Below are 42,145 nucleotides of genomic sequence, written 5' to 3'. Positions count from 1 at the left end.
GATGTGCCACACCAAACAGGAACCCCTTAGAAAGAGAGCACCGACCCCCGCACGGTTAGCGTGGAGGCACCGGCCCCTCCCCCCCCCCCCGGGGGGCCGGTGCCGCCCGCCCCGGCCCCCCCCCCCCCCGGGCGGCCCCCGGCGTCATCGGCGCCACGCACGTCTACCGAGCGCCACGCCCGACTCCCCGGCCCCTCCCGGAGCCGAGGTCGACCCGCATGCGGTCGTCTGCTGCTCAGTTGACGACTTACCCACGGGAACACCTTTCCCCGCAGGCTTTCCTGCTTCACCATGGGCTCTTGCTTCCAGCTGGTAACACCGGCGGATCACCGGTTGGGCAGGCTGGTCGGTGCGCCGTAGTGAACAAGGAGTCAGGGTGCCAGAGCTCCACCGCGTCGGTCCGGATCCCGCGGGCGAGAAGGCGTACTACGCCGCCCTGTCGGACGCGGAGCTCGCCGAACGCATCCGCGCCGGTGCCCCGCCCGCCTATCCGGCCACGCAGGAGCTCAAGCGCCGCCACATGCCGGCGGTCCTGACATACGCCCGGCTCTGCGGGCGCAACCATGGCTCCGGTTACCAGCTGGCGGTCCAGGCCTTCGGCCTTGCCGCCCAGGAGGCGTGCCGGGGCATCGAACCCCGGGGGAACTGGCGTCACCACCTGCTGATGCTCGTTCAGCGAGTGGGGCTCAGCTGGGCGGCCGGCGGCCGCCGCGACCGACTCGAACCCGACTTCGTCGCATGGACCGACACCATCGCCGACACGACCGGCACCGACGCCATCGCTGACTTCGCCGACATCGCCGACACCGCCGACACCGCCGACACCGCATCAGGAATGCCGGAGACCCGGCGCCTTCGGTCCGAGGCCTCGTCCGCCATGCTCACCGGCTTCTACCGGCTGCCGGAGGTGACGCGGGGCATCCTCTGGTACGCGGTGGTGGACGGGGAACCGGACGCGACGGTCGCCACCTGCCTCGGCATCCGCCCGAGCATGGTCGCCGAGCTGCGGGACAACGCCCAGAACGCGATGCGGCAGGCCTACATCCACGCGTATCTGGAGAGTGGCGGGGACCGGAAGTGCCTGGGATTCCGCCGCATCATCGAGGCGGCGGCGCGGCCGGAGGACCGGCGACGCAGCGAGGACCTGACGCTCCATCTGTCGGAGTGCCCCCGATGCACCCGGCTGGTCACCGAACTCGCACGGATGGCGGACGACCCCCGGGCCGTGCTTGCCGAGGGCCTGCTCCGGTGGGGCGGATCGGCCTATGCGGCCAGCGGTCCCGCGCCCGGCCCGTCCGACCCCGTTCCGGCCCGGCCCGACCGGGCGGAGTCCTTCGGCAGGTGGGGGTTCACCGCCTCCGGCAGGACGCCACAGACCGACGGAACGCCGCCGAAGGGCGCGCGGCGGCTGCCGACCGTCGTCCTCGTCACGGTGGCCGTCGCAGGCGCCGTGGTCTCCGGCACCCTGCTGCAGTCCTCCTCCGAGGATCCCGTCGCGGCACGGCGCGCGGAGGAGCCCCCGGTCCAGGCGGCCTGGCCCACCCCGGCCTCGCCCCCGCCCGTCCTGTCGGCGAGCCCCACTCGGGAACCGTCGAAGAAGCCCTCGCGCCCGGTGAGCCCCAGCACGTCCGCACGTGCCCCTGAGCCCCCGGCGCCTGCTCCCTCGAGCCCTCCCCGGCCTGTGCCCATCGCCCCGGGAGGCGGCTACGTCCAGGTCGTCAACGCGGGTTCCGGACTGTGCCTGGACATCGAGAACGGCGTCATGGAGAACCGCACGGACGTCGTCACGGCCCGCTGCAACGGTGCCCGGACCCAGAAGTGGAGTCTTGACTCCAACGGTCTCCTGCGCAGCAACGCGGACCCGGACTACTGCCTCGACTCGCGCGGCGACACCGACCGCGGCGCCGGCATCTGGTCCTGCGCCTCGGTCGAGGGCAAGAACGGTCTGAACCTGCTCTTCGCCACCGATGGTTCAGGAGCGATCCACCCAATGATCGCGCCGGACTTCGCCCTTGAACCCGTTGACGGCTCCGAGGGCAGCTCCCTCGGCTTCGACCCGGCCGACGGAGGAAGCAACCAGCGCTGGACCGCCGGCGCCGTCTCGAAGGCGTAGGTTGTGCCTCTTCGTCAGGTTGTGCCTCTTCGTCGGCGTCGGCTCCGGACGGGGCTGCCCGGCGGCCCGGCCTCCGCAGAACGCGCAGGCCGGGCCCGGGTCCGGACCTCGGTCGCCCGTACGATCTCATGACGGACCGTCAAAAACTCCGATGTGCCGTCACGTTGCCGCTCCGAGCGCACATGGGCAGAGCGTTCAGGAGATCGTCGATGATCGATCGTCAGGCCAGTGCGGGTGGCGTGAGGGCATCCCGTGAGTCGAGCAGGTCGCTGAAGAACGCCTCCGGTCGGGCCGCCAGCGCATCGGCGCGTTCCGCCTCGCTGATCGGTACGACGTTGACCACCCGTACGGGTTCGGCTCGCGTCTCGATGAAGTCCGGCTGCCCGGTCGTCCAGGGCCCCGCCAGGAACACACTGCGACAGCCCGGGAACGTCGGAATGTCGTCCGGAAAGGAAACCACTTCGCCCCAGCCGAGCGCCCGGCCGCACATCCATGGATAGGCCGCCAGGTTCGCGAGCTTCATCGCGATCAGACCTTCATCGTCCGGCTGGACGATCCCGCGCCGGAACAAGCGGAGTTCCGCACGGCCGCCGGGTCGCCCCTCACTGATCGGCATGGCTTGGGCCGACATCCCGATCGTCGCGAAGAGCGTGGCGGCCGTGGGATCCGGCGCACGGTAGACCATCACGTCGATGCGGTCGACGGGGGACGGACCGTGGTCGAAGGTGATACCTGCGTCCTCCTCCCCCTGTTCCCTGCGCAAGGCGTGGAAGACGTCACTGAGGATTGCAGGAGCCGGCATGCCCGCGACTCTATCCGTCCCGTCCTGCAGCCTTGCCGCCCGGTCCCTGGGGCGGGGACGAGGACGAGGGGGGACGAGGGGACGAGGGGGCGAGGAGGGGTGAGCCGCGCAGGCTCGCGTCCGGCGAGCGGCGGAGGGCCCGTAAAGCCGGGTCAGGCGGCTTCGGTTCGCGCGGCGGCGACCGCCACCGTGGCGTAGCGCATCGTGAAGCTGCCTCCTGCCGCGTCGATGGCGGCGCCGGCGCCTGCCAGCACCTCCTCCAGCTCGGCCGGCGCGAGCCGGGTGAAGGCGCCCTGGGTGGGTAGCTGATCCAGCCACTCGTCCCGCGTATAGGGCCGTTCCCAGTCGAATCGCCACTGTTCGGGGTCAGCGAATGCGCCCACCTCCCGAATCCCATCGGCCGCCTTGGTGCACAGCGCCGTGTACCCGTCCACGGCCGGCACCGTCCACTGGCGAGCCGCGAGCGAGTCCGGCATCACCCGGCGGTAGACCTCGGCGAAGGCTTCCGCCACTTCGGGCAAGGGTTGGCCCGCGTTCCAGAACAGAGACAGCAGACCACGGGGGCGCAGTGTCTGCGCCGCCTTGGCGGCGCCGGCGACCGGGTCCACCCAGTGCCAGGTCTGTCCGGAGACGACGGCGTCGAACTTCCGGCCGGCCGGGTCCCAGGCTTCGAACGACGCCACCTCGACGTCGAGTCCGCCCTGGCGCGCAAGATCGGCCATCCGGGCGTCGAGGTCGACGCCGAGCACCCGGGAGCCGGCCGCTGCGAACTGCCGGGCCACGATGCCGGTGCCGCAGCCGACGTCAAGGATGTCCGGGCCGGGGCCGGCAGCGACGATCCGGTCCACCAGGGCTTGGGGGTAACGGGGCCGAGCCCGGTCGTAGCGTTCGGCGTCCGCACCGAACGACTCCGCCACCTGTCGGTGTTGATGGGACGCTCGTTCGGGGCGAGGAGTGGGCTCCGGCGGTAAAGTGGGCATGCGCCCACTGTGAATGGGCACATGCCCACTCGTCAATCACAACGGGCCGGTCGACATAACAAGGAGATAGTCGGTGCCCACGGGAGTAGCCATCCGCGACGTACGGGACCAACTGTTCGACGCCGCCGAGCGCGTCCTGCTACGGGACGGGCCGAGCGCGCTGACCAGCCGGGCGGTCACCACGGAGGCGGGTTGCGCCAAGGGCGTCCTGCACCGGCACTTCACCGACTTCGACGCCTTCCTCGCCGGGCTCGTGCTGGACCGCATCGCCCGGATCGATCACCAGGCCGCAGCCCTGCGCAACTCCGCCGGGACCGGCACCGTCGCCGGCAACGTCACCGACGCGCTGATGGCCCTGTTCGGGTCGGTCGCTGTGGCGATCGTCGGCCTCGTCACCTCGCGGGATGACCTGCGCGCCCGGCTGCGCCAGGCCAGGCCGACCGGCGTCCCCGTCCTGACGGAAGCTGCAGCCGTGATCGCCTCCTACCTCACCGCCGAGCGGGAACTGGGCCGCGTCGCGGCGGATGCCGACGTCGACACGCTCGCTCCCACGCTGATCGGGGCCGTGCACATGCTGTTCGCCGACCGGAAAGGCACCCCGCCGGAAGCTGGAGCCGTCCACAAGGTCGTGAACACGGTCATCGCCGGCGTCGTGCAGGAACCGCTGCCATGAACGACGACAGCAAGCCCGTACCCGGAGAATCGGGCACCCGCTGACCGGCGGTGGCCGTGGGAGCATTCGAGCTCTCGTGCACACAGCGGAGCGCTGCGCAGATAACGGTGGGTGAGCGTTCGAAGTGCGCATGCGCAGGGGTGCTGTTTCGCTGATGTGGCCCGCACGTCCACCGAGAGAACCAAGGAGTGACCATGAGCGTCGCAGGCGAGTCCGGTCGTGCCCAGCAGCTGCGCCAGAAGGTGCAGGAGATGGAGCAGGCCGCGGACCGTGCCACTGACCCGCAGGAGCGTCAGCGGCTGAAGGACAAGGCCCGCCAGCTCAAGCAGCAGATCCAGCAGGAGGGCAAGGGCGGCGGGAACATCGACCCCCTGAAGTAACAGCCCTGCGGTCCATGCACCGGCCGGTGGCCCTCCCGCGAGCTTCACGGCGCGCGAGAGGCCACCGGCCGGCGCAACGTGGGGGTGGGGGCAGCCGCAGGCCAGGGCACGCGAGCCCGGCAAGGTCCGAACGACAGGACCTAGGCACCCGCGACAGTCCGGTAGGTGCACACGTTCACGCCCGTGCCACTGGTGACGGTCGAGACCAGCTCGAGCGTGCGCAGTACACCGTCGTCGGGGAAGATCGTCTTGCCGCCGCCGAGGGTCACCGGCATGATCATGAGCCGGAGCTCGTCGACCAGGCCCTCGCCCAGGAGGGTGCGCACGAGCGTGGGGCTCCCCATGACCAACAGGTCGCCGCCGTCGGTCTCATGCAGCTCCCGGATACGGTCGACGGCCTTGTCGCCGGGGATGCGCGTGGTGTTGTCCCACGTCAGCGCGGAGTCGCCGAGCGTCTCGGACACGACGTACTTCGGGATCGCGTTCATCCGGTCGGCGAACGGGTCGCCGGCTGGTGTACGGCAATGGAGACTGTCGCGCCGCCCCTAAATCATCGCGCCGATCTCCTTTCCTTGATCCGATCTCCTTTCCTTGATCCGGGCTCCTTTCCTTGATCCGGGACATGATTGCGATACGCCATCAGGACCGTGGGCGGGCCCAGCCCGGTGTCCAGACGTCGGCCGGTGGCGTCGGTCGTGCCTGGATGAGGTGCCTGCGCAGCGCTGCGAGGACCGGGTGCGGGTTGGCCGTCCGGTACAGGAACGAGTGCGGGTAGACCGGCGTCGGCCCTTCGATCGGGATCCGCCGCAGGCCATGGGCCGCCGGCCACACGTACCTGTCCCGGGTTCCGACGAGCGTAGCCAGTGCGGCGGAGTCGGCGATCGAGTCCATCAGCGCTTCGGGCCCGAAGTCGGGGCCGACCGCGTCGATGCGCAGGCCGAAGGTCTCCGTGAGCTCGTCGTAGTAGGCGGCCCATTCGGTGCCCTGTTTGATGCCCGGGATCCAGATCCGGTGCCCGGCCAGGTCCGCCGGGGTCAACGACCTGGCGGAGGCGAGCGGGTGGCGCGGTCCGACGAGTAGCTGCAGCGGGTCGTCCAGGATGCGCTCGGCGCTGATCCCCTCGGGCAGGTCGCCCGCGGGTACCGCACGGAAGGTCGCATCGACCTCGCCGGCGTGCACGGCCTCGATCGCCCTGGTCGCGTTCGCGTTCGCGAGCGTGACCACATCCAGGTCCGTGCCCGGGTGGGACTGGTAGAAGCCTCGCAGGGCCAGGCCCGGGGCGATGCGTCGCTGGAGCACGTCCACTCGCAGCACCCGCTCACCGGGACGTACCGAAGCGGCCGCCCGTTCCACAGCCCGCAGGACCTCGCGGGCGCGCGGGAGGAACGCCTGACCGTCCAGGGTGGGGCGGGCACCGCGGGCGGTGCGGACGAACAACGTCACCCCGAGCGTGCGTTCCAGACTCGCCACGCGCTTGGAGACCGCCTGCTGGGTGATGTTCAGCTCCACGGCGGCTTCCTGGAACTGCCCGGTCTCCGCGACGGCGACGAAGGTGCGTATGGCTTCGCTGTCCACGCCCCGAACCCTACGCGCACACAACCAGCGGTTGTGGCTCACCGATGCCGTGGTTGTTGGATTACCGGCAGGTCCGCCTGGTCGAATCCCACCGTCAACGATGAGTTGTGACGGAGGGTCTTCATGGCACGGCAAGAACTTGGACGCTCGTTCGGATGGTTGTGGTCGGCATTCACCGCCTCCACGGTCGGCACCTGGTTGGGGTTCGGTGCGTTCCCACTGATCGCGATCCAGGTGCTCCACGTCGGCCCGGCCGCAGTTTCGACGCTGGCGGCTGCCGGCTTGGCGGCCGGTGCGCTCCTCGCGCTCCCGCTCGGCCCGTGGGTCGAGACTCAGCGAAAGAAGCCGGTCATGGTCGTCACCGACCTGGTGCGGTTCGGTGCCCTGCTGACGGTCCCGGCCGCCTACTTCGCCGGCCGGCTGACCTACACCCAGCTGCTGGTCGTCTCCGTGATCAGTGCGACGGCGAACATCGCGTTCACCTCCGCCGGCGGCGCCTACCTCAAGCAGCTCCTGCGCCCGGACCAACTGCTGGTGGCCAACGGCCGCTTCGAGTCGACCACCTGGACCGCCACGGCAATCGGCCCGACCCTGGGTGGGGCGGCGATCAGCCTGCTGGGACCCGCGGTCACCGTGATCGCCAACGCCGTCGGGTTCCTGCTGTCCGCGCTCGGGATCGGCGCGATCCGGCACGAGGAGTCCCGTTCCGAGCGGGTCGAGGCCGCGAGGTTCCGGGCTTCGGACCTGGTCAAGGGCTGGAAATTCATCCACCACGACCGGCAGCTGCGCCCGCTGTTCTGGAACACCGTGGCCGTCAACGCGCTGATCATGGCCACCGAACCGCTGCTGGCCGTCCTGCTGCTGGATGACCTGGGCTGGGTGGCGTGGCAGTACGGGCTCGCGTTCGGGCTGCCCTGCATCGGCGGATTCGTCGGCGCTCGGGTCGCCCCGCGTCTGGAAGCCCGCTACGGGCGCCGCCGCACCCTGATCACCTCCGGGGTACTGCGTGGTCTGTGGCCCGTCGGGCTGTTCTTCGTCATGCCCGGGAACGCCGGCGTGGTCCTGGTCATCGCCGTCGAACTGGTCCTGATCACCTGCATCGGTGTGTTCAACCCGCTGTTCGCGACCGAGCGTCTCCAGCGGGTACCGGCCGAGCGGGTCGCGCGGGTCCTGCTGGCCTGGAAAGTGACCGGCACCGGCGCGATCGCCGTGCTGACCGCCCTGTGGGGCGTCCTGGCCGCTGTCACCGGCGCGCGCATCGCGATCGGCATCGCCGGCCTGCTGCTCCTGGCCACGCCGTTCCTTCTGCCACGTAACGACGGGCACCGGCCTCGGGCCACCGAGCCGGGGGAGCCTGCCCTGACCACCGGGGCCTGACCCGCACGGTGGTTCACACTCGCTCAACTGCACCATCCGTACAAGGCGGTTCCAGGGCGGGCGACTGCGAGGGGCGGCGTCCGGGAGGAGCGGGCCTAGGCCGTGTCTGACAAATCCCGCCTGGCGCGCGACGCCCGGCACGCACTCCCCCGTAGCCCTTCGGGCACGGGAGGTGCCCCCACGCTGCGTTGTCGGAGTCATCCAAGTACGTCCAGTACGAGGATGATCTCCCCCAGCTACCGCTGGGAGGTGCCCCCACCGCCTTGCGATGGCACGCACCGGACGCCGCGCGCCCCGCCCTGCGGGCGGACGGCGCCATTTGTCAGACACGACCTAGTTGTGCCGTCTCATGACATTGGTTCCTCGCTGTCAGGCTTGGCGGGCGTAGGACGTGAGGCGATCGGCGAGCGCGATGACGAGGTCGCGTAGTTCATCGGGGCGCTCGATGACGAACGGCCGGTCGAGTGAGGCGAGTATCCGAGGCAACCAGTCGAGCTGCTGCGCCCGTAGCTCGACGCGCAGCCAGTGCTCGGCCGCCGGGTCCTGGCCGGCCGCGGGCTCGTGCTCCTCCAGGCTCGCGACGCTGGCGGGGAGGTGCGCGCGGATCTGCTCAACTGTCCCGTGGATCCGCAAGGTCACCTCATGCCGGTACTCGGCCGTGGCGAATCCTGACAACACGCGCTGTGCTGGACCGGGACCCACGGGCGCTTCGAATGAGCCGGGCAGGGCCCTCGCGGCTGCGATGCGATCGAGCCGGAAGGTTCGGTCCTCGCCGACCTGGGCGTCCTTGCCCGTCACGTACCACCGGCCCGCATGGGCGACGATCCCGTACGCGTGCAGTGTGCGTTCGCTGCGCCGTCCGTCGCGGTCGGTGTAGCGGATCGAGACCGGTCGGCGGTGGCGCACCGCATCGGCGATGGTGAGCAGGAGCCCGGCGTCCGGGTGGTCCAACTCGCCGGGCTGATCCGTGAAGGCGAGAGCTTCCAGGAGTGTGTCGAGCCGGCGGGCGATGTGCTTGGGCAGCACCCGCCGGATCTTCGCTGACGCCGTCTCGTTTGCCGTGCGCTCCGTCGTCGTCAGCCCTGCCCGGCGGCCGGCGACCAGGCCGAGCAGCACGGCCACCGCCTCGTCGTCGCTGAGCATGAGCGGAGGCAAGCGGTACCCGGGAGCCAGCCGGTACCCGCCGTAGCGGCCGCGCACCGACTCCACGGGCACGTCCAGGTCGATCAGCTGGTCCACATACCGCCGCACGGTGCGCCCTTCGACGCCGAGACGGTCGGCGAGCTCGGCCACAGTCCGGGTGCCGCCCGACTGCAGCAGCTCCAGGAGTGTCAGCACGCGGCCGGTGGGTCGTGGCATGTTCGCAGCCTAACGCGAATACAGGACCGATTCTGTCCACTATTTCTCCTAGCCTGCGACGTGCACGCCTCCAGCACAGCCAAGGAGATTCCCATGGACTTCGTCTCGATCCGCATCATCACCAGCGACGTCGCACGCCTCGTCGAGTTCTACGAGCGAGCTACAGGGATGCAGGCGATACGGGCCACCGAGGACTTCGCCGAACTCAAGACCGCGGGCGCAACCCTCGCGATCGCCGGCACCCGCACCGTCCCGCTGTTCGCCCCGGGCTCTGCCCGCCCGGCGGACAACCACAGCGTGATCACCGAGTTCCTCGTCGACGACGTGGACCGCGTTCACCAGAACCTGACCGGCTTCGTCACCGACTTCGTCAACGAGCCCACCACGATGCCCTGGGGCAACCGGTCGCTGCTGTTCCGCGACCCCGACGGCAACCTCGTCAACTTCTTCACCCCCGTCACCCCGGCGGCTATCGAAAAGTTCGCACGCTGACGCCACGCACAGCCGCTCACGCGGGAGCCCTGAGATCCCAGGGCTCCCCGTGAACGCGGCCACCGAGTCCAGGAGCGCCACCAGCAGGGGACATCGGAACGCACCGCTGACCTCCGAAGGACGTCTGCGCTTGTGCCTGCGGGTCGATACCGGACGTCCGATCGCACACGTCGCTGCGGAAGCAGGAATCTCCCGCCGCTGCCTGGCCAAGTGGTACGCCCGCTGGCTCGCCCACGGCGAGGACAGCCTGATGGATCGTTCCTCCCGGCCCATCGCCAGCCCCAACCGCACGAGCGAGGACATCGCCGATCTGGTAGAGGCACTGCGGCGCCAGACCAAGTACGGGCCCGCCCGGCTCGCCGCCGAACTGGAGAGGCTGCACGGCATCACCCTGGCACCGGCCACCGTGCACCGAGTCCTCGTCCGGCGAGGGCTCAGCCGCCTGCGCGACCTCGGTCCGCCCACCGGCGAGCAACTGCGCGAAGTCGTCCGCTACGACCACGACCGCGTCGGTGACCTGGTCCACGTCGACGTCAAGAAGCTCGGTCGCATCCCCGCCGGTGGTGGCTGGCGGATGCACGACCGCGGCACCGAAGCCGCACGGGCCCCCAAACGCACCGGTCCCGGCAGCGGGAAGGTCGGCTACACGTACCTGCACTCGGCGATCGACGACCACTCCCGGCTCGCCTACACCGAGGCTCTGGACGACGAGAAGTCCGTGACCGCAGCCGCGTTCTGGCATCGTTCCGTCGCGTTCTTCGCCGCCCACGACATCACGCCGATCCGCCGCGTCCTCACCGACAACGGCTCCTACTACCGCTCCCGCGCCTGGGCCGCTGCCCTGGTCGTGACGGGAACGAAGCACAAGCGCACCAGGCCGTACACACCGCGGACGAACGGGAAGGTGGAGAGGTTCAACGGGACGCTGGCCCGCGAGTGGGCCTACGTGCGCGGCACTCGGCCACTCGTTGATCGCGTACTCGATCCGCTCCAGCTTGGCGTCGAATGCCGAGTCCGGGGATTCCTTCCAGGTCTTCGTCCGCTGGAAGGTGATCCCGCGGCGGGCCAGTAAGCACCGCAGGGCCTCGCGGCCGATCCGAACAGGCCTTGAGATATTGCGCCGCAGGTGATCGACAGGTTTGCGGACCGACCAGCCGGTGAAGGGCTTGCCCAGCGCGGTGGGGCGGGTGGTGGCCGTCTGGGTGACGAAGTCCTCGTCGTCACTGCTCAGCAGGCGGGGACGGCCTCCCGCCCACTGAGGGTTCAGGCATTCGAGCCCGATCTCGTTGAAGCGGTGGATCACGTCACGGACGGTGTCCTCGTCCGCCTGGACCAGACGCGCGATCACCGGGACCGTGCTGCCGCCGGCCGAGGCCAGCAGCATCACCGTGCGCCGGAACCGCACCGAGCTCGTGCTGCCCCGCCGCACAATCTGCTGGAGCTTCTGTCCCGCCTGCTCAGTCAGCCTGCGAACCCTGACCGGTGGTGCCACCCAACTCCCCTGCTGGTTGGAAGCGTCGTCACTTCTAACCAGCACAACGAGCAACCCGGTGAACCTAATGCGGTCACAGCACTAGAAGCGCCGCGCGCCCGCGACGATCGCTTCGCGGATGCGGTTGTAGGTGCCGCAGCGGCAGATGTTGCGGATCTCGTCGAGGTCGGACTCGCCGATCTCCCGGCCCGCCTGGCGCGCCTGCCGGACCTTGGCGACCGCCGTCATGATCTGGCCGGGCTGGCAGTAGCCGCACTGGGCCACGTCGTACTCGAGCCAGGCCTCCTGCATCGGGTGCAGCTCCTTGCCGACGGTGCCGGGCAGGCCCTCGATGGTGGTGATCTCATCCGTGGGGGCGATGTCCTTGACCGGGACCGTGCAGGGGTTGAACGCCTTGCCGTTGATGTGGCTCGTACAGGCCTGGCAGACGCCCAGCCCGCAGCCGTACTTCGGTCCTGTGACCCCCAGGACGTCGCGGAGCACCCACAGCAGTCGTACGTCGTCCTCGACCTCGGCGGTGACGGGCTTGCCGTTGAGGATGAAGGTGTGTCGGGACACGGTTGCTCCTAGTAGGCGCGGCTCAGGCCGTCGGTGGGCGACGCGGGGATCGGCGGGGTGGTGGGCAGGGGCTCGAAGCCGAGCGGTTCTCCGTGGTTCAGCGGGAAGCGTGTCGGCATCGTGCCGGTGGCCCGTCCGTAGGCGCACGCGACGGCCGCCATCGCTCCGGCGACCGCCAGCTCCCCCGCGCCGCCGGGCTTTCCGGTGGTCGGCGGCATCACGATGATCTTCAGTTCGGGCGGGGTGTTCCACTGCCGTGTGTAGAAGTAGTTGTCCCAGCTCCCTTCCAGGAAGTGCCCGTCCTGGAGGTGGAGGCCCGAGCTGAGGGTGATGGCGATCCCGTCCATGACGCCGCCCATCATCTGCGCTTCCAGACCCCTGGGGTTGACCGCCAGTCCCACGTCGACGGCGCAGACGATCTTGGTGACGCGTGGACCGGCGTACGCGTCGGGGATCTGCCGTCCGGTCGTCCCGGGCCGGCAGTCGATCTCGGCGAGTACGGCGACGAACCCGTGGTACTCGGGGTGGACCGCGATGCCCTGCGCCGTGCCGGCGGGCATCGTGCGGCCCCAGTTCCCGGCCTGCGCGACCTTGTCGAGTACGGCTCGGGCGCGCTCGTCCTTGAGGGACTCGCGCCGGAACGCACATGCGTCCTTACCCATCCGCTTCGCCAGCTCGTCGACGACCAGCTCCTGCGCGCAGCGCACGTTGGGCGAGTAGATGTTGCGCATGCTGCCGGTGTTGAAGCCCTTGTCGACCTCGCTCAGCAGCTGGGTGGTGACGCCGAAGTGGTACGGGCTCTGCTGGGTGAGCTGGAAGACCGTCTCGGAGAAAGTGAGATCCCCGACCGGAAGCTGAGCGGCCTGCGAGGTGATGATCTCGCCCAGTCCGTGCCCGAAGTCGGTGACGACCGAGGTGTGCCGCTGCTCGTAGGTGAGTACGTTCCCCAGGGCGTAAGTCGCCCGGATCCGCGAGGTGGACATCGGGTGGGTCCGCCCTTGGCGGAAGTCGTCGGTCCGGTGCCACATCAGCCTGACCGCCTTCCCTATGACCTGCGAGATCTCGGCGGCCTCACGCGCCGCGTCATGGAAGAGTTTCCGGCCGAACGAGCCGCCTCCCTCGGTGACATGGACCGTTACGGCGGCCGGCGGGAGGCCGAGCTGGAGCGCGATCTGCTCCTGGGCGACGATCGGTGACTTCAGGCTGGCCCAGATCTCCGCCCGGCCGGGCTTGACGTCGGCCACCGCGCAGTTGGGTTCGAGGGCGCTGTTGCTGGCGAAGTGGAAGGTGAACCGCGCGTCGACGGCCTTGGTCACCAGGTCCAGCGGCGGGACCACCAGCGGGAGTTCGGCCTTCCGCAGCTCCTGGAGAACAGTGGCGTCCGAGGCCTCGTCGACAGTGCCGGGCCCCCAGGTGACCTTCAGCGCACGGACCGCGTCGATGCACTGGCCGAAGGTGCGCCCGCGGACGGCGACCCCGGTCGAGACCTGTGCGACGTCGGTGATGCCGGGCATGGCCCGTACGGCGTCGAGGTTCTCCACCGAGCGGACCGTCCCGTTGATGGTCGGCGGGCGGCAGACCATCGTCGGCAGTGCGCCGGGCACCTGCACGTCCATCGCGAACTGCTTGCGGCCCGTCACCGCGTCCAGCGCGTCGACGCGCCGCTGCGGGGTCCCGATGAGCGTGAACTCCGCAGCTTCCTTCAAGGTGACGGGGATCTGCTCCGTGGCCGGGCTGGCGGCTTTCGCGGCCAGCTCCCCGTACGTCAGGCTCCGTCCGGTCGCCGACGTGATGACGCCGGCCCGGGTGGTGAGCGACGTGACCGGTTCACCGAGTTCCAGGGCCGCGGCCTCCAGCAGCCGGCCCCTGGCGACGGCCGCTGCCACCCGGACCGGTGTGAAGGTGGAGATGGTGGTGTTCGACCCGCCGGTGAGCTGGTTGAACAGCAGCTCCGGCCGCGCGTCCGCCAGTGTGACCCGTACCTTGTCCAGCGGCAGGTCCAGCTCCTCGGCGATCAGCATCGCCGTGGACGTGGTGATGCCCTGCCCGACCTCGGCCCTGGGCAGCGCAAAGGATGCCGTTCCGTCGGAGTCGATCCGGATGCTGATCAGATTCGCGGTCGGCAGTGCCGCATGGGTCAGCATGTCGTTCAGGTCGTACACCTCCGAGGCCCCCGGCACGGAGGGAACCACCGCGGCCGCGCGTGACGGTGCCACCACCGCCTCGCCCAGCTGCGCGGCCACGGTCAGCGTCGGCGCTGCCAACACGTACCCGAGAAACCTCCGCCGCCCCATTCCGCGCGGCGCGGAGTCTTCGTCCCGCTGCCGTCCGGCACCCTGAGTTCCCACCAGCTGTCCCCTCGACGAACGACAAAGACGCACCGCAGGCCACGCGTTGCGTGACACGCGCCATGCGCCGCGCGCCATGCGCCGCGTGTCATGCGCCACGTGTCATGCGCCGCGTGTCATGCGCCGCGTGTCACGTGTCACAAGCTCGCGCAGAGCATGCCGTACCTGACAGTGCCTGGACCGGAACCTCACACACCTCACACATGACAGGGCGCCCGCCACCGCGGGTCACTGTCCCACCGCAACAGATGCGGACCACAGCCCGCGGCCGTGCGGGGTGGAGCCCACCGCCATTACTCCACGGATCGGCGGAACGTAACGTCCCCGTAATTCCGGGGCGGCGCACGGGTACCGGCTGCCGGCCACCGACGCGCGAGCCCCCCACATCCACCCAGCAGCAATCACCGAGGTGGCACGATGAATCCCCGCTTCTCACGCGCTCAGCGCCCGCCACGAAGCTCCGCCGCAGCGCTCGTGCTGTCCCTGATCGCCCTCGTCCTGGGGCTGTTCCCCGCTCCGGCGCGAGCCGCGAGCCTGACCGAGGTCACCGGGTTCGGGTCCAATCCAGGCAATCTGCAGATGTTCCGCTACGTCCCCGGCGGGCTGCCGGCCGGCCGCCCCCTCGTGGTGGCCCTGCATGGCTGCACCCAGTCCGCGGCCGCCTTCGACAACGAGACCGGCTGGACCAAGTGGGCCGACACCTGGGGCTTCGCTCTGCTCCTGCCGCAGCAGAAGTCCGCCAACAACGCCAACTCCTGCTTCAACTGGTTCCAGTCGGCCGACTTCTCGCGCGGCCAGGGCGAGGCGCTGTCCATCAGGCAGATGACCGACAGAATGGCCTCCGACCACGGCATCGACGTCTCACGGGTGTACGTCACCGGCCTGTCCGCCGGCGGGGCCATGACCTCGGTCATGGCCGCCTCCTACCCGGACGTCTTCGCGGGGGCGGCGGTCGTCGCGGGTATCCCATTCGACTGTGCCCGTAACGTCACCGCCGCGTTCAGCTGCATGAGTCCCGGCTCCGACCTCGGCGCACGGCAGTGGGGCGACAAGGTCCGCGCCGCCTACCCGTCGTACGGGGGCCCGTATCCCACGATGTCGGTCTGGCACGGTTCCAGCGACAGCACGGTGGCACCGATGAACATGACCGAGATCGTCGAGCAGTGGACCGATGTGCACGGCACCGACGCGGTCGCGGACCTCGGCGACACCGTCCAGGGCCATCCGCACAAGGTGTACCGGAGCGGCGCCGGCGAGGCCGTGGTCGAGTCGTACTCCATCACGGGCATGGGCCACGGCCAGCCGGTCGACCCGGGCAGCGGGGCCACGCAGTGCGGCACCGCCGGCGCGTACGTACTGGACGCGAACATCTGCGCCTCGTACTGGATCGGGCAGTCCTGGGGCCTCGGTGCGTCCGACGGCGGTGGCACCCTGCCCGCGCCGTCCGGGCTCACCGTCACCGCCACCACCGACTCCTCGGTGACCCTGTCCTGGAACGCGGTGGACGGCGCGGTCTCGTACCGCGTCCACCGGGGCGGGACCCCGGCCGGCACGCCGTCCTCGGCCTCCTTCACCGACACGGGGCTCTCCCCCGGCACGGCCTACGGCTACACCGTCGCCGCCGTGGACGGCTCGGGAGACGTCGGCGCGTACTCCGCCCCCGTGCAGGCGACCACCGCCGGATCCGCCCACCAGTGCTTCACCGACAACAACTACAACCAGGTGGCCGCCGGCCGGGCCCACCAGACCATGGGCACCGTCTACGCCAACGGCTCCAACCAGAACATGGGCCTGTACAACGTCTTCACGACGCACACCCTTGAGGAGACCGCCCCCGGACACTTCGTGATCGCCGATTCCGGCTGCCCCTCGTGACCCGGTGGCGGCTTCACCGTCACCCGGGGAAGCCGCCACCGCAGCACGCAGCACGCAGCACGCAGCACGCAGCGCCGGCCGAGGGTGCGTCAGAGGCTGACGCTCAGCGCGCTGCGGAGCATGCCCATGACGGTGGCGGCCGCCAGGCCATGGCCCACCACATCGCCGACAGCCACCGCCGAGCTGCCGTCGGGCAGGTCGACGACATCGCCGCCCGGCCGGTCACCGGCCGTCCGACGGAACCGGGTCACCGGCCGTCCGGTGGGCACCGGGTCGCCCGTCATCGGGTGGGAAGTTCACTGAGCCCCTGTCACATCGCTGCCGTTCCAGTGCTGCGCGGAGGTGGGCCCACCTGCAGCGGTGCCCGCAGCGTGCGGCAGGATGACAGCTCGCGCCGAGTGGACTCCGTACGTACCGACGCGACCGCACAACCGCACTCCCAGAATGCACAGGTAACAAGGTGACGACACATCACGTCCGGCTCACAGCGGCAGCCACCGCCGCCCGCGCTCTTCACCGTGCGGCGGGAGGGGATCGGTGAACCGGGACCTCACACTGCATGACGCGTTCGTCGCCGGAATCGCGATGGCCGCAGGCATCGCGGCCGCCCTGCTGCTGCGCGTGATCCTGAAATGGCTCGGCGAGCGGGCCGGTCGAACCCGTTGGAACGGCGACGACATCATCGTCGACGCCCTGCGGGCACTGGTCCCCTGGGCCGCGATCACCGGCGGTGCGGCGGTCGCGGCGTCGGTGCTGCCGCTCAACGCCAGGGTCGGACGCAACGTCACCATGACGCTCACCGCCGTGCTCATCATGGCCGCGACCCTCACGGCCGCGAGGATCGTCGCCGGTCTGGTGCAGGCCCTCGCGCAGTCCAAGTCCGGTGTCGCCGGGTCGGCCACCATCTTCGTGAACATCACGCGCGTCGTGGTGCTGGCCATGGGCTTCCTCGTGGTCCTGGAGACCCTGGGCGTCTCCATCGCACCGCTGCTCACCGCGCTGGGCGTGGGTGGCCTGGCGGTGGCGCTCGCCTTGCAGGACACCCTGGCCAACCTGTTCGCGGGTGTGCACATCCTCGCTTCCAGAACGGTGCAGCCCGGTCACTACATCAGGCTGAGCAGCGGCGAGGAGGGCTATGTCGTCGACATCAACTGGCGCAACACGGTGGTGCGCACGCTCTCCGAGAACCTGGTGATCATCCCCAACACCAAGCTGTCCGGCACCAACATGACCAACTACCACCGGCCGGAGCAGCAGATGACGCTCAACGTCCAGGTGGGCGTCGGCTACGACAGTGACCTGGACCATGTCGAGCGCGTCACCGCCGAGGTCGTGGAGAGCGTGATGGCCGACATCGCCGGTGCCGTGCCCGACCATGAACCGATCATTCGTTTCCACACGTTCGGCGACTCCAGGATCGGTTTGACGGTGATCCTGGGGGTCGGCGAGTTCAGTGACCAGTACCGGATCAAGCACGAGTTCATCAAGCGACTGCACCGGCGCTACCGTGCCGAGGGCATCAGCATTCCCGCTCCGACGCGGACGATCGCCATGCAACAGGGAGAGTTGCCGATTCCCCACCAGCGCTCCGCACCGGCGCCCACGCACCTCCCGTAGCGCCTGCGCCCTCGCCCTCGGCCGTAGCACCTGCTGAAGGTCCGTGCTGAGCCGGTCCTGGACCGACTCAGCTCCGGCCGAGCATCTCCGCGGTGAGGATGTTGCCGCCGAGCCCCCAGCCGCCGTCGGGAACCTCGTCGACGAGGACCAGGGTGGTGGCGCGGGCCCGCTCGCCGTACACGCTCGCATAGGCGTCGGTGACGGCGTCGATGAGCTTCTTCTTGGATTCGGGGGTGAGGGTGGTCGGCGGGCACCTTCAGATTGGCGAACGGCATGGTGATTCCCTTTCTCTTTCCCTGACTTATCGTCGATTCGCGTTCATCGTATCGACGTTACGAGACGACGGTAACACGGCTGGCGTATCGCCGCTATCGCTTCGCCGTATCATCGATCCCATGGCAGAGACCGACACGCTTCACGCGGCGATGATCGCGGCCGCGGAACAGCAGCTGGCGACGTCCTCCGACCACGACATCGCCACCCGGGCGGTGTGCGAGGCGGTCGGCGTGACCCAGCCCGTGCTCTACCGCCTGTTCGGCGACAAGCGCGGCCTCCTCGACGCCGTCGCCGACCACGGCTACGAGCGCTACGCCGCGCTCAAGGCCACGCAGGAGCAGACCGGCGACCCGGTGGCGGACCTCCGTGCGGGCTGGGACGGCCACATGACCTTCGCGAAGGAGAGCCCGGCGCTCTACCAGCTGATGTTCGCCCCTCGGCCGTGGTCCCACTCGAAGGCCAGGGAGCGCGTGTTCGACCTGCTCGTCGCCGCACTCGTACGCTGCGCGGCCACGGGCGCGCTGACCATCGAGCCGAGGACCGCCGCTCAGCTGATCCTGTCCGCCAACGTCGGCGTCGCGCTCAACCACATCGCCACACCGGCGCTCTTCGACGACCCCACGCTGTCCCATCGCATGCGCGATGCCGTGTTCTCACACGTGCTCTCCGAGACGACCGCACACGGAGAAACGGACCCTCTGCACACCGCCGCACTGCGCCTGCGCGCACAGCTCGCCCTCGTCGGCACCCAGGCCCTCGAACCGGCCGAGACCGCCCTGCTCGACCGTTGGCTCGAGCGCATCACTCAGACCGACCGTGCGTGACGCGGCCACCACCGGACACCGGCGTCCGCGGCCCCGGCGACGCGGTGGGCCGGGCGGCTTCCTGCCGCCGATGCAACGGGGTCTGTTGCGTCAGGGACACACGCGGTCAGACGGTGACGGACAGCCGAGCCGACCCGTCGCATGAGCCTTCACCGCGGAGCCATCAGCCGCGTCAGGGCCGCGTCCACCAGCGCGCAGGCATAGTCGGCGTCGAGCAGGCCCGCGCCGCGGCGGAACAGAAACCTACCGCCTCCACCCCGTCCCCGGCCGGCCCTCGTAACCTCCTCCGTCCGCCTACGACGTCACCGTCTGCCACGAGTCATTCGGCCGGCGAAAGGGCGGAGCCGTTGCCCGCAAGGGCAACCACTCAGCCAGAATCATCCTGAGACCCGACCGGATTCCGGAAGTTATGCGGCTCACATGCCAAGCAGCAGATGTTCTTCCCGTCAGCCATTGACCATGATCAAGCTCCCCGGATAAAAAGATCAAGGCGAGTCACGCAAGCGACCCCACGTCCGCCCCGCCGGAGAACAACCCGGTTCCCCGGGCCTGCACAGCCCACAAGGCCGGCCCGACACACCTCTGACCCGAGAGATTTCGCCTTGTCACGCATAGCTCCTGTTCACCCTGCGCGCATCGTCGTGGTCGAACCCGCCTCTTCCGGAGGCGCCACCCTGATCGGGGTCGCGGCCGAAATGGGACTGCGGGTCGTCGTGGCTTCCGCCGACTCCGGCGACCGCCGGCTCTCCGACACCGTGCGCGCCGCGGCCGAGGAGGTGCTGACCGTGGAAACCAACGATCAGGCGGCGCTGGAAGCCGCGGTCCTCCGGATGCATCGCCAGGAGCCCTTCGAGGCGGTCCTCGCCGGGTCCGACATCTATGTCTCGGCGACCGCTCGTGTCGCCGCCGTGCTCGGCCTGCCCGGCCTGCCCGTGCAAACAGTCGACCGCGTCCGGGACAAGAGCGTCATGCGGGCCGCGGTGGCCGAATCGGGCCTGCGCACACCGCGCTTCGCCCAGGCCACCTCCGAGGAGGAGCTGCGCGCCGCGGCCGCACACGTCGGTTTCCCCTGTGTGATGAAGCCGGTTGCCTGCTCCGGCAGCATCCATGTGAGCCGGGCCGACGACATGGACCAACTCGCCGCAGCCTTCCACCGCCTGGTCACCGACCCCGTTCCGGACATGGGCCAGCTGCACGAACAGCGTGTGCTGGTCGAGGAGTACGTCACGGGCCCCGAGTTCAGCGCCGACGGTTACGTCCTGGACAGTGGCGAGGTGACCCTGGTCGCTCTCACCCGAACCCTCCTCGGCCCCGAGCCCGACTTCGTGGAGATGGGCCACCTGACCCCGGCCCAGGTCGATGCCGGCACCCTGGAGGCCGTCGAGGCGTACGTCGGGGACGTCGTCCGCGCCGTACGCCTGACCAGCGGCCCGTTCCACTGCGAGCTGCGACTGACCACCGAGGGTCCGGTCCTCATCGAGATCGGCGCGCGCCTGCCCGGCGACCGGATCGTGGAGCTGCTGCGGCTCGTCACCGGTGTCAGCCTCCCCAAGGTGGCGATCGCCACCGCCCTCGGACTGGACCTCGACGGGGCCGGGGCATTCGCCGATCCGCAGGCGAAGAGCGCCGGCATCCGTTTCTTCTCCGCCGAAGGCCGCTCCTCATACCAGGAGCTGACGGGCTGGCAGGACATGGCGTCGTCGCCCGAGGTGACGGAGACCTCCTTGTACTTCGCGCCCGGCGAGCTCATCCCCGGCGTCCAGGACTGCCGCTCGCGCCTCGGCCATGCCCTGTTCACCGCGGACTCGCCCCAGGGCGCGCTCGACCGCTGGCAGGAGCTCGGCGACGCCGTCGTCGCCGTCTGACCCTCGGACTCGTACCATGAGCGATCACATACTCGACTACGCCGCCGTCGGCGTCGGGCCCGCGAACATGAGCCTGGCCGCCCTCGCGCACCGGATCGACGGGCTGCAAGGCGTTTGTCTGGAACGCCGGGAGAGCTTTTCCTGGCACCCCGGCCTGCTGCTTCCCGAGGCCACCCTTCAGGTCTCGCTGCTCAAGGACCTGGTGACCCTCGTCGACCCCACCAGCCCCTTCTCCTTCCTGTCATTTCTGTCCACCAACGGTCGCCTCTACCGGTTCCTCGCGGCGGACTTCCCGGCCGTCCTGCGCACGGAGTTCAACCAGTACCTCCAGTGGGTCGCCGGGCAGCTGCCGAATCTGACCTTCGGCGCCGACGTGCGGAGCGTGGACTTCCACGACGGGGCGTTCCATGTGCGCACGGACGAACGCGAGGTGACTGCACGTCACCTCGTGCTCGGCACCGGCCTCACCCCCAGCGTCCCCGAGCCGTTCCGCCCCTTCCTCGGGCCGACGGTCTTCCATTCCGGAGAGTTCCTGCTGCGCGCGCCCGACGTTGCCGGTCGCCGCGTCGTCGTGGTGGGCGGCGGTCAGAGCGGGGCGGAGATCGTCCGCCACCTCGCCACCACCGGCTCCGCGCACAGCATCACCTGGGCCAGCAGGCGCTCGTCCTTCCTGCCCATGGACGACTCGCCGTTCGCCAACGACCTCTACAGCCCCGAATACGTCCGCCACTTCCACGGGTTGCCCGCGGACCGCAAGGCCCAGCTGCTCGAGCGTCAGAAGTACACCAGCGACGGCATCGACCTCCAAGTCCTCCAGGACATCTACCGGTTGAGCTACCGCGACGAGTTCATCGAGCACAACCCCGGCAGACTGAGCTTCCTGCCGGACTGCACGGTGACCGCACTCGAAGGCGGCCCCGACGGGTGGAAGCTGTTCACCGACGTCTCGGGCCTCGACGCCCCCGCCGCACTCGCCGCGGACATCGTCATCCTGTGTACGGGCTACGCCTATGAGCTGCCCGGGTTCATGGCGTCCCTCGCCCCCCGGCTGGAGCGCACCGACGGGCTCCTCGTGGTCCGTCACGACTTCTCCCTGGCGTGGAACGGGCCGTCGGAGAACCGGATCTACCTCCAGAACGGCGCGCGGCACGCCTGGGGAGTCGCCGATCCCAACCTGAGCCTGCTCGCGTGGCGCAGTGCGGTGATCCTCAACAGCATTCTCGGTGAGACGAGGTACTCGGTATGACGGGGAATCAGCAGCAGACCGTGGCGTACCGGGCCCTGCTGCCCTTTCTGCCCACCGAGGTCGAGCCGGACGGAGTCACGGTCGCCGAGGCAGACTTCGAACGCTCGTGCTTCTCGTCGGTGCCGTTCAAGATGGCCCGCTTCACGGTGCCGCCCGGCGGAACCAGCTCCCCCGACCAGCACGCGGTGAGGGAGATCTGGGTGGTCCACGCCGGGTCCGGCACCCTGGTCGTCGACGGGGAGCGGTCGTCCGTCGGCCCCGGCTCGGTGGTCGGCTTTCCCTCGCAGGCGGTCCACGAGGTGTTCGCCGACCAGGGCGAGGAACTGGTCATCTTCTCCTTCTGGTGGTCTGCACCCGATGCCTGACCCGATCACCGCGACCGGCGCGTTTCCCCACTACGACCTGGCCGTCGTCGGCACCGGCGTGGTGGGCGCCCTGACCGCCTACTACGCCGTGCGGCGGAAGCCCGGCCTGCGCGTCCTCGTCCTCTCCCACGACGCACGCGGGACAGGGGCCACCCGGCTGTCGGCCGGTTTCGACACGCCCACCGGGCACAGTGCCGCACAGCGCGCCCTGGCCGCGCGCAGTACCGCGCTGTTCGCCGAGCTCGCCGCCGAACTGCCCGACGTACAGCGCGAACCGGTCGACGCCTACTGGCTGGTGGGCCGCGACAACACAGCGGCTCTCGACGAGAGCATGGCCGACGGCGGGCGGACCTCCGCAGTGGACCGGGACCGGCGGCAGATGCTCACCGAGACGTTCCCGGGGCTCGCCCACGGCGACGACGAGGTGCTGCTGGCTTCCGCCCCCATGACCGCGGGCCGTCCGCAGCCGCTGACGGACCAGCTCCTCGACCGGGTGCTGAGCCGCCCCGGCAGCGCCCTCCTGGAGGGCTTCCGGGTCACGGCCGTGCGCCGCGCGGGCAGGCACATCGAGCTGGTCGCCGCCGACGGCAGCCGGGTCACAACGGACAAGGCGGTCGTCGCTCCCGGGCCGTGGGCGCTCGACAGCCCCGTGGCGGAGGCGGCCCGCGACCGGGGCGCCCGGGTGAAGAAGGTGGTGGCGTTCCACATCATGTCGCCGCCCCCGCCACACGCGCCGGCGCTGGTCTTCGAGGACGCGGACGCCTTCATACTGCCCCACCGCCCGGGCGGCCACTGGATCTTCAGTGTCACCTCGCCCGACTGGGACCGCGGCCCGGACGAGCCGCTGGTCATCGATGCCCGTGACCGGTCGCTCGCTCGTGCGCTGCTCGAACGGTACGTACCGGGATTCCTGCCGTACCTGTTGGGCGGGCGGGTCTTCAGCGACTGCTTCACTCCCGGCCACGTGCCCGTCGTGGACACGGTCGGTGACGACGACGTGGTGATGGCGATCGGCGGATCGGGTTCCGGCTACCGACTCGCTCCGGCCATGGCCGAGGACACACTGGATCTGCTCTACGGGAGTACGCGGTAATGAGCCTGCTGCTGACGGGGGACGCGCACGTCCCGAAGCACTACCTCCTCGTGCCGCCCGAGGCCACGCCGAACGGGCCGCTGCACCTGGGGCACATCGGCGGCCCCTTCCTGTGGTCCGACATGATCGCGCGGCATCTGCGCGTCCGCGGCGACTTGCCGCTCGTGATCACCGGTAGCGATGTGTACGAGTCGTACGTCACGCTCAAGGCGCACGCCGAGAGGTCGACACCCGGTGAGGTCGCGGCCCGCTACGGCCGGCGCATCCAGGACGACCTGGCCGCCCTGCGCATCGGCGTCGACGCCTTCATCAGCCCCGACCAGGAGCCGTGGCGCGACCTGTTCGAGGACGAGGTGGTCAGGTCGATCGAGCGCCTCAAGGCCCGGGGCGCGGTGCTGCACCGGACCGAGCGCGTGCCCTACTGCGACGCGTCGGGCCGCTGGGTGGTGGGCGGCTGGCTGCTCGGCCGCTGCCCCGAGTGCGGTGCGGGGATCGCCAGTTACTTCTGCGAGGAGTGCAGCGCGCACTTCCTGCCCGAGTCGGTCGTCGACCCGCGTCCTCTCCTCGACGAAGGCCCGCTGACCTGGCGGGAGATATCCAGCCTCTTCCTTCGGGTACCGGAACGCGACGTACTCGACGCCACCCTCGCCGGCCTGGGGACGGCCGACCGCTACCGGCAGACCGTGGCGCGGTTCCTGGAGCGGGACGGTCTGACGGTCCGGCTCAGCGCCCCGCAGGAGTGGGGGGTGCCGCTGCCCGCACCCGACGCGGACGTACCGCACGCCCTGTTCCCGTACGCCGGGATCTTCATGTTCGCCCGGCTCGCCGGCGCCGTCCACGGCCGGCTGTCCGGCACCGGCGTGAACGCCTTCGACCCGGACTCCGGCGTCACCACGATCACCACCCTGGGCATCGACAACGTCATCCCCACCCTTGTCTCCATCGTCGGCACCAGCCTGCTGCACGGCGACATGAAGCCCTACGACCGGTGCCTCATCAACCACTTCTACCAACTGGCCGGCCGCAAGTTCTCCACCAGCGCCCGCCATGCCATCTGGGCCGCGGACATTGCGGCATCGCCCGCGATCAGCGCCGACGCGGTGCGGTACTTCCTCGCCCATGCCGATCTGGAGTCCGGACCGGCGAGTTTCGAGACGGCTGACTTCCTCACGACGGCCAACGCGACGCTCGCCGACGACCTCGGCAAGCGGATCGAAGGCGCGTGGACCCGCCTCCCCGACGGACCTCCCCACGCTCCGGCACCGGCCGTGGCCGAACTCCTGGAGTCCCTGCTCGCCGATCAGTCGGCGGCCCTGGACGCCACCCGCGTCGACACTCGGCGTGCGGTCGCAGCCCTGGACCACTGGTGGTCCGGTAAATCGGCGACCCACTCGGCCGACGACGGCGCCTACTGGTGGCTCAAGGGCCTGTCCCTGCTCGCGTTCCCGGTGATGCCGGACCTAGCCGAGCAGATCTGGCAGGGCCTCGGTGGCGACGGCGAGCCCCGAGCGGCCGCCTTCCTCGCCCCGACACCGGCCCACCGGTACCTGGCCGCCCCCGCCTTCAGCCGGGTCGAGGCCGCCGACCTCGACGCCTGCCTGCCGAACTCGATGCGACCGGGGGCGGGCGCATGACCGTCGGCACCACACCGCTGTACGTCGTACTCAACCGCTCCGGCGACGAGTTCGGCGAGTACCACCGATTCCTCGACGGCGCGCCGTGCCGGATGGTGTACCTCACCACGCCCGGTGGCCTTCCCGCGCTCGACAAGGACGGCGCCACCGAGATCCGGGTGCTCGACAGCCTCGCCCACGACGACGTCCTGCCCGCCGTACGCGAGATCGCGGACCGGCACGGCGCACCCGACGCCGTCTTCGGGCAGTCCGAGTACGACATCCTCACGGCCGCACGGCTCTCGGCGGCCCTCGGTGTTCCCGGCGGCTACGGCCTGGACCTGGTCAGGCGGTTCAAGGACAAGCCCGCCATGAAGCAAGCAGTGGGCGACGCCGGACTGCGTGTGCCGAGGTTCTGCCGACTGGACGACGGCTCGCGGGCCGAGGAGGTGGCCGAGGCAGTCGGCGGACTGCCCCTGGTCCTCAAACCACGGGCCTCGGCCGGCTCCGAGGGCGTCACCGTGGTCAGGAGCACGGAGGAACTGGAGCTGGCGCTCGGCGGCGTCGACCCCGCCGCGTACGAATGCGAGGAGTACGTCGAGGGCGACATCTTCCACGTCGACGGCGTTTACCGCTCCGGCGCCTTCCACTTCGTCACCGCCTCCCAGTACGTCAACACCTGCCTGGACTACGCGCACGGTCGCCCTCTCGGGTCGGTGCTGCTCGACGAAGGGCCCGAGCGGGCCGATCTCACCGGGTTCGCCGGAAGGTGCCTCCGAGCGCTCGGGCTGCGCGACGGCGCCTTCCACCTGGAAGTGATCCGGCGCCCGGGCGGCGAGCTGGTGTTCCTGGAGGTCGGACTGCGTCCGGGCGGCGCCCAGGTACCGTTCCTCCATGTCGACCTCTACGGCATCGACCTGTTCGCCGAGGCGTTCCGGGCCGCGATCGGCCTGCCCCCGCTGTGGCGGGAGACCGGTGCGACCGCACCCGGCGGAGGGTGGCTCATCTACCCGACGCCGGGGCATCTGCCCAGCCGGGTCACGCACCGCAGCTCGGTCCGGGACGTCGTCCCCGAGGTCTACCACGAGGACCTGCCGTCCGTCGGGCAGGTGATGACCGGCCCCGGCAGTTACGACGACGGCTCTGGAATCTTCAGGTTCCGGGGGAAGACCGCCGCCGGCGTCCGGCGGGCCGTGCACACGGTGATGGACCGCTACGGCCTGCGAACCGAGCCCCTGGACGACCAACGCCAGGCCGCCGCCGTACCGCCCGAGCAGCGGCATGGCTGACCCGCGAGGACCGGGTCCCGCGCTGCGCGCCTGGTTCCGGGAGACCCTCCCCGCCGCGGGAAACGCGCGCCGGCTCGGCGTGCTCACGCTCATCCAGTCCCTGGGGCTCGGGGTTTTCCTCACTTCCAGCGCGGTGTTCTTCACCCGTACCATCGGCATTTCCGCCCAACGGGTGGGTCTCGCCCTGTCCGTCGCCGGTCTGTGTGGCCTGGTCTGCACCGTACCGATCGGCAGGCTCGCCGACCGGCTCGGCGCGGGCCGGGTGCTGACGGCCAACTTCCTGCTCGCCTCGGCCGGCTTCACCGCGTACTGCATGGTGGACCACTTCGCCGGATTCCTGGCCGTCGCCTGTGTCATCGCCGTATTGGAGACCTCCGCGGGTGCGCTCCAGGCGTCGCTCACCGACGCGCTGGTGGGCGAGAAGGAGCGCGTCAGGGTCAGCGCGCAGATGCGCAGCCTGTTCAACCTGGGCTTTCTGGGCGGCGCCGCGCTGGCCGGGGCCGCCATCGCGGCCGACACCTCGACCGCGCTGTACGCCACCGTCCTCACCAACGCAGGGCTCCAACTGGTGTCCGTCGCTGTGCTGTCGGGGATGCGGATCGGAAGCGGAGACTCGGCCCGACAGGACGTCACAGTGGAGAGGACGGACAGCAGGCAGAGCGCGGGTGTGCTGCGCAGCTCCGCTCTGCGGGACGCGCGCTATGTGGGAATCGCCCTGGTGTGCGGGGCGCTGGAGCTCTACCACCCGCTGCTGACCGTCGGGCTGCCGCTGTGGATCGTGACCAGTACCGACGCACCCGCCCTCACTGTGTCGGGCCTGCTGATCCTCGACACCGTCATGGTGCTGCTGTTCCAGGTCAGGGTCAGCAGGGGCGCACAAACCCCCGCCGGAGCAGCACGTATGCTGCGCTGGGCGGGCTGGGCGCTGGGAGCGTCCTGCCTGGTCTTCGCGCTGAGCGCGGGACACGGCAGGCTTCTCGACAGCGCGGCTCTGCTGGGCGGCGCGCTGGTCCTCGTACTGGGTGAGCTGTACCAGGCGTCGGCGTCGTGGGGGCTGTCCTTCGGACTCGCCCCACCCGACCGGCAGGGCGAGTACCAGGCCGTCTTCTCCCTGGGGCGCGGGCTCCAGCAGTTCGCCGGGCCGTGGCTGATGACCTCACTGATCGTCGGCGCCGCGGTGACGGGCTGGGTGTTCCTGGCGGCGCTGTTCGTTCTGCTCGGGCTGGCCGGTCCGCCCTTGGTACGCGGGGTGGAGAAGGCCCGCGCCCGAACGGAACCAGTCCCGTCCTGAACCGGGTCCGGGGCAGCTCCCGGACCGCATCCTCCATACCGCACGACCCGCATCCTCCATACCGCACGACCGAAACGAGCGAGCACGATGACCGTAGAGCGACGACACGACCCGGATTCCCGCGGTTTCGCCAGTGACAACTACGCGGGCGTGCACCCCGAGGTCCTGGAGGCGATCGCCCGGGCCAACGACGGCCACCAGGTCAGCTACGGCGGGGACGTCCACACCGAGCGCCTGCAGGAAGTGATGCGCGGGCACTTCGGCCCCACCGCCCATGCCTTCCCGGTCTTCAACGGCACCGGGGCGAACGTGGTGGCTCTCCAGGCCATGCTCAACCGCTGGGAGGCCGTCGTATGCGCCGAGTCGGCCCATATCAACGTCGACGAGTGCGGAGCGCCGGAGAAGGTCGCCGGCATCAAGCTGCTGACGGTGCCCGCCTGGGACGGCAAGCTGACCCCGGAGCTCATCGATCGTCAGGCATGGGGCTTCGACGACGAGCACCGGGCCAAGCCCAAGGTCGTCTCGATCGCCCAGTCCACCGAGCTCGGCACCTGCTACACGCCCGACGAGGTCCGCGCGATCTGCGACCATGCCCACAGCCTCGGCATGCTGGTCTACCTGGACGGCGCGCGCCTGGCGAACGCGGCCGCCACCCTGGGCGTACCGCTGCGCGAGATGACCACGGACGCGGGTGTGGACGTCCTCTCCTACGGCGGCACCAAGAACGGCCTGCTGTTCGGCGAGGCGGTGATCGTGCTCAACAAGGACGCCGTGCGCGGTATGGACCACATACGCAAGGCGAGCATGCAGCTGGGCTCCAAGATGCGGTTCATGTCGGTGCAGTTCGAGGCCCTGCTCGGCGGTGACCTCTGGCTGCGTTCGGCCGCCCGCTCGAACGCCATGACGCAGCGCCTGTACGAAGCGGTCCGTGACCTGCCGGGGTTGAAGATCGACCGGCCGGTCCAGGCCAACCAGATCTTCGCGGTCCTCCCGCCCGAGGCGACCGAGCGCCTCCAGAAGCGCTTCCGGTTCTACGTGTGGGACGCACAGACCGGTGAGGTCCGCTGGATGACCTCCTTCGACACCACCGAGGCCGATGTGGACACGTTCGCGGCGGCCATCGCCGAGGAGCTCGAAGCCGGCTGAGCACGGCCGACACGCACAGCGGCGCCCCGGGCCGCTCACCGCGGCTCGAAGCGCCGCTGTGGATCGGCCGGCAGCTGACCGTCCCGGACCCGTGGGCCGTCCCGGGTTCGGCCGGATCAGATGCCGAGGGCGCGGCGCAGGCCCACTCGGTCGGTTCCCAGTTTGGTGAAGACCGCGGAGAGCAGTTTCGCCACGGCATGCTCGCCGGTGCCGAGCTCGGCGGCGATCTCCGCGTTGTCGAGTCCGCGTGCGGCGTGGCGGGCTGCCGCGCTCTCCGCTGTGGAGAGGGTGTCCTGTTCCGTGACCTGGCGGCGACGCGGGCGCAGTCCGGCGGCGGCGAGCTCGGTCCGGGCGCGGGTCGAGAGGGCTTGGGCGCCGCAGGCGGTCGCGGCTTCCATGCCGGAGTAGAGCTGGTGGGCGGCGCGCTCCAGATTGCCGAGGGCATGCAGGGCCGTGCCGTGGTCGACGAGCGCGTGGGCGAGTTCGTACGTGGCCGGGGACTGCTCGAGGTGCTCGACGGCTTCCTGGAGGAGGACGACCGCCTCGGCCGGGTCGGTGGTCGCCGCCTGGACGCGCAGTGCGTGACCGATCACGCTGGCGGTACCGAACGCGCGGGCGCGCCCAACGGCCTCATGCGCCGTGGCACGGGCCTTCTCGGGTTGATGCCTGGCCTGTGCCAGGGCGAGGTCGAGTTGCCAGGGGCTCCACGCCGGGTTGCGTGTACCTCGGCTGTCGAGGCGTTGGCCGGCTTCGGCGAGCTGCCGCTCCGCCTCGTCACTCATTCCGCGGGCCAGGAGGAGCTTTCCCCAGACGGCTTGGGGGTCGGGGTAGATGACCGCGTGGGGGAAGCCCTTGCCGAAGTCGTAGGACTCGGCAACGCGCTGGGCCTCGGCGGTGTGTCCGCGGGCGAGCTGGGTCTCGATGAGGGTGCCGACCGCCTGCCACTGCGCCGGGATTCCGCGCCCCACCCGGTCGGCGATCTCCAGTCCCTGGCGTACGAAGTCCTCTGCTTCGGTGAGTCGTCCGCGCCGGTAGCGGACATAGCCGAGCAGGGTGTAGGCGAAGGACAGGTGCGCGCCGCGCCAGCCTCGTGCCTCGAACTCGGTGATGGCATCGTTGAAAAGTTCTTCGGCCCTGCCCGGCTGATCGCTGTACATGAGGGTGAGCGCAACGACGGCCGGCACCTCGAACCCGAAGTCCTGGTCGGTCCAGCTCAGGCCGCCGTCCAGGGCCCGTTCCGCGTACTGCAGCGCCCTGGCGGAGGGTTCGCCGCGCATCACGCAGTCCCAGCCCCGCAGCCCCAGGATGTGGCGTTCGGCCAGGCTGCGGCCGGTGAGGCGCTTGGCGAACTGGGCCAGCAGCCGGGAGCGAGCGGGTGAGTCCTGCTCGTCGACGCGGACCGCGTTCCATTTGAACTGCTCGGCCTGCATGCGCAGTTTGGTGCGGGCACTGGTGGTGCGGCGGGCCTCGTCCGCGAGGAGCTCGGTCGCCTGCACCAACTGGCCGGTGTGGGCCAGGGCTTGGGCGAGCCGGTAGATGACGGCTTCCCGCAGACCCGGTTCGATCTCGGGCTCTTCCAGTGCGGCCCGCAGGTGGTTGACGGTGGTGGTGGGTTCGTGGAGGAGGCCGGCCGAGCCGAGTTCGAACAGCACCTGGGCCCGGTCCTCGGGGGTCGGCGGTTCACGCAGAGCGCGGGCCAGACAGCGGCGGGCGGCGTCGGGGGCTCCGGCGGAGAAGTTCGCGCGGGCGGCCTGACGCAGCTGCTGCACGACCCAGGGGTCGCCTTCCGGGTGCATCTCCAGCATGTGGCGGGCGGCGGCCGTGGCGCCGAGTCCGGCGTCGATCACGGCCATGGCTGCCATGCCGTGCATGCCGACGCGTACGCCAGGTGGGATGGACCGGTACACCGCGGTGGCGATCAGCGGGTGGAAGAACTCCACGACCTCGTCGCGCTTCACCGTGGTCAGGACCGTCAGGATGCGCGCGTTGTGCAGTTGGTCGATGGCTTCGTGGATCTGCGCGTCGCCGAGCGAGGCGACGCTCGCTGCAATCCTCGTGGAGATGCCGGTGCCCAGCACCGCGGCGGCCCATGCCAGCCGGACGGTGGAGGGACCGAGCTGTTCGAGCCGTTCCACGAGCCCGCTGCCCTTGACGGCCGAGGCGAGATCACGGAGTTGGGGAATGCTGCCCTCCTGTGGCTTCAGGCCACGGTCGCGGCCCTTCGCGGTGAGTTCGACGACCTCGAAGGGGTTTCCGGCGGTGATCGCCCAGCATTCCCGGCAGAACAGGTCGTCGGCACCGTCGCCGAGGGCGTCGCGCACTATGCGCGCCACCGCGCTCGATGTGAGGGGCTCCAGCTGGTGCGGGCGTGCCCCGTGGCGCGAGGCCAGGGTCTGCAGCACTGCGGCGTCGGGAGGGAGTTCATCCGGCCTGCAGGCCACGACGATCAGCATCCCCAGGTCCTCGGCGCGGGCGGCGAAGGCGGTGAGCCACGCGAGGGATTCCGCATCGGCCCAGTGCGCGTCGTCGAGGACGAGCACAACGGGCGTGGAGCGCACCGACAGTCGGGTGACGACCCAGTCGAGGCCGTCGCGCACGCCCTGGGGGTCGGGTGCGGCGCCGTCCTGCGGGGCGGTCAGGCCGATCGCCGGTGCGACGATGCCGTACCAGTGCCCCAGGATCTCGCGGTGCTCGTCCTCGCCCATGGCGGCGAAGGTGGGCTGGATGAGCTGGCGCACCACATGGAACGGCACCTGCTTCTCCTGCTCGCCGCCGCGCGCGGACAGCACCGTGCAGCCGCGTTCGGCGGCATGCCGGCGGGCTTCCGCGAGCAGGGTGGTCTTGCCCAGTCCGGCTGGTGCTGCGAAGACGAGCACGCCGCCCCGCCGCGCACCCGAGCCATCGACCGAGGCTCCGCACAGTTCGTCCAACGCTTGCTGGATCGCGTCAACTTCGGATTCCCGTTCAAGGATGGGCTGGTAGACCCACCCTTGCTGCTCCACGGCCTGTGTCACCTGTCGCCCCCTACAGCGTGTGCGCCGAGTGTACGGGCAGATGGGTGGGATGATGCTCCTTGCGACCATTTTCAGGGAGAACGACCACTCGTTCGTGGGTGGGCCTGTACCCTCTGCTGACGCGGCCGCGGACACGGTGTCGAGAGACCGGCCGAAGATCGGCTCGCAGATGCCGAAGGATCAATCTCCGTCAGTGTCGCGCGATGGGAATCATGGCCAGCGCATCCGGTTGGGGCATGCCTCCAGGCACTTCGCGCACAGTGGTACCCGGAGCGTGGACCAACCGCCACCGGGACGCCACGGTCGCCGCGGCGATCACGATCTCCGCCGCCGCGAAGGAGTCCCCGATACATTTGTGCTGACCGGCCCCGAAGGGAATGAACCGGTGAGGGCGTGGCCGATCCGTCAGGTCGGTGTTCCAGCGATCCGGATCGAATTTCCTGGGCTCGTGGAACAGCGCGGGGTCCCGGTGGAGCGCGTAGGGGCTGTAGCCCAGTTCGGCGCCGGCCGGTATCGAGATGCCGCCGAGCTTCACCGGAACCAGAGCGCGCCTGGTGAACAGAAGCGGCGAATGCAGGCGAAGCGCCTCCTGGAAAACACTGTTCGTATACGTGAGGCCGGCGAGGTCGGAGGCACGCACGGGCCGTGTGCCGACCACTTCGTCGACTTCGGCGTGCAGGCGCTTCTCCACCTCCGGATGGCGGTCGAGTTCATGGAAGATCCAGGACAGCACCGTGGACGAGGTTTCCGTCGCGGCGAAGAAGATGGAGATCACTTCGTCCCGCACTTGCTCGTCGCTCATCGTCTCGCCCGTCTCCGCGTCCACGGTGGACAGCAGCAGAGACAGAAAGTCGTCACGGCCCGACTCCTCGGTGTCGTAGCGCACGAGCACCTCGTCGATGATCCTACGCAGCCGCGCGGCGGCCGCGTCGAAGCGCCGGTTCATCGTGATCGGCAGCCGGTCCAGCACCTTTGGCGTGATCGCTCGCTTGAGGATGCCCTCCAGGACGATCGGGAACGAGCGGTGCACTTCCTCGACGGCCGGCCCCCCGAGGCCACCAGAGAAGATCATTTCGGCGACCGAGGACAGTGCGAACCGGCGCATCTCCGTCGTCACCGAGATCTCTCGGCCGGCGGTCCATGACGTGGACATCTCGTCGGCCTGCCGGCACATCATTTCCGTGTAGGCGGTGATGTGATCCCGGTGGAACGCCGGTTGCAGCAGACGACGCTGCTTGCGGTGGAACTCGCCGTCAGTCATCGGAAGACCGTTGCCCAACAGCGGGCGCAGTTTCTCGAAGACCCTGCCGCGCCCGAAGTTCTTCGCGTCGCCGACCAGGACGGTCTGGATCAGGTCCGGGCTGGTGAGCACGTGGACGGGCCAGGTGGCCACGTCGACCCTTACGATGTCGCCGTATGTCCGCAGCGAATCCAGGAACGCGATCGGCCTGCGCCACAACTGCAGTGCGTGGCCGAGGACGGGCAGGCTCCCCGGAGCGACCGCCGCCTCGCGTGACCGGTTCACCTGCGTCATGGGCTACCTCTCCGTCGTAACGCTCATATCGCTGGGACCAGGTCCGGGCGGGTGTACCCGGACTCGAGCCCCGCGACCCACCGTTCATCGCTGTAGCGGGTGCACTCGTACCGCTGCCAGAGGTCCGCGCCGATCATCCAGTCCTGATAGCTCTGCACACACCGCGCGACTCCGGCGCCGGTGGACGGGTCCGTCACCCCGAGCGTGCCCAGCACGTGGGGCAGCATCTGTGCGGCGGTAAGGAAGTCCTCCACGCGGGAGTTGGTGCGCTCCTGGACGGCGAGCACGGCCTGCGGCAGTGACCACTCGTTCCACCAGGCAAGGAGGGAGACGAGGTTGTTGTTGTCCCCACAGGAGAACTCCTTGCGCAGGGAGAAGACGTCGTTGCCCCATGAGATGACGTCCAGGGCACTGCACATGAGGTCCTGGAACGCGGAGCTGCTGTACACCTCCGGGGGCACTTCGACGCCCAGGCCGGCCTCCACCATGTCCATCATCGGAAGCAGTTGGGAGCTGTGCCGGCGCATACGGACGTAGTCGTCGATGGTCGGCTGCTCCGCGGCCTTCCGGTTGACCGCCTCTTGGTCGAGGGAGCGCAGCATGAGGGGGATGTGCCCCCGATAGCGCTCCTGTATGCCCGGCGGCATCCCGGCCAGGATGCGGTCGCACAGGTCGACGAACCCGACCACCAGCGGATTCCGGCGCACCTGCGGCGCGCTGCCGATCTTCCCCGTGGCGAGGTACCCGGTGATCGCATCGGTGAGGGGACGCCACGCCTCCAACTGGTCCGCCCTGATGAGGTGGTCGTGCTGGTCATCGAGTACGAATGACCAGGCCATCCACTCGGCAAGCAGCACGACGTGCTGGTAGGGCGCCTCGTGACACACCCGCCCGGCCAGGTGGCCGAAACCGATGCCGGCGAACTGCTCCGCCTCGTCGGTGATCAGCCCATGGCGAAGCGCCCACGAGGTCGCCTCGGCGTTGGCCTGACTTGACTGCGGGTGTTTGGAGGGTTCGAAGGGGAGATGGAAGTCTGGAATGGTGAAGGAGTCGAGAAGGGCCATAAATCCCTCCATGGGGAATCCGGATTCGTCACTCCCCGCCGAAATTGATTCTCGCGTTTACGAACAGGCGATCACACCTCAACTACGGTATGGCCACACATGTTTCTACGATCACTCCGGCCGCAAAATTGGTCAATTCACCCATCCGTGCGAGAACACCTGGCCACCTCATGCGGCCAATTAACGCGCGGAACCGAGCAGACTGTCAACATAATCCGGCCATAGAACCCGGGATGCATTCGGCAATCGCCGGACGGTTATTCGAAGAGTCATATGCGAATGCCATAGTTCTGATCTCAGGGCGTCCGGCAAGTCGTCCACCCGCACGCGCGGCTCACCACACCCGCCCGTGAACCCCCAGGTCAAAGGGGCAGTCGCCATGTGCTTCAGCGCCGGGCCCAGATGGACATGCCGTCGCGGGGCGACGAGAAAAGCAGGGGCGGACGGGAGCATGCCGCCAGGCGCGCGGGAACCCGTGAGGGCGCCCGTGTCTGTACTCGCGCCGACGTCACACCCTGCGTGCCGCCCGGGCGTAATTGTCTCGGCGGTGGTTCCGGTGCCCGTACTCGCCGCCTACGGGCAGATCGCTTCAAGGACAACCGGGCTGCGCATCGGCCGGCGCCCGCTACCGCGCCCTGGTAGCGGGCGCCGGCCCACCGGCACACCGTCGAGCGCCCTGGGGTTCCGTCCACCCGCCGCCCGACCTCCGCATGACGTTGTTCTCCACTCGGCGCCGATGGCGTTGGCGCACACGTCACAGGCGCTGTGCATCGGTGTCGGGCAGGGCCTGGTTCTGGCCCTGGCCCTGCCCTTGGTCGTGCGCGCCGCAGGAAGAGCAAAGTGGCGGCAACTGACCTCGATTCCGGCAGTTGTTCCTTCGTAGGGTGGCAGCCGACGCTCGTCACGTTCCCCACCCCCCCACCGTGCGCGCCTGCAGAGGACCGGATGCAGACCATCAGAGTTGTCCCATACCTGACAGCAGCAGCTGCGGTTCTCGCGCTGCTGACCACGGCACCGACCGCAGTCGCCTCCACCGCGGAGCCCGTCGCCTCCGCGGCCCCCGCCCAGGCCACTCCCCCGGCGGCCGACACCTGGCAGCCGCCGTTGTCCACCCGCGGACGGTACATCGTCGATGCCCAGGGGCGCCGGTTCCGCCTGAAGTCGGCCAACTGGGACGGCGCGCAGGGCTCGTGGACGGGCAGCGGCAGCACCGCCGATCCCGCCAATCACCACGCCGGCCAGAACTCGTACGCCATACCCCTCGGCCTGGACCGCGCCCCGCTGCCGAGTTGCTCGCCGACTTCCACGAACTGGGCATCAACAGCATCCGGCTGCCGTTCTCCAACGAGATGATCCGCGCGACAGCTCCGGTGCCGGACGCCGCCGTCGCGGCCAACCCGCAGCTGCGCGACAAAACGCCCCTGCAGATCTACGACGCCGTCGTGTCCGCCCTCACCCAGGACGGGTTCGCGGTCATCCTCAACAACCACACCAACACTTCGCGTTGGTGCTGCAGCATCGACGGCAACGAACGCTGGAACAGCAGTCAGACCACCCAACGGTGGGCCGACGACTGGGTCTTCATGGCCCGACGCTACGCCACAAACGCCCGTGTCGTCGGCGCGGATCTCTACAACGAAGTACGCCGCGATGTACTGGACGACCCCAACTGGGGCATGGGCGACGCCCACGACTGGTACGCCGCGGCCCAACTGGCCGCGGACCGCATCCTCACCGAGGCCAACCCCGACCTCCTCATCGTCATCGAAGGCATCAACTGGACCGGCGTGCCCGTCGACGGGCTGCCGCACGAACGCCCCACCCTCGCGCCGGTGCGCACGCTCTCGCACACCCTCGTGAACGCCCACAAGCTCGTCTATTCCGCCCACTTCTACGGCTACACCGGTCCCCGGCACAGTGGCGCCACCGGAATCGGCGAGACCCACGATCCCCGTTACCAGGACCTGACCCGTGACCAGCTGAACCAGGTCCTCGCCGACCAGGCCTTCTTCGTCACCACGGAAGGACAGCACTACACCGCGCCCGTGTGGATCAGCGAATTCGGCATCGGAGCCAATGAGACGGGCACCGCCGCCCGCACCTGGTTCGGTAACATCACCGACTACTTCGCCGACCGTGACGCCGACTTCGCCTACTGGCCCCTGGTCGGCTGGGAGGGCCATGACGACTGGGCCCTGCTGCGGTACGACGCCGCGGGGCGGCGGTACGGGATCCTCGACCAGGGCGACTGGCGGGGCACCGCCTGGGATCACCTCATGACGTCTCCGACCCGCACCGGGTCCATCGCGCCGGTGCCCGTCTGGCGCATGCTCACCACCGACCACGGCGACGCGGTGCAGTCTCTGCGGGTGCGGGCCGGCGGCGACTGTGATCCGGGGGCCTACAAGGCCGTCTGCCCCGACGGCCTGCGGTTGACCGGCCTCAGCCACACCGGCGGCCGTGGTCTGTGCACCGACACGACCGGCGGCGACCTGCGCGCCGCCGGCGACGCCCAGACGGTCGTCACCGACGAACGCCACGTCCCCACAGGTGGCGACTGGGCCGACGGCTACACCAAACTCCAGTGCCCCGCCGGGCAGTTCCTCATCGGTTACAGCCGCCGTGGTGACCGCGTGTCGGCGGCTCTGTGCGCGCCCGCCCGCGCCCCATTGGGCCGCGCCGGACGGACCGTCTGGTTCGACCGGTCCGACACCCGGCCCGCCGATGGCACCGGCGGCGACTTCGCCCAGGGCCACTACAAAGGCCAATGCGCCGCCGACGAGTACGCCGCCGGTATCGCTTTCACCACCCGCCTGGGCAGCAGGCCGGGCCCCGCGGCCCTGTTGTGCGGCCCGCTGCGACCCTGAACACCGGGCCTCACGAGCCACAGCCTGACGGACACACTCGGGCAGGACCGGACGGCCTCGGGCAGGGCCGAGACCGCATGACGGCCGCCCCGCCCACCGCCGGCCGTCGGCCCCAGGATGCAGGACGCAGGACGCTCCTGAGGGCTGACGGCCTCGGCAGGACGGACTCACCGAGGAGTCCTAGGGCCTGCGTCGCAGTCGTGCCGAGAGATGGTGCTGCATCGGCTGGTCGACCGCCGCAAGGTCGTGGTCGAACGTGAGCGTGCCGTCGTCGGTCAGCGCGTAGCGGCGGCGGGTGGCGTTCACCTTCTTGGCGGTGGGGGCGAGGGCCACCTCGTGAGTGGAGAGGTCGACCGTGTTCCCGGTCGCCCGCCCGACCATGATCTCCGCGATGCCGGTGGGCTGGGTGATCAGTGCTTCGACCCGGCCGTCGGGCTGAAGCCGCCACCAGCCGCTCTCCCGGGCCGAGGGACGCAGCGGGGCGTCATCCTCGTCGAGCAGCCAGGCCCGGGCCTCGTAGCGCACGAAGGGACGGCCGTCGTGACTGAAGGTCACCTCCTGCGCGTACGCGAAATCCCCCGTGATCGTCGGGTACCCGCCCTGGCCCCGGCCGTGCCAAGAGCCCAACAGGCCGAGCACGGGCTCGAGCAGGGCGTGCGGTGCGGGCGCCTCGTCCGGCCGGAGGCTGTCGGGGTACGGGTTCTCCGGTGCGGGGTCGAACACGGTCTGCGCTCCTGGGGTCGATGGCGGTGCCGGCTGTGAAGCCTGGGGACTGTCTTCAAAGTAGCGTCGTCGGCCCGAAGGGCGGGCCCGGGGGGATCTTGTGCCTGGAGCGATCTCTTTGCTTGGCTGGTCCCGTGATTGATCGTTTCGCCCGAGCTCTGGGCACCTATGTCTTCCGAAATCCGGTGACCGCCGGATACATCGCGTTGCTCTTGCTGACCCATCTCTGGCTCAGTGTGGTGCTGTCCACCGCTGACGCCCAGCGGGTCGCACTCGGCATCAGCACCAATCTGAGCAATCTGCAGCACCATCCGGTCCGTGCACTGGTGGGCAGCATGCTGTTCTTCGACGGCACGCTGACCTCCATCGCCTCACTCCACTTCGTCGGCACGCTGATTACGCTCGGCATCGGCGTCGGCCTGTGCCTGGCGTGGCTGGAACGGCGGTACGGAGCGATACGTGCCTACGCCGTCTTCGTCCTGGGGCACGTGCTGGCCACCCTGATCACCACACAGGTGATAAGGGTGGCCCTCGCCCACGACTGGTATCCCACCAGCGTCCGGCACGCCGTCGACTTCGGGATCAGTTACGGCGCCGAGGCAGCGCTTGCGGCGGGAGCGCTGCTGCTGAAGCGGGCGCGGTTGCTCGCGGTCGCCGGGGTTGTCGCCTGGCCGGTGCTCGGCGGCGACTGGAGCGGTGTCCTGCCCGACTTCACCACCGTCGGTCATCTCACGGCGGCGGCCATCGGCTTCGCCTGCGGCGCCTTCCTGCTGCGGACCGCCCGGCGCGACGCCGCTGCCCCGGCGGCTCAACCCGACCCGGCACACATCGAATAGGACGACGACACGGTGCTGGGGCGTCCACGCGATGGTGGCGCCGGGGTGCCGACCGCCGACGAACTGGTAGATGCCGCTCCGGGTCCGTCGGTTGTCCAGCTGGAGAGCTCGACGTCGTACCGGCCGCGGCAGCGGGCGAAGCCGGTCAGGTCACCCAGAGCTGTCCTTGCTACTCGGTTCCGATGCGACCACCCAGGCGGTGGACCACACTCTCGGAGATCTCGACAAGGGCCTTCAACTGGTCACGGGACAAAGCGTCGACGAAAATGTGGCGGACATGTGCCGCATGCAAGGGCGCGACCGTTCGAATCGCCTCCAGCCCCTCAGGGGTCAGCACGGCCACAGCGCCGCGCGCGTCCGTGGGGCACTCCTCACGGCGTACGAGTCCGCGACCTTCCATCCGCCGGACCTGATGCGACAGCCGGCTCTTCTCCCACCGCGCCAGCGCGGCGAGCTCCTGCATCCGCAGCCGGTGGTCCTTCGCCTCCGACAGCGGGACCAGGACGCGGTAGTCGGCCATGGAGAGCCCGCCGCTTCGCCTCAGCTCCTGGTTGACCCGTTCCTCCACCAGCTGGCCCATGGCGACGAAGCCCTGCCACGCACGCCTTTCCAGGTCGTCGAGCCATCGAAGTTCAGTCACCGATCGAGACTAGCTCTCCACTGATTGACAGATCAACTCAGCAACCGGGTCGGCAACGCCCCGAACAGCGCTCCTGTTGCAGCCCCGTGAACCCCTTGCGGTGACGCCGGCACAGGGCCCGCCGTGCAAGGCCGCACGCACCGGCTCCTCGGGCAGGTGCCGGTGCGTGGCCCGGAGGACATGCGGTCGGGTCAGCCGCGGATTCCGAAAGGCCCGAGGACGCCGTAGTCGATCCTCAACGACTCGTGCATCGCATGGGCGTTGTCGAAGGTGAAGACGTCCACGGCACCCAGCTTGCCCTCCCAGGCCGGCAGCATCTTGTCCGTGGCCGCCTGGGCGACCGCGTCCAGGTAGGACTTGAAGACCGCCCAGGGATTGCCGGGGTACTGCGCGAACATCGGCGCCGGGTCCACCGAGGCGGCCGCCTCCCGGGTGAACCTGTCCAGGTCACGCATGTACGCCCGCTGGATCTCGACGTCCTGGCGCGTGCCCAGTCGCGTGAGATGGCCCCCGACGAACGTCTCGAACGGGAACGAAAGCGCCTGGTCATGAGCCTTGATCCAGCCCGGGATGTCCGAGGAGACGGCCAGGCTCTTGAACGGCACCCAGCCGGGGAAGACCACATCGGCCAGCATCAGCACCCGCTGCGCGGGCGCGTAGATGAAGATGTTGTCGGGGCTGTGGTTCGGGCCCTTGTAGGAGAGGTGCAGGACCTGGTCGCCGACCTCCAGCCGGTACGAGTCGGAGAAGACCCGCGTCGGCAGCGGCCGGTTCGGGTCACGGGTCTCGCGCAGCAGGTGACGCGCCCGCTCATGGGCGATGCGCACCGCGCCGTCCGGGAAGACGCCCGCGGCACCGATGTGGTCGGCGTGGTGGTGGGAGTACACCACGTGCGTGACCGGCTGGGTGGTCACCTCACCGATCGCGCGCAGGATGTTGCGGCCGAGAGTGGGGGGTGCGTCCACCACCACGACACCCCTCCCCGTCACCAGGAACATCATCTGGTAGGTGCCGTCGGTCAGCCAGTACAGCTTGTCCCGGATCTCCTGGACGAGATACCCCTTCGAGGGGATCTGCGGCCCGAGAGCGGTGGGGGGCACGGGGGCGTAGGCGGCATCCGCGGCTGCGGCGGTTCCGGGCTGCAGCAGCGGCTGCAGCAGCGCACCCGCGGCCGGAACCGAGGCGGCCAGCGCCGAGTACTTCAGGATCGACCGGCGGTTCGGCCGGCCTGGAGGCGTGGCGGTTCCGGGCTGGTTGTTCATGGTCGACATGAGCTGAATCTCCTTGCGCCAGAGAGTCGTTGACGAGTCGTCGGCCGGTGAGGCCGTCGCATCCGGGCAGCGAACCGGGGCTCGGGCTCCGAATCCGCACGGCCCGACGGCGGGGTCCGCGCCCGAGTCCGTCCGCACCGGGGCGGTCCCCCAGACGCGAACCGGCTCATCGACGGTGCTGCGGCCCCGTGGACCCGGCCAGTTCGTTGACACATCATCTATGTGGGAACCATAAAGCGAACTGGTTGATTCGTCAACCATCTCGGTCGCCTGGTCCGACGACCCGGAGCAGCGGTGGATATATCAACCAACTAGAGAGGTGACGGCGATCCCCACGGTCGCGGACCGTGAGTCCGATTCACCGTCTGGTGAACAACGCGGGGATGGCGTCCTTCACGGCCGACGACGAGCTGACCGTCGAGGAGGCCGACACTCCTGGGCCCAGAACGTGCGCAGGCCCCTTCGTCGGGCGCCTCTCGGCCGGGTCGCCCTCAGGACACTCAGTGCCGCACCTGAACGGCACCGGGTACCCAGGACCAATCGGTCAGCTCTCCCGGAGGGCCGACTCGATGCTCTGCACCACGCGCCACATGTGGGCACCTTTCGGGGCGACCATCACGATCACCTCGCCGTCGTCGGCGGTCCGCTCGGCAGCCGGTCGGGACGTCTCCTCTGATCCCCGCCCTGACGCCCGCACATCCTGATCGCTCACGGCACTCCCCCAGACACGCACGAGCGAAAGGGCGTGGTTCACCGCCGCTTCGGGGTCCTCGGCACCGCCCGACCGCAGCCAGGACCGCAAGCCGTTGTTGTGGGCCGCGACCACGGCGGCGGCGATCACCTCGGCCCACAGGGCGCCGTCGCGCCTGCCCGCGAAACGACCACGGAGGTAGCCGGCCAGCGTCCGCTCGTACCGGCGCACGACGGAAAGTTCATAGGTACGCAGTCCGGGCACTTCCCGGGTGAGACGGTAGCGCTGAACCGAGAACTCCGGATTGGCGGCGTACATGCGCAGGACAAGCCGGGCCGCGTCGCACACGGCTGTCACTGGATCCGCCTCGTCCGACGCGTCCAGGTATGCCGTCATGTCTTCGAGACAGCGGTCGTGGTCCGGAAAGACCACGTCCTCCTTGGACGGGAAATAACGGAAGAAGGAGCGGCGGCCGACGCCCGCCCTGGCCACGATGTCGTCCACGGTGGTCTGCTCGAAGCCACGCTCGAGGAACAACTGGAATGCAGCCTCGGCGAGGACGTTCCGCATGGGCACTTTTGCGGCGGCGGCAGCAGCGCCCCCGGCCACGGTCTTCCGTCTCTGGCGCGCCTCGGTCATGCCAGGACCGTAACACCGGAGCCCCGAAAATGGCACCCAGTACCTTTACTGAGGGTACCGAGTGCCATAGTGTCGGATGTACGCCATGCGCGAGCGTGGAAACCGCCCAGTCATGTCATCAGGGAGAGCCGGCGTGAGCTTGAGGATCGTTGTCTGTGTGAAGTACGTGCCCGACGCCACTGGCGATCGGCACTTCGCCGATGACCTGACGGTCGAC

The 42,145-nt window shown here is 69.6% G+C and carries 30 protein-coding genes and 7 pseudogenes; 20 read left to right on the top strand and 17 right to left on the bottom strand.

The window, feature by feature from the left end:
• Positions 1-376 precede the first annotated feature (376 nt).
• A complete protein-coding gene (locus tag AC0699_RS34945) occupies positions 377-2,113 on the top strand; it encodes a ricin-type beta-trefoil lectin domain protein (RefSeq protein ID WP_478668640.1) in 1,737 nt (578 codons plus the stop codon).
• Positions 2,114-2,333: 220 nt separating this feature from the next.
• Here AC0699_RS34945 and AC0699_RS34940 read toward each other — a convergent pair whose 3' ends face one another.
• Together AC0699_RS34940 and AC0699_RS34935 are read right to left on the bottom strand one after the other, a co-directional pair.
• Positions 2,334-2,915 carry a suppressor of fused domain protein gene (locus AC0699_RS34940; RefSeq protein WP_478668637.1) on the bottom strand — a complete coding sequence of 194 codons (582 nt, stop codon included), beginning with the start codon at positions 2,913-2,915 and terminating at the stop codon, positions 2,334-2,336.
• Between the two features lie 152 nt (positions 2,916-3,067).
• Positions 3,068-3,832: a class I SAM-dependent methyltransferase gene (locus AC0699_RS34935; protein WP_478668633.1), complete on the bottom strand. Its 765-nt coding sequence runs from the start codon at positions 3,830-3,832 to the stop codon at positions 3,068-3,070.
• A gap of 136 nt (positions 3,833-3,968) precedes the next feature.
• On the opposite strand from AC0699_RS34935, the gene AC0699_RS34930 reads away from it, so the two are divergent.
• Together AC0699_RS34930 and AC0699_RS34925 are read left to right on the top strand one after the other, a co-directional pair.
• Complete coding sequence (locus AC0699_RS34930) at positions 3,969-4,568, top strand: TetR/AcrR family transcriptional regulator (RefSeq protein ID WP_478668629.1); 600 nt, start codon at positions 3,969-3,971, stop codon at positions 4,566-4,568.
• Between the two features lie 194 nt (positions 4,569-4,762).
• Complete coding sequence (locus AC0699_RS34925; RefSeq protein WP_469773005.1) at positions 4,763-4,948, top strand: DUF6381 family protein; 186 nt, start codon at positions 4,763-4,765, stop codon at positions 4,946-4,948.
• 140 nt (positions 4,949-5,088) lie between these two features.
• Here the strand turns inward: AC0699_RS34925 and AC0699_RS34920 are convergent.
• Together AC0699_RS34920 and AC0699_RS34915 are read right to left on the bottom strand one after the other, a co-directional pair.
• A pseudogene (locus AC0699_RS34920) lies at positions 5,089-5,463 on the bottom strand (dihydrofolate reductase family protein); the annotation flags it as partial.
• 124 nt (positions 5,464-5,587) lie between these two features.
• Positions 5,588-6,523, bottom strand: a complete 936-nt coding sequence (locus AC0699_RS34915) for a LysR family transcriptional regulator (RefSeq protein WP_478668623.1) — start codon at positions 6,521-6,523, stop codon at positions 5,588-5,590.
• A gap of 123 nt (positions 6,524-6,646) precedes the next feature.
• Between AC0699_RS34915 and AC0699_RS34910 the strand changes: the two genes are divergently transcribed.
• Positions 6,647-7,900, top strand: a complete 1,254-nt coding sequence (locus AC0699_RS34910) for an MFS transporter (protein ID WP_478668619.1) — start codon at positions 6,647-6,649, stop codon at positions 7,898-7,900.
• 369 nt (positions 7,901-8,269) lie between these two features.
• Here AC0699_RS34910 and AC0699_RS34905 read toward each other — a convergent pair whose 3' ends face one another.
• Positions 8,270-9,259 (bottom strand): helix-turn-helix transcriptional regulator, encoded by a 990-nt coding sequence (locus AC0699_RS34905; protein ID WP_478668615.1) that lies wholly within the window; start codon positions 9,257-9,259, stop codon positions 8,270-8,272.
• Between the two features lie 93 nt (positions 9,260-9,352).
• Here AC0699_RS34905 and AC0699_RS34900 point away from each other — a divergent pair, with 93 nt between their 5' ends.
• A complete protein-coding gene (locus tag AC0699_RS34900; RefSeq protein ID WP_478668612.1) occupies positions 9,353-9,751 on the top strand; it encodes a VOC family protein in 399 nt (132 codons plus the stop codon).
• Between the two features lie 49 nt (positions 9,752-9,800).
• Positions 9,801-10,658 (top strand): annotated as a pseudogene (locus tag AC0699_RS34895) (IS481 family transposase); the annotation flags it as partial.
• Positions 10,659-10,670: 12 nt separating this feature from the next.
• Here AC0699_RS34895 and AC0699_RS34890 read toward each other — a convergent pair.
• From AC0699_RS34890 to AC0699_RS34880, 3 genes and pseudogenes are all read right to left on the bottom strand, one after another.
• A pseudogene (locus AC0699_RS34890) lies at positions 10,671-11,243 on the bottom strand (helix-turn-helix domain-containing protein); the annotation flags it as partial.
• An 81-nt stretch (positions 11,244-11,324) separates the two neighbouring features.
• Entirely contained in the window at positions 11,325-11,801 is a 477-nt protein-coding gene (locus AC0699_RS34885) for a (2Fe-2S)-binding protein (protein ID WP_478668608.1), read from the bottom strand.
• A gap of 8 nt (positions 11,802-11,809) precedes the next feature.
• Entirely contained in the window at positions 11,810-14,095 is a 2,286-nt protein-coding gene (locus AC0699_RS34880; protein ID WP_478668647.1) for a molybdopterin cofactor-binding domain-containing protein, read from the bottom strand.
• Positions 14,096-14,566: 471 nt separating this feature from the next.
• On the opposite strand from AC0699_RS34880, the gene AC0699_RS34875 reads away from it, so the two are divergent.
• Complete coding sequence (locus AC0699_RS34875) at positions 14,567-16,024, top strand: extracellular catalytic domain type 1 short-chain-length polyhydroxyalkanoate depolymerase (protein ID WP_478668605.1); 1,458 nt, start codon at positions 14,567-14,569, stop codon at positions 16,022-16,024.
• Between the two features lie 95 nt (positions 16,025-16,119).
• Here the strand turns inward: AC0699_RS34875 and AC0699_RS34870 are convergent.
• Positions 16,120-16,233, bottom strand: a pseudogene (locus tag AC0699_RS34870) (SpoIIE family protein phosphatase); the annotation flags it as partial.
• A gap of 328 nt (positions 16,234-16,561) precedes the next feature.
• Between AC0699_RS34870 and AC0699_RS34865 the strand changes: the two are divergent.
• Positions 16,562-17,641 carry a mechanosensitive ion channel family protein gene (locus AC0699_RS34865; RefSeq protein WP_478668603.1) on the top strand — a complete coding sequence of 360 codons (1,080 nt, stop codon included), beginning with the start codon at positions 16,562-16,564 and terminating at the stop codon, positions 17,639-17,641.
• Between the two features lie 67 nt (positions 17,642-17,708).
• On the opposite strand, the pseudogene AC0699_RS34860 reads toward AC0699_RS34865, so the two are convergent.
• Positions 17,709-17,916: pseudogene (locus AC0699_RS34860) on the bottom strand (4-oxalocrotonate tautomerase family protein).
• Positions 17,917-18,036: 120 nt separating this feature from the next.
• On the opposite strand from AC0699_RS34860, the gene AC0699_RS34855 reads away from it, so the two are divergent.
• The 9 genes from AC0699_RS34855 to AC0699_RS34815 all read left to right on the top strand — a co-directional run bounded on the left by AC0699_RS34855 (position 18,037) and on the right by AC0699_RS34815 (position 28,649).
• Positions 18,037-18,741, top strand: coding sequence for a TetR/AcrR family transcriptional regulator (locus AC0699_RS34855; protein WP_478668600.1), 705 nt, complete (start codon positions 18,037-18,039; stop codon positions 18,739-18,741).
• Positions 18,742-19,382: 641 nt separating this feature from the next.
• Entirely contained in the window at positions 19,383-20,606 is a 1,224-nt protein-coding gene (locus AC0699_RS34850) for an ATP-grasp domain-containing protein (RefSeq protein ID WP_478668597.1), read from the top strand.
• 16 nt (positions 20,607-20,622) lie between these two features.
• Positions 20,623-21,852: a lysine N(6)-hydroxylase/L-ornithine N(5)-oxygenase family protein gene (locus AC0699_RS34845; protein WP_478668593.1), complete on the top strand. Its 1,230-nt coding sequence runs from the start codon at positions 20,623-20,625 to the stop codon at positions 21,850-21,852.
• Positions 21,849-22,217, top strand: a complete 369-nt coding sequence (locus tag AC0699_RS34840) for a cupin domain-containing protein (protein ID WP_478668590.1) — start codon at positions 21,849-21,851, stop codon at positions 22,215-22,217. Before AC0699_RS34845 ends, AC0699_RS34840 begins: the two co-directional genes overlap by 4 nt.
• On the top strand, positions 22,210-23,310 hold the full coding sequence (locus AC0699_RS34835) for an NAD(P)/FAD-dependent oxidoreductase (RefSeq protein ID WP_478668586.1): 1,101 nt from the start codon (positions 22,210-22,212) through the stop codon (positions 23,308-23,310). Before AC0699_RS34840 ends, AC0699_RS34835 begins: the two co-directional genes overlap by 8 nt.
• Complete coding sequence (locus tag AC0699_RS34830) at positions 23,310-24,944, top strand: class I tRNA ligase family protein (RefSeq protein ID WP_478668583.1); 1,635 nt, start codon at positions 23,310-23,312, stop codon at positions 24,942-24,944. Before AC0699_RS34835 ends, AC0699_RS34830 begins: the two co-directional genes overlap by 1 nt.
• Positions 24,941-26,212 carry an ATP-grasp domain-containing protein gene (locus tag AC0699_RS34825; protein ID WP_478668580.1) on the top strand — a complete coding sequence of 424 codons (1,272 nt, stop codon included), beginning with the start codon at positions 24,941-24,943 and terminating at the stop codon, positions 26,210-26,212. Before AC0699_RS34830 ends, AC0699_RS34825 begins: the two co-directional genes overlap by 4 nt.
• Entirely contained in the window at positions 26,205-27,503 is a 1,299-nt protein-coding gene (locus tag AC0699_RS34820) for an MFS transporter (RefSeq protein WP_478668576.1), read from the top strand. Before AC0699_RS34825 ends, AC0699_RS34820 begins: the two co-directional genes overlap by 8 nt.
• An 87-nt stretch (positions 27,504-27,590) precedes the next feature.
• A complete protein-coding gene (locus AC0699_RS34815) occupies positions 27,591-28,649 on the top strand; it encodes a threonine aldolase family protein (RefSeq protein ID WP_478668572.1) in 1,059 nt (352 codons plus the stop codon).
• A gap of 116 nt (positions 28,650-28,765) precedes the next feature.
• Here AC0699_RS34815 and AC0699_RS34810 read toward each other — a convergent pair whose 3' ends face one another.
• The 3 genes from AC0699_RS34810 to AC0699_RS34800 form a co-directional block, all read right to left on the bottom strand.
• Positions 28,766-31,651 carry an ATP-binding protein gene (locus AC0699_RS34810; protein WP_478668569.1) on the bottom strand — a complete coding sequence of 962 codons (2,886 nt, stop codon included), beginning with the start codon at positions 31,649-31,651 and terminating at the stop codon, positions 28,766-28,768.
• A 202-nt stretch (positions 31,652-31,853) separates the two neighbouring features.
• Positions 31,854-33,197: a cytochrome P450 gene (locus AC0699_RS34805; protein ID WP_478668566.1), complete on the bottom strand. Its 1,344-nt coding sequence runs from the start codon at positions 33,195-33,197 to the stop codon at positions 31,854-31,856.
• A 23-nt stretch (positions 33,198-33,220) separates the two neighbouring features.
• A complete protein-coding gene (locus tag AC0699_RS34800; RefSeq protein WP_478668562.1) occupies positions 33,221-34,261 on the bottom strand; it encodes a terpene synthase family protein in 1,041 nt (346 codons plus the stop codon).
• A gap of 945 nt (positions 34,262-35,206) precedes the next feature.
• On the opposite strand from AC0699_RS34800, the pseudogene AC0699_RS34795 reads away from it, so the two are divergent.
• A pseudogene (locus AC0699_RS34795) lies at positions 35,207-37,128 on the top strand (glycoside hydrolase family 5 protein).
• Between the two features lie 180 nt (positions 37,129-37,308).
• Here AC0699_RS34795 and AC0699_RS34790 read toward each other — a convergent pair.
• A complete protein-coding gene (locus AC0699_RS34790; protein ID WP_478668558.1) occupies positions 37,309-37,851 on the bottom strand; it encodes a nitrobindin family protein in 543 nt (180 codons plus the stop codon).
• 134 nt (positions 37,852-37,985) lie between these two features.
• Between AC0699_RS34790 and AC0699_RS34785 the strand changes: the two genes are divergently transcribed.
• A complete protein-coding gene (locus AC0699_RS34785; protein WP_478668555.1) occupies positions 37,986-38,687 on the top strand; it encodes a rhomboid-like protein in 702 nt (233 codons plus the stop codon).
• A 169-nt stretch (positions 38,688-38,856) separates the two neighbouring features.
• Here AC0699_RS34785 and AC0699_RS34780 read toward each other — a convergent pair whose 3' ends face one another.
• From AC0699_RS34780 to AC0699_RS34770, 3 genes are all read right to left on the bottom strand, one after another.
• Positions 38,857-39,327 (bottom strand): MarR family winged helix-turn-helix transcriptional regulator, encoded by a 471-nt coding sequence (locus AC0699_RS34780; RefSeq protein WP_469773016.1) that lies wholly within the window; start codon positions 39,325-39,327, stop codon positions 38,857-38,859.
• 191 nt (positions 39,328-39,518) lie between these two features.
• The gene (locus AC0699_RS34775) at positions 39,519-40,598 is read right to left on the bottom strand and encodes an MBL fold metallo-hydrolase (RefSeq protein WP_478668549.1); all 1,080 of its coding nucleotides are present in this window, start codon (positions 40,596-40,598) and stop codon (positions 39,519-39,521) included.
• A gap of 544 nt (positions 40,599-41,142) precedes the next feature.
• Positions 41,143-41,859 carry a TetR family transcriptional regulator gene (locus AC0699_RS34770; RefSeq protein ID WP_478668643.1) on the bottom strand — a complete coding sequence of 239 codons (717 nt, stop codon included), beginning with the start codon at positions 41,857-41,859 and terminating at the stop codon, positions 41,143-41,145.
• A gap of 202 nt (positions 41,860-42,061) precedes the next feature.
• Between AC0699_RS34770 and AC0699_RS34765 the strand changes: the two are divergent.
• A pseudogene (locus AC0699_RS34765) lies at positions 42,062-42,145 on the top strand (electron transfer flavoprotein subunit beta); the annotation flags it as partial.

Source organism: Streptomyces sp. NPDC043870, assembly GCF_056435785.1.
The sequence above is the reverse complement of the archived record's forward strand: the minus strand, read 5'-3'. Positions and strand labels throughout refer to the sequence as shown.

Coding starts and splice junctions, on each gene's coding strand:
- AC0699_RS34815 (WP_478668572.1), top strand. CDS start 27,591: ATGACCGTAGAGCGACGACACGACCCGGATTCCCGCGGTTTCGCCAGT.
- AC0699_RS34820 (WP_478668576.1), top strand. CDS start 26,205: ATGGCTGACCCGCGAGGACCGGGTCCCGCGCTGCGCGCCTGGTTCCGG.
- AC0699_RS34940 (WP_478668637.1), bottom strand. CDS start 2,915: ATGCCGGCTCCTGCAATCCTCAGTGACGTCTTCCACGCCTTGCGCAGG.
- AC0699_RS34805 (WP_478668566.1), bottom strand. CDS start 33,197: ATGACGCAGGTGAACCGGTCACGCGAGGCGGCGGTCGCTCCGGGGAGC.
- AC0699_RS34825 (WP_478668580.1), top strand. CDS start 24,941: ATGACCGTCGGCACCACACCGCTGTACGTCGTACTCAACCGCTCCGGC.
- AC0699_RS34840 (WP_478668590.1), top strand. CDS start 21,849: ATGACGGGGAATCAGCAGCAGACCGTGGCGTACCGGGCCCTGCTGCCC.
- AC0699_RS34910 (WP_478668619.1), top strand. CDS start 6,647: ATGGCACGGCAAGAACTTGGACGCTCGTTCGGATGGTTGTGGTCGGCA.
- AC0699_RS34775 (WP_478668549.1), bottom strand. CDS start 40,598: ATGTCGACCATGAACAACCAGCCCGGAACCGCCACGCCTCCAGGCCGG.
- AC0699_RS34880 (WP_478668647.1), bottom strand. CDS start 14,095: ATGGGGCGGCGGAGGTTTCTCGGGTACGTGTTGGCAGCGCCGACGCTG.
- AC0699_RS34875 (WP_478668605.1), top strand. CDS start 14,567: ATGAATCCCCGCTTCTCACGCGCTCAGCGCCCGCCACGAAGCTCCGCC.
- AC0699_RS34835 (WP_478668586.1), top strand. CDS start 22,210: ATGCCTGACCCGATCACCGCGACCGGCGCGTTTCCCCACTACGACCTG.
- AC0699_RS34770 (WP_478668643.1), bottom strand. CDS start 41,859: ATGCGGAACGTCCTCGCCGAGGCTGCATTCCAGTTGTTCCTCGAGCGT.
- AC0699_RS34845 (WP_478668593.1), top strand. CDS start 20,623: ATGAGCGATCACATACTCGACTACGCCGCCGTCGGCGTCGGGCCCGCG.
- AC0699_RS34800 (WP_478668562.1), bottom strand. CDS start 34,261: ATGGCCCTTCTCGACTCCTTCACCATTCCAGACTTCCATCTCCCCTTC.
- AC0699_RS34925 (WP_469773005.1), top strand. CDS start 4,763: ATGAGCGTCGCAGGCGAGTCCGGTCGTGCCCAGCAGCTGCGCCAGAAG.
- AC0699_RS34905 (WP_478668615.1), bottom strand. CDS start 9,259: ATGCCACGACCCACCGGCCGCGTGCTGACACTCCTGGAGCTGCTGCAG.
- AC0699_RS34900 (WP_478668612.1), top strand. CDS start 9,353: ATGGACTTCGTCTCGATCCGCATCATCACCAGCGACGTCGCACGCCTC.
- AC0699_RS34855 (WP_478668600.1), top strand. CDS start 18,037: ATGGCAGAGACCGACACGCTTCACGCGGCGATGATCGCGGCCGCGGAA.
- AC0699_RS34830 (WP_478668583.1), top strand. CDS start 23,310: ATGAGCCTGCTGCTGACGGGGGACGCGCACGTCCCGAAGCACTACCTC.